This window comes from Roseovarius sp. YIN77, assembly GCF_057219155.1.
Genome location: NZ_JBXVVI010000006.1, coordinates 56,694 through 114,052, shown reverse-complemented (window position 1 = coordinate 114,052; position 57,359 = coordinate 56,694). Strand labels below are relative to the sequence as shown.

Below are 57,359 nucleotides of genomic sequence, written 5' to 3'. Positions count from 1 at the left end.
CGGCAAACGGAAGAACTGTGTTTTCCGGAAATGACAATCCAGCACCAGGCGGCGCACATCCCAGCGACCCCAAAAACGGCAAACGATCTGAGCAGGGTGATGAGAGCTCTGGCGGTAATCAGGGTGCCTGGGAAGCGCATAAAAAGTCGGATGCGATTGGTGGTGCAACGGGCCCGTCCGACGACTAAAAAACCTGTATTAGTCCTCACCCACCCTGCTGCTCCTCCAGTAGTCGGCGATTGTCATCGGCATCATCATCCGTGATCCGCTGACTGCGCACACCCGGCTTGGCCCCAAAATGCGCCATGGCGTGTCTGGGATACCAGGTTTGCGGTGTATCCTCGAACCCCGGGGTTTGCGCCAATATGGCGGTGATCGCCTTGGTGCATTGCGCCTTGGGCACCGCACCGTAGCCTTCCACCAGTTGCATCACATGCGCGGCCACCTCGGGGCTGACCGGGACGGTCTGGATCACCGTGTCGAAACTGGCCCGGGTGTGATAGTCCAGATAGAACGCCTCCACCCTTGGTGTAAAACCATAATGCACGTCATTGCGTTCGGGGATTTGCGGGTGCCACCAGGTGCCGGCCGGGTCAAAGATCACCCGCTGGCGGCCATTGATCATCAGCGCCGCGTGGGACCCAAGCCCGCTTTTGTTATTCACGACCGTCATCAGGCTGATCGAGGGTGGCGCCGGGTGGCGATAGGTTGCCTGGGCCACCTCATCATCCGGTGCCCATCGCGGTTGGGCGGTGTTGGCACACGCTGCCAACAACAAAGACAGGCCCATCAAACCGATGGCCTGCCTGAACACATGTGTCTGAAAAATTCGGCGGATCAAATCAGCCGTTGAAAATCGCCAAAAACACCAGAACCGCGATCGATACGATCGCCACGCGGGTGCTTACCTTGATAAACCCGGAAAAGGTTTTTTCCTGGACCGAAACGTCCATGCTGCCATGCTCATGCTCTGCCATCAGAACGGGCTCCTTCAATTCGTGTTGGCGGTGATGTAGCTGAAAACTTTTCCGCTGTCACCACCCCCAATGTCATTCCTGTTCCAGATCTTGCGCCAGGCGAAAGCCGATACGGGTGGGTTCGGCCTGCTCCGCCCGCTTGGGCAGGGCCCGCAACATCACATTCAATTGGCTGACATGCTGGATCAGTTGGGTTTTCGCCCCACTATCATCGCTGCCGTAATAGGTGATGATGTCCGGGTCGAAAAATCCCAATCCCTCGATCCGAATAACACCCGTATCGCCGCCGGCAAATCCCATCGCGACTTCATGTTCATTGTCCAGCTGTTTTTCAAAGTTCTGGATATAGAGGATGATCCGCTCATAGGCCCATTGCGCCGGGCTTTTACTCTCCACCGGCACCTGACTGACGGCTTCGGGCAATTGGGCATCATCGCGGCTGATACTGCCATCGTCGTTGCAGCGCACCGTATGGGCGCGCGGCATGGCGGTTGCTTCCATCGCCTCTGCCGAGGTCATGATTTCATCTGCCATCCGCGTCCTCCTTGCGTTGCCACAACCAGGCCCCGTCGTTCCGACGTGTTCGGCTAACCTGACCGGCCTGATACAGATGTGAAACGTGGGCCATCGCCTCGACCAAGGCAAGCCCGTATTCCCCGCCGCTGATCTCTCGCTTGAAAAGCGGCAGGAAACATTCCCCGGCCGTCTTTGGCACCTCCAGATGCACCAACAACCGACGAAGCGCGCCGTGATGATTGTCGATCAACTGCCGCATCCGCAGCGGCAAGCCCTGAAACGGTAACTTATGACCCGGCAGAACAAGGTGATCTGCGCGCGCCAGTCCGGCCAGACGATCGCAAGCCTCCAGCCAATCGGCCACAGGGTCAGCTCCGGGTTCGGTCACATAAACCCCGATATTGGGGGAGATCGAGGCGATGATCTGATCGCCAGAGATCACCAGATTGTCATCGCGCGACCACAGGGTCAGATGCTCTGGCGCGTGGCCGTTGCCAATATGCACGTCCCAGTCGCGCCCGCCACAACGAATCACCTGATCCTGTTTGATCCGGGTATAGCCCAGCGGCAGTGGCGCGACGCAATCGGCAAAGTTAAAGGGCCGTTCCCCCGCCCGCTGCGCCAGTATTTCTGCGTCCATCCCGCAAGACTGCCAGAATGCCAGCGTTTCTGCCGGTGGGCGGTCCTGTTCATCCAGTCGCAGCATCCGCGCCATCAGCCAGGCGGTGCGCGTTGTCCACAGCTCCGCCCCGTGTTCTGCCATGAACCAGCCCGCCACCCCGATATGATCGGGGTGATGGTGGGTGACAATCACCCGTCGGATTGGCCGCCCGCCCAAGGGCCCTGCCATCAGCCGCTCCCAAATCGCCCGGGTTCGGCGGCTGTCAAAGCCGGTATCGATCAGCGTCCAGCCATCCCCATCATCCAGCGCATAAACATTGACATGGTTCAGCGCCATCGGCAGCGGCAGGCGCATCCACAGCACGCCGGGGGCAACCTGGGTCGCCTCCCCCTCTGCCGGTGGGGTCTCATACGGGTAAATCAGTCGGGCTGTCTTTGCATCCATGGCGTGTCTTTATCCGGTCACGCAGCTTGCGCGCAACCCGCCCTTTCTTTTTGGCACAAGTACGCCCGCCGGAGGCATCCTAGCCTTCCAGATCCGCAACGCTGACAGCATAGAGCTCCCCGGCCCCTGTGCGCGCATGATCCAGCAATCCCCGGCATTCCGGCAACAGCCGCCGGATATAGAACCGGGCCAACCGGGTGCGCGGCCCATCTCCGCCCTCGGCCATCGCCGCCCGTAAATGCGCCTGCGCCCCCAGAACCCGGGCAAAGGCCCGCAGATAAGGCACCGCACCCGCGAACCGGTCGTTCATGTCGTCCTGTTCCAGCAACCATTCGGTCGCCTCGCGCAGGCTTTCGGCGGCCGACCACAGCGCCGCACTCATGTTAGGGAACAGCGCACGTTCCGCCTCGGCGTCGGCCTCAATCTCATCGAGCAACCGGAAAGCGGCATCACCCCCATCCATCAGCTTGCGCCCCACCAGATCCATGGCTTGGATGCCGTTGGTGCCCTCGTAAATCGCCGTGACCCGCACATCGCGGGCAAACTGGGCGGCGCCGGTTTCCTCTATATATCCCATACCGCCATGCACCTGCATCGCGACAGAGCTGACCTCAACTCCCGTATCGGTGCCAAAAGCCTTGGCAATCGGGGTCAAAAACGCCGCCCGCGCCTGCCAGTTCGCATCCCCCGTTGCGCGCGCCATATCAATCGCCACCGCACAAGACAGCGCAATCGCCCGGGCCGCAAAAATCTCTGCCTTCATCGTTGCCAGCATCCGGCGCACATCGGCATGATCCGCGATTGTTCCACTGCCGCCCTCAACCGGGCTACGACCTTGCCGTCGGTCCAGCGCATAGGCCAGCGCCCGCTGATAGGCACCTTCGGCGGCCCCAATGCCCTGACCGCCCACACCCAGACGGGCATTGTTCATCATCGTGAACATTGCCCGCATCCCCTGATGCGGCGCGCCAATCAACCAGCCCGTTGCGCCGGCATAATCCATCACAGCAGTGGGGGAGCCATGCAGCCCCAGCTTATGTTCCAGCGACACAACGCTCAGCGCGTTCCGTTTCCCCGGATTGCCATCCGCATCCGGCAGGAATTTCGGCACCAGAAACAGGCTGATCCCCTTGGTCCCCGACGCCCCATCGGGCAGCCGCGCCAGCACCAGATGGCAGACATTGGCGGTAAAATCGTTGTCTCCCCAACTGATGAAAATCTTTTGCCCGGTAATGGCATAGGTTCCATCACCATTATCCTCGGCCTTGGTGCGCAACGCCCCCACATCTGAACCGGCCTGCGCCTCTGTCAGGTTCATTGTCCCGGACCATTCACCGGACATCAGCTTGGGCAGATACAGCGCCTTGATCGCATCGCTCGCGTGATGTTCCAAAGCCTCAATCTGGCCCTGGGTCATCAACGGATTCAATTGCAGGGACAGGCAGGCCCCGGCCATCATCTCGTTCACACTGGAACTCACCGCCATCGGCAATCCCATGCCGCCATAGGCCGGGTCTCCAGCCATCCCGACCCAGCCGCCTTCGGCAATCGCATGGTAGCCGTCACCAAATCCCGGTGACGTCCTCACCACCCCGTTGTCCAATTGGGCCGGATGCAAATCGCCGGGGCGTTGCAGTGGGGCCAACACCTCATCGCACAGCCTTGCCGCCTCGGTCAGGATTGCCTCCACCAGGTCGTGATCGGTTTCTGCAAAACACCCTGTGGCCAACACATCACCCAGCCCCACAACCTGATCCAGCAAAAACTGATACTCGCCAACCGGCGCGCGATAAGTCATTGTCTTCCCTTCCCAATGCGACCTGACTATGATGCCAGCAACCCCTGACAGGGGCTCTAATACAGGTTATCCCCTGTCGACAAGACCGCAACCAGAACGCAGCGTAACAGCATATTCATGTCCAACGACGACCTACATACCAAGGTGCTGTCCACCTCGCCCGCCGATATTGAATTTGCGGCCGGACTCTTAAGGGATGGCAAGCTCGTCGCCTTCCCGACGGAAACGGTCTATGGGCTGGGCGCTGATGCCTGTTCGGGCAGTGCCGTGGCCAAGATTTATCAGGCCAAGGGCAGGCCCAGCTTCAATCCGCTGATCGCCCATGTCCCCAACCTGTCGGTTGCGCGTGCCTTTGCTCATTTCTGCGACGATGCGCTTCGTCTGGCCACAGCGTTTTGGCCCGGCCCGCTGACACTGGTACTGCCAGTAAAACCAGGCACCGCCCTGTCGCCACTGGCCAGCGCCGGGCATGACACGATCGGCATTCGGGTGCCGGAACATCCCGTGGCCCATGACCTTCTGGCGGCCTTTGGTGGCCCGGTCGCCGCCCCGTCGGCCAACCCATCCGGCCGGATCAGCCCCACCACCGCCAATCACGTGCTGGCCGGATTGCACGGAAAAATCGACGCCGTGGTCGATGGTGGCCCGTGCGAGGTCGGTCTTGAATCCACCATCATCGGGTTTGAGTTCGGCCCCGCCCTTCTGCGCCCCGGCGGCCTGCCGGTGGAAGAGGTCGAGGCCTGCCTGGGTCAAAAATTGATCGCACGACAGGCCCCCGTCAATGACACCAACCCCAACGCACCGGGGCAGCTGACATCGCATTACGCCCCCAACGCGCCCGTGCGCCTGAACGCCACACAAAAGCTACCGGGCGAACATCTGTTGGGTTTTGGCCGGGTCGAAGGGGCGGATCTGAACCTTTCGCCCTCTGGCGATCTGGTCGAGGCTGCCGCCAACCTTTTCGTCGACCTGCACCGGCTGGACAAATGGGGTGCGAGCTCTATCGCGGTATCCCCGATCCCCGAAAAGGGGCTGGGCCGCGCCATCAATGATCGCCTGCGCCGCGCCGCGGCCCCACGCTGATCACTGCACGATCATGTAAACCTTGCGCAGCGTCTCGGTGATTTCCCAGATCAGCGGCGTGCCCTTGGCGATAAAGAAACTATCGCCCGGCGACATCACCTCGACCCACCCATCCGCATCGGTCAGGGTCAGTGATCCGGATATCACCGTCATAAACTCATCCACCGGATAGGCGTCAATCACCTCCCGGCAGGGCGCGCATTCCCAAACACCCGCCAAAATCGACTCGTCGGCAGAGCTGTAATGCGAATAGATCAATTCTGTCTTGTCACTGGTGGTAAAGGCATCTGGGGCCGTCAGATCAGATTTCTGCATCTCTGACGGAAACGGGTTCACTTTGAAACCGGGCTGCGACATGTCTGGGCTCCTGTGCTTGGCTCAAGCCTATTCTACAGGCAAAGCCGCACCCGGTCTTCTGGAAAACTGATGACCTGTGCCAATCTGCGCTATATTCTGATTGGATATAGGAGGGATTCAGCTATGTTCATCAACACGATTTCCGAGGAAGAGGCCACCGGCAACACCGCCCGCCTTTATGATGCAACCCGTGAAAGCGATGGCTTTGTCCCCAACTTCGTCAAGGCCTTCGGCCATAATCCGAAAGTCCTGATCAAATGGGGGGAGCTTCTGGACACCATCCGCGATCATCAGGACCTGCGTCGATACGAACTTGCCACGCTGGGCGCCGCCCGCGCCATGCGCCATAGCTATTGCATGCTGGCCCACTCCACCAACCTGTTAAAGGCGGGCATGCCCCCTGAGACACTCAAACAGATCGGCAAGACCGGCGATGCCAACGAACTGACAGATCAGGAACGCCTGATCATGGCCTATACCGCGAAAATCGCCACCGACGCCGGATCAGTCACACAACAGGACATTGACGATCTGCGCGCCACCGGGCTGAGTGATGCCGAAATTTTCGATATTGCCGCCACCGCTTGCGTGCGTTGTTTCATTTCAAAACTCACAGATGCCATGGGCGCCCGGCCCGACAGTCATTATCTGTCAGATATGGATCAAGAATTGCACGAAGCCCTGGCGATAGGCCGCCCGATCGAAGCGGCCTAAACCCCTTCCTTTCGCCCCAAATACCTCGGGGTGAATTGGTCCGCAGGATCAAGAGGGGCAGCGCCCCTCATCCCGCGCGAAGTGCCAGAAAGAATGCGGCACCTCCGCACCGCTGGATCACCGGCCTGCGTAAATCCCGACAACCTTGGCCACGGCATCCTCGGGCGACAGTTCCACGCTTTCACCGCTCCGGCGGCTGGTCAGTTCCACAACACCGTTTTTCAACCCGCGCGGCCCGACGGTGATCCGCCAGGGCAGACCGATCAGATCCATCGTCGCAAACTTGCCGCCAGCGCGTTCATTGCGGTCATCATACAAAGGTTCCAACCCAGCGTTCGACAGCGCGGTATAAAGGCCTTCACAGGCTGCGTCTGCTTCCGCATCGCCTTGCTTCAGATTGACGATCCCGCAATGGAACGGCGTCACGCCCTCGGGCCAGATGATGCCCTTGTCGTCATGGCTGGCCTCGATGATGGCACCGACCAGACGGCTGACGCCAATCCCGTGCGACCCCATATGCACCGGCACCTGCTCCTGCTTGTCGTTGACCACCGTCGCACCCATCGCATCGGAATATTTGGTCCCGAAATAGAAAATCTGTCCAACCTCGATCCCGCGCGCCACGCGGCGGCGCTCCTCGGGTACCTCATTGAACTTCGCCTCATCATGGGTCTCATCCGTGCGGGCATAGCGCGATGTGAACTCCTCCAGCACCGCCTGACACTGATCGACAGAGCTATAATCGATCTCCCGATCACCAAACTTCAGATCGGTGATGGCGCTGTCATAGAATACCTCAGACTCACCCGTCTCCGCCAGCACCAGAAACTCATGCGTATCGTCCCCACCAATCGGGCCTGAATCCGCCCGCATCGGGATCGCCTGCAGACCCATACGTTCATATGTCCGCAGATAGCTGACCAGATGGCGGTTATAGGCGTGCAGCGCGTCCTCTTTGGTCAGATCGAAATTATAGCCGTCCTTCATATAGAACTCGCGCCCGCGCATCACCCCGAACCGAGGCCGCCGTTCATCGCGGAACTTCCACTGGATCTGATACATGGTCAGCGGCAGATCTTTATAGCTGTTCACATGCGAACGGAAGATATCGGTGATCAGCTCCTCTGCCGTCGGCGTAAACAGCATGTCACGCCCATGTCGGTCCTGCATGCGCAGCATTTCCTCGCCATAATCATCATAGCGGCCGGACTCACGCCACAGGTCCGCCGATTGCATGGTCGGCATCAGCATCGGATGATGACCCGCGCGCTGCTGTTCCTCGTGCACGATATCTTCGATCTTGCGCAACACTTTGAAGCCCATGGGCAGCCAAGAATAAATACCGGCCGAGGCCTGCTTGATCATCCCGGCCCGCAACATCAACCGATGGCTGACAATCTGCGCCTCCGCAGGAGTTTCTTTCAGAACAGGCAGGAAATAACGGCTCAGGCGCATGGCGGCTCTCTCAGAGAAATTCAGTCAAAAACCGTCTAGGCGATTGGGGGCATGGGGGCAAGGGTGGGCGATATGCATATACCCCGTAGGGTGGGCATTCTGCCCACCATCACCCCTCCCCCCGTGCCGCCCGCTTCTCCGCCCGCATCCGCACAACCGCCCCAATATCAAAAAACGGCCGCGGCGGGATCATTGCCGGTTTGATCAGATTCAACGCGTCGGACAGCAGATCAGACCCCTCCCCCATCGCCAGATCGGCAATCAGCCGCCCCATGATTGTGCCCCGCGCGATGCCGGACCCGTTATAACCCCCGCACAGATACAGCCCCGGATGGACCTCCTCAAACACCGGTTTGGCGTTGCGGCTGGTGCCCACGGTGCCCGACCAAGTAAACTCCAACGCCTCTGCCCCCAAAAACGGAAAGCGTTTTTGCAAGCCCTCTACATGCCGATTGCGCCGCTCCGCCAGCATCCCTGCAGAAATCCCCCCGGGGCGATATTCCACCGTGTTGCGCATCAATACCCGCCGGTCCTGTGTCAGGCGCAACGTCGCCCCCAGCCGCCGGGGCGATAGGATACCCCATGTTGGCGCAAGACCGATCTGATCCTCTTCCTCTGCGGTCAAGGGCCGGGTCAGGCTGCCGGTCAGGGCCAGCGGAAAGATTTGCAATCGCTTCAATCCCAACCGCGCGAAAAACGCATTCACGGCGACGATCACCTTGGGCGCGCGCAGAGTGCCGCCGGACATCTCCACCCGCCAGTCACCGCCATCGCGGCTGATTTTGCGAACCGGCGATTGCTCATAACATTCGACGCTCTCCGGCAGGCTCGCCGCCAACCCAACCGCCAACATTGCCGGTTGCAGCAACGCGCCACCCCGCGATTCCACACCCAATCCGTAAAAGGACGTTCCCAACCGTTTTGCCAGCACATCGCCCTCGATCAGTCGCGCGTCCACGCCCAGATCATGGAACTTCGCCACATGATCGCGTAGCTTGTCGAAATTCGCCGGGTTATGGGCGGCGTGGATTGATCCTGTATCCTCCCACTGGCAATCAATCCGGTATTCATCGACCAACCGGCGCAGCTCTGCCACACCCGCATGATCAATCCGGTTCATCACCATGTAATCCGCGAGCCCCTGCGCGGTGTGCAAGAGCGCCCGACCGGGGCTTTCATTGGCAACGGCAAAGCCTGAATTGCGCGCGCTCGCCCCACCGGCGATCCGCTTGCCCTCGATCAACACAATCCGCGCGCCCGGTTTCTGAACGGCCAACTGCCGGGATGCCGCCAATCCGGTCAAGCCGCCACCGATCACCACATAATTGGCCCGCTGATCCCCCTGCCACCATGGGCGCGGTGGCAGATCAGGCGCCAACGCACTCCATCCACAAATATCCGTCACGGTCATGTCTGACCCCTCAACATGAAAATGCCCCCGCAGATGATCCGCAGAGGCAATGGTTACACCGACGCAATACCGACGCGTTACCGCATCGGGTTTTGGCCCTACAGGGCAGCGCGGTAAAGCGCCTCCAGATTGGTCTCATTCAGTTCAATCGGGTTGCCACCGCAGCTCGGATCGATCACGGCCCCCTTCACCAGCTCGGGGATGACATCCTCCGTCACGCCCAGATCGGACAGGCGGCGCGGGATACCAAGGGAGTCGTTAAGCTCCTGAACAAAATTGCAAAATCCGGCAAAACCACCGTCAATGCCCAGATAGGCGGCGACTTGGTCAAAACGGTCCGATATCGCTGGTGCGTTGAACTCCAACACCGCAGGCATACAGACCGCGTTGGTGGTGCCGTGATGGGTGTTGAAATGCGCGCCGACCGGGTGGCTCATGGCATGAATGGCGCCCAGGCCCTTTTGAAACGCCGTCGCCCCCATCGCCGCCGCCGACATCATCTGCGCCCGCGCCTCGATATCCGTGCCATCGGCATAAGCGCGTGGCAGATAGTCCTTTACCAACCGCATCCCCTCCAGCGCGATGCCCTGGCTCATCGGGTGATAATGCGGGCTGGAATAGGCCTCCACACAATGGGCAAAGGCATCCAAACCTGTCCCCGCAGTGATAAACTTCGGCATGCCCACGGTCAGTTCCGGGTCACAAATCACGACGGTCGGCAACACTTTGGGGTGGAAGATGATCTTCTTCACATGGGTTTCAGAGTTGGTAATGACAGAGGCGCGCCCGACCTCCGATCCGGTGCCCGCCGTGGTTGGCACAGCAATGATTGGCGCAATCGCATCGGCATCGGCGCGCGTCCACCAATCGCCGATATCCTCAAAATCCCAGACAGGCCGTGTTTGCCCGGCCATAAAGGCGACCATTTTGCCAAGGTCCAGACCTGATCCACCGCCAAATGCAATCACCCCGTCATGACCCCCGGCCTTATATACAGCAACTCCCGCCTCCAGATTCATCTCGTTGGGGTTCGGATCGACCTCGCTAAACAGCCCCCGACCCAGACCGGCGGCCTCCATGATATCCAGCGTCGATTGCGTGACCGGCAGGTTCGCGAGCCCCTTATCCGTCACCAACAAGGGCCGCTTGATGCCAGCCGCCGCACAGGCATCCGGCAGTTCCTTGATCCGGCCAGCCCCGAATTTGATCGCGGTCGGATAAGACCAGTTTCCAGTCAGGCTCATGATGTCACCTTTTTCATATGATAGGATTTCGGACGCGTCAGGTTGTGATAGCCGATCACCGACAATCCCCCGCCACGCCCGGTGTTTTTGCAGCCGGTCCAGCACAGGCCTGGATCCAGATAATCCGCCCGGTTCATGAAAACCGTGCCGGTTTCAACGGCGTCCCCGACCCGGGCAGCCCGATCCAGATCACGGGTCCACAGGCTTGCCGTCAGGCCAAATTCGCTGTCATTCATCAGGGCGATGGCCTCAACGTCCGATGCCACTTTCATGATCCCGACCACGGGGCCAAAGCTTTCATCTCGCATCACCCGCATATCGTGGGTGACATTGGTCAGGATTTGCGGGGTCAGATAGGCGCCGCCATCATCCTCGGCCATCGTCTCGATATGGGTCACTGCGCCGTCGGCCACGGCTTCTGCGATCTGGGCACGAACCTCTTGGGCAAAACGCACATTCGCCATCGGGCCGATGGTGGTGTCGGCATTCAACGGATTGCCGAGCTTATAGCCTTTCACGATCGCCACCGCCTTGGCAACGAAATCATCATACAGGCTTTCATGCACATAAATGCGTTCAATCCCGCAACAACACTGGCCCGCATTGAACATCGCCCCGTCGATCAGCGTGTCGACGGCGGCATCCAGATTAGCATCCTCCATGACATAGCCGGGGTCCTTGCCGCCCAGCTCTGTGCCCACGCCGGTAAATGTGCCCGCCGCTGCGCGCTCCATCGCCTGACCGCCGCCAACAGAGCCAGTGAAATTCACGAAATCAAAGGCATTGCCTGCAATCAGGGCATTTGTCACGTCATGGGATAGGAACACATTCTGAAACACGTCCTCCGGCACCCCTGCCGAATGGAAGGCCCGTACCATCCGTTCCCCCACCAACAGGGTCTGTGTGGCATGTTTCAACACCACCGTATTCCCTGCAATCAACGCCGGGGCAATGGTGTTGATTGCCGTCATATAGGGGTAATTCCACGGCGCCACGACAAACACGACCCCATGCGGAACGCGCTTGATATAGCGCTTGAACGTCGCGTCCTCACCCACCTCAATATCGGCCAACGTGCTTTCGGCAATCTCCGCCATATACTGTGAGCGTTCGTTAAACCCGCCAAACTCCCCGCCATAGCGCACCGGGCGCCCCATCATATGGGCCAGTTCCGGCACGATCTCGTCATTCATCGCACCCACGGCGGCCACGCCCGCCATCACCAGGTCGATACGTTCTTGCAACGGCCGCGTCGCCCATTCGGCTTGCGCCGCCCGCGCGCGCGCCGCTACCTCAAATGCTGCCTCACGCGATGAAACCTCGCGCTCGGCAAAAACCGATCCATCAATCGGTGATATACATTTCAATGTCTGGCTCATGCCAAGATCTCCATTCTTGGGCCACCCAACGGGCCCTTCCTTTCGCCAAAAATACCTCGGGGTGAATTGGCCGAAGGCCAAGAGGGGCAGCGCCCCATCGTCCCAAACCTACGACCGTTCAAATCCGCGGGCGATTTCATAATCCGTCACCACACGATCAAAATCCTCCAACTCCACTTCGGCGGCCCGGGTGTAGTGATCAATCACATCATCCCCCATCGCTGCCCGCAGCATCGCTGATCCTGCCAACGTTTGCCGCGCATCGCGAAGGTTATGTGGCATATGACTGACCGCCTCGCCCGCATAGGCATCGCCATCAAACGGATCCTGAAGCGTCAGCTTCTCCTCGATCCCCTTGATCCCGGCGGCCAGCATCGCGGCCTGCGCCAGATAGGGGTTCATATCCGCCCCCGGCACCCGGCATTCCACACGGATGGCCTTGCTTCCTTCGCCGCACAGACGGAAGGCTGCGGTGCGATTGTCCACCGACCAGACGATTTGCGTGGGTGCAAAGGTGCCCTTGGCAAAGCGTTTGTAGCTGTTCACGTAAGGTGCCATGAAATAGGTATATTCGGCCGCATATTTCAGCATCCCGGCCATATAGTGATCCATCAGTTCAGACTTGCCCAATGGCCGGTCCGGATCGAAAAACGCCGGTTTGCCATCCGCCCATAAGGATTGATGCACATGGCTGGCGGACCCCACCTTGTCATGGGACCATTTCGACATGAACGTCGCCGCGTGACCGTTCTGCCAGGCGATCTCTTTGGTGGCGTGTTTGGCAATCGTATGATGATCGGCACAGGCCAGGGCCTCTGCATATTTGATATTCAGTTCTTCCTGACCGGTCTCGGCCTCACCTTTCGACCCTTCAACCGGCACGCCCATTTCGTACAGCCCGTTGCGCAAGGGACGCATCACGTGCTCTTCCTTGGTGGTCTGCAGGATGTGATAATCCTGATTATAGGCGCTGATCGGGGTCAGATCGCGGAACTTGTCGGCCCCGATCTCGGCAAAGCTCTTCTCAAACAGGAAAAACTCCAGCTCTGTCGCCATCGTGGCGGTATATCCCATATCGGCCAAACGCGCGATCTGACGTTTCAACATCTCGCGGGGCGCGTGGGGCACAGGTTTATGTGTCGCATGATCGATGATGTCACACAGCACCATGGCGGTCGCCTCCAGCCACGGAACGGGGCGGATGGTGCTCAGGTCTGGCACCATCACATAGTCGCCATAGCCCGATTGCCAACCGGTCGAGGCAAACCCCGTGGGTGTTGCCATTTCCAGATCGGTGGCCAGCAGGTATTTGCAGCAATGGGTTTCCTTATGTCCACTGTCGACAAAGGCCGCCGCGTGATAACGCTTACCCATCAGGCGCCCCTGCATATCAACCGCGCATACCAAAACCGTATCGATTTCGCCTGATGCGACCTGTGCGCTCAGATCATCAAAACTCAGCTTGCCCGCCATCTGTTTTATCCTGTCTGTAAAAGGGTCCCGGCGCAGATCACGCTGCGCCGGGGATTGATATTAACCGTAGCGATAAGGCCGTCCAGCCTTTGCCATATCAGCGTTATACTGTTTGAAGATTTCAACAACTTTCGCCTTGGTCTCTGACTCGGCCGCGATTTCATCCCAAAACACAGTGGCGGCTTGTTCGACTTGTGCCCATTCCGCATCCGGGATCGAGGTTAGTTGCATTTTTGTACCATTCACACGCAAATTGGCTTCACCACCCCAGTACCAATACTGGCGATAGTAGTGCGACTGATCCATGCAGACCTTCAACAGGGTTTGCAAATGCTCTGGCACCTCATTCCAGCGATCCATATTGGCAAAGAAATGCCCGATCCAGGCGCCAGAAATGTTGTTGGTCAGGAAGTAGTTGGTCACATCCGCCCAGCCAACGGTATAGTCTTCGGTGATGCCTGACCAGGCCACACCGTCCAGCTCACCGGTCTGCATCGCGACCTCGATATCCTCCCATGGCAGGGTCACAGGCACCACGCCAAATTGGCTCAGGAACCGGCCCGCGGTTGGGAAGGTAAAGACGCGTTTGCCTTGCAGATCCGCCAGGCTGTTGATCGGGTCTTTGGTGGCAAAGTGGCACGGATCCCAGGATCCGGCGCTGATATGCTTGACGCCAACCTTGGCATATTCCTCTTCCCAAATCTCCTTCAGGCCATACTGTTCGAACAGAACCGGCACATCCAGTGAATAGCGAGAGCCGAACGGGAAGTACCCGCCAAACACGGTCACCTCGGTCGGTGAGGCCATAGAGTCATCATCCGACTGCACCGCGTCAATCGTGCCGCGCTGCATGGCACGGAACAGCTCCCCGGTTGGAACCAACTGATCGGCTAGGAAAAGCTCGATCTGCATTTCATCGCCAGCAATCTTGTTGAAGTTTTCAACCATTGGCTTGACCACGTGGTCAGACAAAGGTGTTCCGGCATAGGTTTGAAGCCGCCAGGTAATGGTGGATTGCGCGATGGCTGGTGCTGCCAACGGTGCAGCGACCGCGCTGACACCTGCGGTTTGTAGAAACTTACGTCTAGTTGTCATTTTAGTTCTCCCTTTTGTTAACGGCCAGTTTCAAAGTCTTTTTATTGTTATTTTCCATAGACATACTCGGGTAACCACAATGCGATTTGCGGAAAGATCATCACCAGCGACAGCGCCAGCACCATGACCATGGCAAACGGGATGATCGATTTGTAAATATCCTTCAATCCGATCTCTGGCGGCGCCATGGCCCGCATCAGAAAGAGGTTATAGCCAAACGGCGGGGTCATATAGGCGATCTGCGTGGTGATTGTATAAAGAACCCCATACCAGATCAGATCAAAGCCCAGCGCCCCCACCAGCGGCACATAGAGGGGCGCGACAATGACCAACATCGCCGTGTCATCCAGAAACGTCCCCATGATGATAAAGCTCAGCTGCATCAGGATCAGGATCATCCATGGCCCCAGACCCAGCTGCTGGGTGAACAGGTTTTCAATCGCCTTCACCGCGCCCAGCCCATCAAAGATCGCGCCAAAGCCAAGTGCGGCCAGAATGATCCACATGAACATGCAGGAAATCGCCAGCGTCTGCCTGACCGAAGTCTCAAACACCTCTTTGGTCATCCGACCCTTGATCACGGCAGCAACGAACGCGGTCATCGCGCCAATGGCCGAACTTTCAACAAGGCTGGTATAGCCTTTGACGAACGGCACCATCATCATCGCGAAAATTGCGAGTGGCAGAATACCGGCCCGCAGCAGGCGCAGCTTTTCCGCCATGGAAACGTTGCGTTCTTCCTCTGGCAGCACAGGCCCCAGATGCGGCTGAATGCGGCAACGCACATAGATGTAGATGATAAACATCGTGGCCATCATCAGCCCTGGAACAACGCCCGCCAGCCACAATTGCCCAACGGGCTGACGCGCGATCATTGCGTATAGGACCAACACCACCGACGGCGGTACCAATATGCCCAAACTCGACCCGGCCTGTATCACCCCCGTGACCATGATCTTGTCATAACCCCGCCGCAACAACTCCGGCAGGGCGATGGTTGCACCAATGGCCATACCTGCCACGCTGAGCCCGTTCATAGCGGAAATCAGCACCATCAGCCCGATCGTCCCGATGGCCAGCCCGCCCCGAACCGGGCCCATCCAGACATGAAACATCTTGTAAAGGTCGTCCGCGATCCGGCTTTCCGACAGAACATAGCCCATGAAAATGAACATTGGCAGCGTCAAAAGCGGATACCATTTCATCAGCTTCATCGCCGCAGAAAACGGAATTTCCGACCCGCCCGTACCCCACAACATCAGCCCCGCCAGCGCGCCGATAAAGCCGATGGCCCCGAACACGCGCTGCCCGGTCATCAGCATCAGCATCATGCCGGAAAACATCAGGATGGCGATCATTTCATGCGACATCAGAACTCTTCCCCTCGGATACGTCCGATATCGCGAAACAGCTCCGCCAGACATTGCAACAGCATCAGAAACACCCCGAACACCAGGATAAATTTCACCGGCCACAGATAGGGCCGCCAGGCGGTGGAGCTGCGTTCCAGAAAACCCAACATCTTGCCAGCGGCAGTGGGGCCCTCGGTGATCAGCACCACAATCAGCTCTTTGAAATAGGTAAACGGCTCCAACCCGAAATAGCCCAGCGAATAGGCCGTCGATCCGATGGCGCCATACAGAAGAATGGACAGGTAAAACATCAAAAACAGAACAGTAAAGGCATCAAACCACGCCTTGGTGCGCAACGACCAGCCGCCATAAAACAGATCCATCCGAACGTTTGATCCCAACTGGATCGAATAGGGCCCGCCCAAAACGTAATAGGCCACCATCACAAATTGCGCCGTTTCCAGCGTCCAGGGGGATGGCAAAAAGAATGTCTTGGACACCGAAGACCACAGCAATACGCCCACCAGCGCAAAAATCAGATACATCGCGATCCGGCCGATAAATCGGTTCATGGCGTCGATGGCACGGATATAGGCACGGATCGGTCTAGCCATGGGCCGACCCCATTTCCAACATCCCTAGCCGCATCAATGCCGGGCGCAGCAAGCTTAGAATATCCTCTGCCATCGCTTGTTCCTGATCGACTGTGCGCACCAGATCATTGCGAAACTCGATCATGACATTTGGCAAGCCTCGACTGATGGCATGGACCTTCAGCGAATGCGTCACCCCATCGGCAGGCCCATAGGGCTGATTGCGTTGAATATTCAGATGCGAAAGCTTTTCGGCCTGGATCAGCATGGCATCGGTCAGGTCCCGATCTGAATCGTGCAAAATACCCAATTCCACGTCCCTATGCGCCCCCAGATAGACGGGGGTAAAACTGTGGATGGTCACAATCGCCGTCGGCTGCGCATTGGCCACACGCCGATCCAAAAGCTCTGACACAGCCCCGCAAAACGGGGTGTAAACATGCGCCACCCTCTCGGCCTTTTGTGCCGCGCTCAGACCACGATTGCCGGGCACATCGTAAATTTCGGATTTTTCGGCTATCGCCCCGGGGGCATCCGGCGGCCTGTTGCAGTCATAAACCAGACGCGACACCATGCCCGCAACCAGTGGCGCATCCAATACCAAAGACAAGGCCTGCGATACCGCCAATGCGCCCGGATCCCAGGCCGCATGGCTGGTGCGCGCCGCATCTGACAGGCCAAGCCCATCATAGCGCTCAGGGATATGATGGCTCGCATGCTCACACAGAATCACCACGGGACCCAATCCATTTGGATTGAAAACCTCTACAACCTCATTGTTTTCATGGATTTGCGACACGTTTCGCCCGTCGTTCAAAGTATTCTGTAAAAAAGTTTTCACATTTGCATTTTTGTGTCAATATATTTTCAGAATAGTCTTGACCTTGATTCATCTAAACCGGAGGACCTCGTGACCAACCCCGAACAAAGCGTTCGAGAGCTGATCCGCCAGCAATTTACCTCTCTCACTCAATCCGAACGGAAGTTTGCGCAGGCGCTTCTGGATGACTATCCATCTGCCGGGCTGGCCTCGATCACCGTTGCGGCAGAAAATGCCGGTGTCTCCACCCCGACTGTGGCGCGTATGGTGCAGAAACTGGGGTTCAAGGGCTATCCGCAATTTCATCAATCCTTGCTGAAAGAACTGCAGGCCAAGGTATCCGGCCCCACCCAACGTCGGGCTAACTGGGCCAGCGAGGCGCCGGAATCGCATCTTTTGAACCGGTTTGCCCAGGCGGTCACACACAATCTGGGCCAGACCTTCGCCAATGTGGACGCCGTCCAATTCGACGCCGCCGTCAAACATCTGGCCAATGATACCGGGCGCCTCTATGTCGTCGGCGGGCGCATCACCAAGGCGCTGGCGGAATATGCCTTTACCCATTTTCAGGCGATCCGCCCACGCGTCACCCATATGACCTCATCCTCCGCCACATGGCCGCATTATGTTTTGGACATGCAAAAGGGCGACATCCTGCTGCTCTTTGATGTCCGACGGTATGAGGCAAACCTGCTGCGTCTGGCGGAACTGGCCTCTGAACGTGGGGTTACGGTGGTTCTGATCACCGATCAGTGGACCTCTCCGGTGGCCGAAATAGCAGCCAGCAGCTTTAACTGTTGGGTTGAAATTCCTTCTGCCTGGGATTCCAATACTTCGACCATGATGCTGCTGGAGGCGCTGATCGCCGCCACCCAGGAACAACGATGGCCCGAAACCAAAGAGCGCTATGAACGGCTGGACAAGCTCTTTGACATGACCCGCCTGTTTCGGAAGTAACCCTTAGCTTCCGCGTGCCAGAACCACCGTTTTGGCCGTGCCAATCAGCAACAGCAGATCATACCAGACAGAGGCCTTGGCCAGATAACGCCGGTCCAGCGCGACCCGTTCCGCGTATGACACGGTTCCGCGGCCGGTGACCTGCCATAATCCGGTCAGTCCCGGGCGGCAGGCGTGATAGACCCATCGTTGGGCTGCGTATTTCCTTAGTTCATCCGCCACAACCGGGCGCGGCCCGACCAGGCTCATGTCACCCTTCAGCACATTCAGAATTTGCGGCAGCTCATCCAATCCGGTTTTGCGCAGAAACCGGCCCAACCATGTCACCCGGGGATCGTGGTGCAGCTTATAGGTCTGTCGCCATTCCCGGGCCGCCTGCGGTCGGTTCTGCAGCCATGTTGTCAACTGGTTTTCCGCATCTGGCACCATGGTCCGGATCTTCCAACAGGTGAAGGTCTGACCATCCGCGCCAACACGACGATGGCCGAAAAAACCAGGGCCACCATCACATCTGACCAACAGCCAAAGCACAATGATCAACGGCACCAGCAACGGCAGCGACAGCGCGACAAATGTAATATCCATCGCGCGTTTCACTGGCCCCGAAACATAGTCCGACGCTCTCACCTGACAGATATCAGCCCGACGCGCTGTTGCCTTCTTTCCCGGTGTCACCAAGGCGTAAAGATTATCGACGTTATGCATAGGCCCCCCAATTGCCAAAGGGCCAGCCACAACAGCATGATGGTCCGAAACGGACCAAGCGCTGATAACCAATCGCCTCTTTGTGCTTAACAGATCGTTAAACACTCTCTTTAAAAATGTTTAATAATGTATTAAATTACTTATGCGTGTGTAGTATTGAGGTAATCGGGTCTAACAACACCGCTGCCGCTCTCTGATGCGCTTCATATCCCAATTGGGTTTGGGCGGCGCCTATCTCCAATGCGGTAAACTGCAACCCCCGTTGCCCACGCGTGATCTCAGCGGCCTCCGGAACCACAGACACCAATCCCGCGGCACCGCCGGATATTTCGCGGATCATCTCGGGCGTCACAAATAACGGGGCGGCGGTCGCATCCAAACCACGCCCGCCCCTGCCCGGGGGGTGGCGCGCGAACCAGAACAACAGCGTCGGCCCGATCGTCGCCAGCAAGGTTTTCATTCGCTCTACCCACACGCGCTGCAGCTCACCCCGCAGCTGTTTAAAGCGCCGACGCGATCGGGATTTCAGGACCTTCAACAGATGACGGGTAAAGATGACCTCGGTGAAATCCACGTCGGGATACAACAGAACCAACTCTCTGGTCGGCCGCAAAAACCGATCATTGCGCAATGGATGTACCGAATAGTAACGATTGGTCTGATTGTGCACCCCTGGAATTTCCAACACCGCCGCCGTCGCGTGATGGGCTGCGTTCAGAATGGACGGGTTGCGCAGATACACATCCAACCCCGCGTTCACACATCCCAGGTTCAGCACCGGCCTATGCAACCGCGCCCCGATCAAGTGCGGGAACGGTGCCTCCATAAACCGTCCGAAAGTTTCAGTGCCACCGAGAAACGCCAGATATGGACGGCTCAGATCGCAGGCGGGACCACGCAAGCCCAGCTTGGCGCTCGACAGCTGCCAGATTTGGTAGTCGACCAGATGGATCCCATGTTGTGCAATTGGCATGAAGTGTTCCAAGAATCGTGACAGAAAGTTTTCCACAAGGGTTGTCGACAAGCATTTCCAATCCCCTAAGTGCCGAAATTGATGAAATCTTTAAGGGTATCTTATGATCGCGTGATTGCGGCAAGCTTCTCTTGCATCCGGCTGACCCCACAGCCTATGGTTCGCGCGAACAGATCGGGATAGGGCGATGGGTATCAAATCAATCGGGATTGTTGGCGCGGGCCAGATGGGCAACGGGATTGCCCATGTCTGCACGCTCGCGGGATATGATGTGATCTTAAACGATATCTCATCCGCGCAACTGGATCAGGCCCGGGGATTGATTGACCGCAACATGGGCCGTCAGATCAGCCGTGGCCTGATATCAGAGGCTGATAAAAACGCCGCCATGGGCCGCCTGAACACCACCCAGACACTGGCCGATGCCGGACAGACCGATCTGGTGATCGAGGCCGCAACTGAACGCGAAGATATCAAGAACGAGATTTTTCAGGGCCTGCTGCCCCATCTGAAACCAGACACGATCCTGACCTCGAACACCTCGTCCATTTCCATCACCCGCCTGGCCAGCCGCACAGACCGGCCGGAAAAGTTCATGGGCTTTCACTTCATGAACCCGGTGCCGGTGATGCAGCTGGTCGAACTGATCCGCGGTATTGCCACGGATGAGCCCACCTATCACGCCTGCCTGAGTGTGGTCGAACGACTGGGCAAAACCGCCGCCAGCGCCGAGGATTTCCCCGCCTTCATCGTCAACCGCATCCTGATGCCAATGATCAACGAGGCCGTCTATACGCTCTACGAGGGCGTCGGGAACGTCGCCTCCATTGACAGCGCCATGAAACTGGGCACTAACCACCCGATGGGGCCACTGGAACTGGCCGATTTCATCGGGCTGGATACCTGCCTTGCGATCATGAACGTTCTGCATGACGGGCTGGCCGACACCAAATACCGCCCCTGCCCGCTGCTCACAAAATATGTCGAGGCCGGCTGGCTCGGCCGCAAAACCCAGCGCGGATTTTACGACTATCGGGGCGAGGCGCCGGTTCCCACACGGTGATCCCACGGGGATTGCGCCCACGCCACCTACGGCTTGCTATGGTGAAGCTCGCTATGTCAAAGTGACTTCAAACCAGGACAATCCAAACAGGTTCGGTGGGCGTATAACCACTTTGCAGGACCAATTGCTGATCAGCGAGTATTCCCATGGCATTGCATGACCATCCCATGTGGCGAAAGCCAAGACATCACCTCGACCTGGATCATGAAAATGACCATGTTCACTGGACAGAACTGTTTTACGACCTGATCCATGTTGTCACCGTGTTTCTTCTGGGCAACTACCTGTCGCATCACCTCGATCTGAACGGGTTTTTGGTCTTCGCCGGCGTGTTCATCACCCTGTGGTATGCGTGGGGTGAGCTCAGCATTTTCAATTCAATCTATGTCAGTACAGATTTGTGGCACCGGGTCATCATGGCCGCCATGATTTGCACATTGATGTTCATGGCAGCGTCAATCCCCGCGATCAGTGGCGGTGGCTGGGTCTATTTCGCCCTTGGCTTTGCCGCCAATCGGGTTTTACTGGCCGTTCTTTACCTTCGTGCGCGCCGAACGAATGCGTCAACGCAATCCCTGTGTACGGAGATGATCCGAAATTTCTCTATCTTCGCGTTCATTTTTGCGATCACCGCCTTTCTGCCGCAACCATTGGCCTACTGGGTGTTCGCAATCGCAATGGTCGCCACGCAAGCGATTTACATGATCCCAAAAATCTCTGTGCTGCGCTTTGAACGGTTTGTTCCGCGTATGGGGCACATGGCAGAACGGTTTGCACTTCTGACATTGATTGTACTTGGCGAAGGGTTCTTCAAACTTGTGGTCACCCTATCGGACAAGGGTATTTACAAAGTGTCCCCGGATGTATTGGTCAATTTTGTGGTCGGTGGCATTTCCGTTTTCGCGATGTGTTGGATCTATTTCGATTTTGTCGGCAATGGCAAACCCAAAGACACCAAGCTTTCCACTCTGGTCATCTGGTGGCTGTCACACCTGACATTGATGCTGTGCGGTGTCATGGTCGGCGTGGCCCTGGCCGCCGAAGTGAAGGTTGGGTTCTGGGAACCCTTCCCGACAAAATACGCCGCCATCGGATGTTTTGGGCTGGCAGGTTACATCGCGATGCTGTGGGCGCTGCAAAATGTGATCGAACGCCGAACAGCAACCGAGTTTGGCAGCTGGGGTGTTCGCCTATTCGGCATCAGCCTCGCCATTGTGACATTTTTTATTGTCCCGCATGTGCCGACCTTAATCGGGAACTTGCTGTGGAGCACGGCGCTCTACAGCCAAATCGTTGTGCCGCTGACCCGGGGATGGATGAAAATCCGCAACGAATAAGAAACGCTCCGCCAGATAGTTCGGGCCTATAATATATCCGATTTCGGCAGATCGTCGGTTCTGCGGGGCCTAGCTTTCGCCCAATCCCAACGTCCGCGCACGAAGCATGGCCATCAGCTCGCGGGTCGTGCCGGTAAACCCGTCGATTTCCTCTGCTGATATCGGCGCGCCGATCACCGGGTTTTGCGGCTTGTTGAACGCGTGCTTGATTTCATACAACAGCAATCCCTGCCGCAAGGTGGCCGAGATTTGATTGGCGATCTGATACCAGCGGGAGTTTTGTCCCGGAAAATAAATCGGCACCACGGTCGCCCCGGACCGTTTGATCATCTTGGCTGTGAACGGATTCCATTCTTGTTCGACGGCCCGCCCAAACCACGTGTCAGAGGCTGCGACCGCGCCAGAGGGGAACAGAACAATCACACCATCATCAGACAGATGATCCATCGAGACTTTGCGCATCTCCAGATTTTTCTGCACCGCGTCCGCCTCATGCGCAAAGGCCACCGGGATCATATTATACTCAATCTCCGGAACACCGGTTAGCAGGGATCGTGTCAGGATTTTGTAATCCGTACGCACCCGTCCGATCAGCGTGGCCAGCACCATGCCATCCACCAACCCATGCGGGTGATTTGCCACCACCACAACCGGGCCCGTCGGTGGAATATTTTGCAGCTGATCTTCGGGGGTTTGCAGATCAATACCCATGACCTCCAACCCCTGATCGAAAAAGGCCTGGCCTTTGGGCACGCCGCGGCGCTCAAAATCACGGACACGGCGCAGCAGATATAACTTGGCCGTCATCCATTCCAGCACGCGGATGGCAAAGACCTTCCAGGGATTGGTGAACGTTGTCGCATAAGACAGGCGCCGACCATCATAGGGCTGATAGTCAGCTTGCTCTACTTGGGTACTGTCTTCTCTGTGATCCATCACACCCGACATACCTCGCGCGTCTCGCCGGCGCGCCCTCAGAAATCTTCGCCAAATTTATCCGCGACCAAAGCTTCCAACGCGACAGACAGCTGTTCGGCTTCGGGGCCGCTCGTGGTCACATCGATTGAGGTGCCCCGGGCCGCCGCCAACATCAACAGCCCCATAATCGAATCTCCCGCCGCCGACAGCCCGTCACGCGACACTTCGGCAGAGGCATCATGCGCCTCGACCACCTCGACCAGTTTGGCAGAGGCGCGGGCGTGCAGGCCCTTTTCATTCACAATTGGCAGCGTTTTGGTGACCACGTCATTTCTCCTGCACGGATGCGCCATTGCAACTGTCAATATACCGACGGCCAGCGGCAAGAGAAGCCTCCACCGCCTGCACGAACGGCTTGTGGCGACTCTTTGCAAGTTTCACCAGCAGCGGGAGGTTTGCCCCATAGATGATTTTGCGATTTTCCAACCGGCAGGCGCACATTGACAGGTTCGAAGGGGAGCCGCCAAACATATCCGTCACCACGATCACACCATCCCCGGCATCAACGGCATCCGCCGCGTCGCAAATCTCTAGCTCTTTGGCCACACGGTCGTCTTCGGGCTCGATCGAGATGGCACGCAGGTTGTCCTGCGGGCCCACCACATGTTCGACAGCGGCCTTATATTCGTGGGCCAGTCCGCCATGGGCTACGATCACAATTCCGATCACGCCTGTTCATCCTGTTTCCTAGGGGGCTGTTGTCCCCGTCGTTCCAATTCCCGGTGCCTCAGCGACACCTGCCAACCCTTCCCGGTCAGCGTCTCGGCCAATTTCTCGGCCACGGCCACGGATCGGTGCTGTCCCCCTGTGCACCCGAACCCAATCGAAAAATGCGCCTTGCCTTCATCGATATATGCCGGAAGAAGCATCTGCGCCAAATCCGTCACCTTGTCAAAGAAGTTATGAAATCTTTCGTCCCTTTCAACATAGTCAGACACCATGACGTCGCGTCCATCCAGCCCGCGCAGGGCCGGTTCCCAATAGGGGTTGCGCAAAAACCGGCAGTCCAAAATCATGTCAATGCCGCGTGGCACTCCGCGTTTGTAAGAAAACGAATTGACCGAAATGACCATCCGTTGGCCGCTTTCGCCTGCAAAAGTGGCCTCCATCTCGGCGCGCAATTCATGCGGGGTCAGATCAGACGTATCCAGCAGGATATCCGCCCGGACCCGGATCGGGGCCAATAGATCGGTTTCCTTGGCAATCCCCACTTCGGGGCTGTCTTCCGGGGCCAGGGGATGGCGCCTGCGGGTTTCGGAGTATCGGCGCGACAACACATCGGGGCGGCTGTCCAGATACAAGACCTCTGCCGACAGATCCGTCAGTTCCCCCAGCCGGTCGATCAATTCGATCAAGGCAGTGGTGCTGAAATCGCGGTTGCGCACATCAATGCCCAACGCCAGAGGCCGATCAATCGGTGGCCCCGCCAGCAGACGGGGCAAGAGCGACATCGGCAGGTTATCGATCACCTCAAACCCGATATCTTCCAGCGCGTTGATCGCGGTGGATCGCCCTGCCCCCGACGGCCCGGTCACCAGCAGCAATCGCTGCCCGCTATCATCGACGTTGCTTACCATTGTCTTCCTTGATCAATCACTGCGGCCCCCTTTTAGATATTGCATCACAGCAGCCGCGAAATAGGTACTCTCGACCTTGTGAAGCAGGGGCAGCGGAACGTCCAGAATGCGACAGCGCCGCGCGGGCGGCAACCTGTCTGTTTCGACTTGTTCCATATCGATGACCAACTGCAACAGGGCACTCTCTTGCACCTCGGCACGCAACAGGCCAACGCCGCGCGCCTCGATCCGGCCTGTCAGTGGTTCAGGGCAGGTGGCAACGATGCCATCACCGCGTCGCGCCAAAATGGTTTGATCATCAGCCACCAGTGACGCGCCCAAACTCATCACCTCTAGCGCCAATCCCGATTTGCCGGAACCGGACGGGCCGATCAACAGGGCAGCCGATCGTCCGACGGCGATTGTTGTGCCATGAAAATAGTGCTGATCGCCATCTCGAATTCCGCTATCGGGGCCGATGATCCTGTCGGTCATACTCACCCCCCATGGTCAGATCGGAAGACCAACCACAAAGCGTGCGCCCAAAGGTTCAGAGGCGATATCGGCATCTGTTGGCCGGATGTTTTCGGCCCAGATCACGCCGCCATGGGCCTCTACAATCTGCTTTGAAATCGCCAGCCCCAACCCGGAATTGTTTCCAAATTGACCCTCGGGTCGTTCGGAATAGAAACGGTTGAATATCTTGTGAAGTGCCTGATCGGGAATGCCCGGTCCGGTATCCTCGACCACCACCAACACCCGGTTTTCCCGCCGCCGTGCCCAGACCCGGATTGCATCGCCGGATTCGCAAAATGATATCGCATTGGAAATCAGGTTTACAAAGACCTGCGCCAGACGCGGTTCCAGCCCCTGAATGATGATCGGATCACGCGGCAGATCAGTGATGAATTCGACACCCTTCTTGCCCGCTTCCCCGCCCAGATGATCGGCCAGATTGCCAACCATGCGCAAGAGGTTGAACGCCTCTTCCTCTTCTTTCACCAGCTCGCTGTCCAACCTGGAAGCGTTGGAAATATCACTGACCAAACGGTCCAGACGGCGCACATCATGGTCAATCACATCCAAAAGCTTGACCCTGTGTTCGTCTTTTTTGGCCACACGCAACGTGCCCACCGCAGATCGCAGACTGGCCAGCGGATTCTTGATTTCGTGGGCGACATCGGCGGCGAATTGTTCGTTGGCATCGATGCGGTCGTAAAGCGCGGCAATCATCCCCCTTAGGGCGCCCGACAGGCGGCCAATCTCATCCGGGCGCGCCGTCAGGTCGGGGATACGCACCCGGCCCGGGCTCATCTTGCGGGCGTTTTTATCCCGCCCCAGCTCGGCCGCCGCCGCCAAATCGGCCAACGGGTTGGCAATGGTCGACGCCAACAGCAGGCTCAGACCAACAGACACCAGAATGGCAATCATAAAGACCTGCAAGACCTGTTCGCGTTCCTGCCGGACCAGTTCGTCAATTTCACCTGCTGCGCTGCTTAATGCGACAACACCGATGGTGCGGCCTCCGCGTTCAATCGGTGTGGCAACAACGAAACTTGTGCGCCCATCCGCCTGACGCCAGGTATGCACTCGCGTCCCATCGGACAATGCATCCTTGGACAATACCCGAATGCCATCGGCAATATCCGCACCATTTTGGTCGCTGCTGTCAGGCGACAACACCGCAGACAGAACCTTCCACATGCCGCTCAGAAAATCGGTAATCACAGTGCTGCGTTCGCCACGCAGCTCTTCAGGCGGGGTTGGGTCGGTCTCGCGCTGGCTGCCCAGCGATGTGCCTACGGGCCGTGCAAACGTATCGTATAGATAAACATCAACCCCACGGCGTAAATCCAGGCTGGATAATGTTTCGCGCATATCAGAGACAGAGGCACCGCTTACAGCTTCCAGTCGGGCCTCGAACACATTGGCGACCAGCTCTGCCTCTGCGATCATTCCGACTTCTCGTTGATAGACCAACGAATCCCGGAACGGGTTCAGAAACAAAACCCCTGCCACCAGAAAAATCATGGCCAAAAGGTTGAATGTGATAATTTTGCGCGCCAAGGGTGACCGGTTCAGCGAAATAACCCGCCTGCGTTCCCGTCCCTGACGGATTTCCTTGTCCACCGAACCATCGGGGCCAACCCAGTCTTCGCCAAGAACAACACTGACCCGCCGTGCAGGTTCATTGTCACTCATGTCAGCCCCCGCTGTCATACTCACTCTTCGTTATACCTGTATCCGATACCATAGAGCGTTTCGATGGCGGAAAATTCATTATCGACCATGCGCATCTTTTTCCGCAGACGCTTGATATGACTGTCAATCGTCCGGTCATCCACATAGACCTGATCGTCATAGGCCACATCCATCAGCTGATCGCGGCTTTTTACAAAACCGGGGCGTTGGGCCAGGGCCTGAAGCAGCAGAAATTCGGTCACCGTCAGGGAGACATCCTGCCCCTTCCACGAAACAGAATGGCGCAGCGGGTCCATCGACAATTCGCCGCGCGTCATGATTTTCTGATCTTCCTCAGTGGCGACCTCATCATTGTCGATCGCTTCCTGCCGACGCAGAAGCGCCCGGATGCGCTCGACCAGAAGGCGCTGCGAAAATGGCTTTTTCACATAATCGTCGGCCCCCATGCGCAGGCCCAGAACCTCATCAATCTCATCGTCCTTGGAGGTCAGGAAAATCACTGGCATCTGGGTTTTCTGGCGCAGCCGCTGCAACAGGTCCATGCCGTCCATGCGCGGCATCTTGATATCCAGCACGGCCATGTCCGGCAGCGCCTTGTTGAAGGCGTCCAGCGCGGACTGCCCGTCATTATAGGTTTCCACTTCGAAGCCTTCAGCCTCGAGCGTAATGGATACAGAGGTCAGGATGTTACGATCATCATCCACCAGTGCGATTTTCGACATGGTGTAAATTCCTTGTGCTGCCCGAATGCCTTCTTTTTTTGGCTATACTCGTGTTTCTGGTCGAGGGAATCAACTTATATCTGCATTTCATTGTTTCGCAGGCGTAAACTGTGGCTGAAAAACCGGCGGGCGCGATGAAATATCGGGCTTTGTTTGCGCTAAACCGATCTTGATTGCGCTAAACCAAACTTGGTGGCGCTAACGATGTCACTGTCCTCTGTTCAATCCCGGATCAGGCTTGTAAAGACGTCGCATCCGACCCGCATCGCGTCGGATTCGCGGCGCTGCCGCCGCGTGAGACGTCAATCAAAGCCGTTTCAGGAAACGGTAACAGGAGCTGACAGATGGCAGGACGGGTCAATCCCGCACATACCCTGGACACACAAGGCATTACTGGTCTGGGCGAAATTCACTACAACTACATCGAACCCACTTTGATCGAAGAGGCCCTGAAACGGGGCGAGGGCACGCTGGGCAAGGGTGGATCGTTTCTGGTGACAACCGGCAAACATACGGGCCGCTCGCCCAACGACAAATTTGTCGTCCACACACCCAGCGTCAAAGACTCGATCTGGTGGGACAACAACGCCCCGATGGAACCGGCAGCCTTTGATGTGCTTTACGCCGATATGATCGAGCATATGAAGGGCCGCGATTATTTCGTGCAGGACCTTTTTGGCGGCGCTGATCCGGCCTATCGCCTGGACGTGCGCATGGTCACCGAACTGGCCTGGCACGGCCTGTTTATCCGGCACCTTCTGCGCCGTCCCGACCGCGAGGATCTGGATGAATTCGTTCCCGAGTTTACCGTCATCAATTGCCCCAGCTTCAAGGCAAACCCCGAACGTCACGGGTGCCGGTCGGAAACCGTCGTTGCGCTGAACTTCGACAAAAAACTGATCCTGATCGGAGGCACCGAATATGCGGGCGAGAACAAGAAATCAGTCTTTACGCTCCTGAACTACATGCTGCCGGCCAAAGGCATCATGCCGATGCATTGCTCGGCCAACCACGCCCAGGGCAATCCGGTCGACACGGCAATCTTCTTTGGCCTGTCGGGCACCGGTAAAACCACCCTGTCCGCCGATCCCAAACGGGTCTTGATCGGTGATGATGAACATGGCTGGTCCAACCGCGGCACCTTCAATTTCGAGGGCGGCTGCTATGCCAAAACCATAAATCTGAATCCCAAGGCCGAACCAGAGATTTACGCAACGACGACCAAATTCGGCACCGTCATCGAGAACATGATCTTTGATGAGGAAACCAAGGATCTGAATTTCAAGGATGACAGCCTCACCGCCAACATGCGCTGCGCCTATCCTTTGGACTATATTTCCAACGCCTCGCAAACTTCGCTGGGCGGGCATCCGAAAAACATCATCATGCTGACTTGCGATGCCTTTGGCGTTCTGCCCCCGATCGCGCGGTTGACGCCAGCGCAGGCAATGTATCACTTCCTGTCGGGCTTCACGTCCAAAGTTGCGGGCACCGAACGCGGTGTGACTGAACCGGAGCCCACATTTTCCACCTGTTTCGGCGCCCCCTTCATGCCGCGACGGCCAGAGGTTTACGGCAACCTCTTGCGCGAAAAGATCGCCAAACACGGCGCGACCTGCTGGCTGGTTAATACAGGCTGGACCGGCGGCGCCTATGGCGAAGGATCCCGAATGCCGATCAAGGCCACCCGCGCGCTGCTGACGGCCGCACTGGATGGCACCCTGGCCGATGCCGAGTACCGCAAGGATGAAAATTTCGGCTTTGACGTTCCGATCCATGTTCCTGGCGTGGCCGACATTCTGCTGCAACCACGCCGCACCTGGGCCGACGGCGCCGCCTATGATCGTCAGGCAGCCAAGCTGGTGGATATGTTCGCCAAGAACTTCACCCAGTACGAGGCCTATATCGACGACGATGTCAAAGCCATCGCCATCGGTTGATCACAATAATCAGGGTCGCGCCGCGATGACGTGACCCTGAATTTTTGCCTCCACCGGTCCATCCCCCCAGCGTTGCTGGATCGCTTGTTCCGCAACCCGCGTCGCCTGCGACAGTCCCCGTGGGTCGCGTGCCACCAACTCGTCTCTTAACGGGGTTCCCTGGCAATAAGCCTGCGCCGGGATAAGGGCCGATTTGGCCACACTCGTGGCGCGCACCGTGTCGATGGTGATGCGCGTAAACCCGGCCTGCTTCAGCTCTTTCTCGATCAGGATCGTATCATGATAACCGTGCGGTGTGCGCTTCATGAACAGCGGCGGATCGTCGGGGTACAACTTTCCCACAGCCGTGGTGACAACATCCGCGAACTCGTTTTCCTCAATCCGGTCCCAGACGTTGAACAGAAACGCACCGTCAGGCTTTAGCACCCGGCGCGCCTCTCGATACCCGGCAATCCGATCCGGGAAAAACATCACCCCAAACTGGCACAGGACAACATCAAATTCGCCCTCTTCAAATGGCAAGGTCAACGCATCAGCCACACGCCAATCAATCCGCGGGTCTTGGGGCTGTACTGATCGCGCGTGGGACAACATCGGCGCGTTCAGATCGCTAACCACATAACGGGCCCGTTGGTCCAGCAATGGGGCCAGCGCCCGCGTCACCACCCCGCTGCCTGCTGCTGTCTCCAGCACATTTTTGGGCGCCTCCTGCGCCGCAAGCCGCGCCAGATTGCGCGCATAATCCGCGAAAATCAGTGGCACCAGAAAGCGATCGTAATTTTCAGGAACCGCCCCGGTAAAAACGTTATCTGATTGTGTCATCACACCCCCCCTTTTGCTGACACATAGCACAAATTCGGTGCCCGTTTCGTCACCGTCGCAATACCGACGCAATACCGACGTGCTGCAGCTACCCCAAAACCCCCCGCCGGATTAGGTTCAATCCGGCCAGGATCAGAACGATCAGGGTGAGTTTGCGGAACAGATTTTGATCCAGACGGTCCTGAAGCTTAAATCCCAACCACATGCCCGCCACGGCCGGCAACACCGCAAAAACTGACAGCGGCAAGGTCTCTTTTGAAATAACCCCGGTCTGAAAATGGGCCAGAAACAATGCGACAGAACCCAGGCCATAAATCACCCCCTGCGCCCGGATATGGTCTTGCTTGGGGACCTCCAGCAGGGTCAGATAGATCACGGTCGGCGGCCCCCAAACCCCTGACAAACCACCAATAAATCCGGCCACGGCACCGATAACGGCCTCGATCCGAGATCGAGACTCCGGTCGAATTGCCCAGCGAAACCCGCTGAGAAGCAGGACGGAAAACAGCGTCACCGACACCCCGATCACCAAAAACAAAGACGCCTGTGACAGCATCAGGATCAACTGCGCCCCGGCGACCAGAAATCCAAGCCCGACCATCAGGAATATGCGAAACCTCTGGATCGTGTGCCACATGGCGCGCCACCCCTGCCGCAGTGCCTGCACCCCGTTGGTCAGCATGGTTGGCAGGATCAAAATCGCCAGTGCAACATGCATTGGCAAAAACAGACTCAAGCCCGATATCATCAGCATCGGCATGGCAAAACCAACCGCACCCTTTATCGCCCCCGCCCCAAAAGCCACGAGCGATATCAACACCAGAACCTGAAACTCCATGTCTCCCAAACCGACATCTCCAAAGCTGCACGACAGCTATACGCGGCCTGTTGGGGCAACGCATCATATTTCGAGTTGATATTATCGTTCAATTTCCAATCATGTTTCGTATTTTTGTTGCGCTGCAGGTGCAAAGTAACTATCAAGAGCGAAATCCCTAAGGGGCAGATACAATGGCGCATGACGGACAAATTTCGATGACCTCGACACCTTTAATTCCCGGTCTTTTGGACGCAACAAAAGCTGCGGTTTCACCAGCACAAAATCTGTTTAATATTGCAAAATCAAATCTCTATGATCGCGTTAATGTGGATGGTCGCATCTCAGGTGACCGGGTCGAAGAACACCAGCATTCTGCCCACGCTTTGTCCTGGCTCGCCACCTATGTCGAATCGCTTGTGCAGATGCAGCAATGGGCCGAACGTCTGGACAAGGCGGGCCGCTTTGGAGAGTTGGAACAGTTGATCCATCAGATTGCCTTTGGTGAATACCTGAACCAGATCATCGGCGGCATCCCCATGAGCCAGGGAGAGATCGCCCGCCCCCGTGACCTTGGCTTGACAGAGGATGATCTGGCAGACCTTCGCACAGCAACCACGCCATTGACCGAAGGCGGCAATTCAAACGCCGCCCGGATGCGTCTGGTCGAACTGATGCAGGACAATCACGGCCATGCCACCTTTGGCGCCACCGGTCTGGACGAAGAGTTGGAAATGATCCGCGAACAGTTCCGCCGTTTCGCCGATGACCGTGTAACACCCAACGCCCATGGTTGGCACCTGAAGGACGAGTTGATCCCGATGGAGATCATCGAGGAACTGGCAGAAATGGGCGTCTTTGGCCTGACCATCCCCGAAGAGATGGGCGGCTTTGGCCTGTCCAAGGCGTCGATGGTCGTGGTGTCCGAAGAACTCAGCCGGGGCTATATCGGTGTGGGCTCTCTTGGTACGCGGTCTGAAATTGCCGCCGAACTGATCCTGTGCGGTGGCACGGTTGAGCAGAAACAAAACTGGCTGCCGAAACTGGCCAGCGGGGAGATTCTGCCTACGGCTGTTTTCACCGAACCCAATACCGGATCTGACCTTGGCAGCCTACGCACCCGCGCGGTGAAGGTCGGTGACGATTACGAGGTGACCGGCAACAAAACCTGGATCACCCACGCGGCTCGCACCCATGTGATGACTCTTCTGGCCCGCACCGACCCCAACACCACCGATTACCGTGGCCTGTCGATGCTCTTGGCGGAAAAGACACCGGGCACGGATGAACACCCCTTCCCGACCGAGGGCATGACCGGGACCGAGATCGAGGTTCTGGGCTATCGCGGGATGAAAGAATACGAACTGGGCTTTGATGGGTTCAAGGTGAAGGGCGAAAACCTCTTGGGCGGGGTCGAGGGGCAAGGCTTCAAACAGCTGATGCAGACGTTTGAGAGCGCCCGCATCCAAACTGCCGCGCGCGCCATTGGCGTGGCCCAAAACGCGCTTGAGGTGTCGATGCAATACGCCATCGACCGCAAGCAGTTCGGCAAATCCCTGATCAACTTCCCGCGCGTGGCTGGCAAGCTCGCCATGATGGCAGTGGAAATCATGATCGCCCGTCAGCTGACCTATCATTCCGCCTGGCAGAAAGATCACGACAAGCGCTGTGACCTAGAGGCCGGGATGGCGAAACTACTGGGGGCTCGTGTCGCCTGGGCCGCTGCCGATAATGGTCTGCAAATCCACGGCGGCAACGGCTTTGCCCAGGAATACCAGATCAGCCGCATTCTATGTGACGCACGTATCCTGAACATCTTTGAAGGCGCAGCGGAAATTCAGGCACAGGTCATCGCCAGACGCCTGTTGTCTAACTGAGGCGCTAACGCGCCACACGTTCTGGCACTACGTGCGCGTTGGGGCCCTGCCCCAAACCCCGGAGTATTTCCGGCAAAATGAAGAATGGATATCCACCCTATCCACGAATTCAAGCATATGACACGGATAGGGCTTCACCTTGCACAGCCATCGGCTCTCCAACCTGTTCCGCGATCACAGTTCTGGGCGATCAAGGTTAACAAACCCTGAAATCCCACACTTCATTTTGCAAAAATACTCTCGCCGGAGGCACCCCGAGCCGCCCCTGTGGCGGCGAGATATAAGCGCGGCGCCGTCAGGCGCCACCATCAGGTTACACCCACTTGGCCATCGGCGGCAGGCTCATCAAAACCGCATTCGCGTCATGCCCGGTTTCCAACCCGAACTTCGTTCCCCGGTCATAGACCAGATTGTATTCGGCATAGAGACCGCGATGTTCAAGCTGAGCGTCTTTATCCGCATCGGACCAACTCTGAGTCCGACGTTTTTCAATCAGCGGCACAAAGGCCGGCAGAAACGCCCGGCCAACATCCTGAATAAAAGCAAAATCCGCCGCCCAGTCGCCGGTATTGTGGTCATCCACGAATATCCCGCCCACACCGCGGGCCCGTTTGCGGTGCGGGATATAGAAATACTCATCTGCCCAGGCCTTCAGCCGCGGATAGGTCTCTGCCCCGTGCCGGTCGCAATGCACTTTTTGAACGCCGTGAAAATGCGCGGTGTCTTCGTCATATTCGATACAGGGATTCAGATCGGAGCCCCCGCCGAACCACCACCCATGCGGGGTCCAGAACATGCGGGTGTTCATATGAACCGCGGGGCAATGCGGGTTTTGCATATGGGCGACCAAGGAAATACCCGACGCCCAAAACCGAGGATCTTCTGCCATGCCTGGCAGACCCTTTCGCGCCGCCATCGCCGCCTGCGCCCGTTCGCCCAACTGCCCATAAACGGTCGAGACATTGACGCCGACTTTCTCGAACACCCGGCCGCCGCGCATCACACTCATCAAACCACCACCCGCATCTGATCCATCATCAGACTGGCGGCGGGTCTCAGCAACCTCAAACCGCCCGGCGGGCGTATCGCTCAACGGGCCGGTCATGTGGCTGTCTTCCAGATGTTCAAAGGCGGCTACAATCTCATCGCGCAGCGCCCGGAACCAGCCAGAGGCGCGGGATTTCTCGTCAGCAAATTCGGTGGTCATCGGGTGCTCCTGCGATTCGGCGCAGGATTAGCGGGTTTCAGCCAAACTGACCAGAGTGTGATCCTGCGACGCTTGGCAGCGGGACCAATCGGGCCTAGGCTCGCCCAAACCAGAACAGAGGTCCCCATGTATCGTTACGCCATCCTGATTGCCCTGATCACCGCCGCCTGCACCAGTCCGCAGGCCAAATGTGAAAGCGACGCACGGCAAGAGCTTGAAACCATCGATCAGCGGATCGCAGAGGTGCGCGCCAATCTGGACCGAGGTTATGCAATTGACGACCGCGGGCCAAGCGTCGGCGTGAACCTGTGCGCAGGCAACCGTAGTTCCAACATCGGGATCAGCCTGTGCACATCGCCGACCATTGCCGGTGGTGACAAGCCCGTTCCCATTGATGCAGAGGCCGAAGAACGCCGCCTGCGCACCCTGCTGTCTGCCCGCAATCGCGCTGAACAACGGATGGAGGCTGATTTGGCCGCCTGTCAGGCCGGGTGAGATTGAAAAAGTGGTAGTCGATGGCGGATATGAGCCCGTTGCTGATGCGGCTCGGCTGCTAGTCAATTCGTCTTACTAGAACTTGGTTGCCCTCGCCGCGTTTCGTTTCAAACGTTTTCAGCGTAGCGATCAGGTCACTGAGTTTGCGTTTGCCATAACTGCGTGTGTCAAAGTCCGGTGCGGCTGCGGTAATGTATTGACCGATTTGCCCCAACGCGAACCATTCGTCGTCCTGACTGATTGCATCCATTGCGCGGTTCACCAGCTTGGTCGGATCTTCTATTTGAGCCGCATCTTCAGTCAGCTCTTTTTCATTCTTGGGATTCTGTTTCGGTTTTGTTTTTGATGGCTCAGAGATCAGGTTTTCAACATAAATGAACCGTTTACATGCCTTCACGAACGCGGCTGGGGTTTTGCGCATCCCCATTCCAAACACGTCCACCCCCTGTTCTCGTATGCGGCTGGCCAATCGGGTGAAATCACTATCTGATGAAATCAGCACAAAGCCGTCGAACCGACCTGAATGCAAGATATCCATAGCATCAATGACCAGTGCAATGTCGGACGCATTCTTGCCAGTGGTATTGGCGAATTGCTGATGGGGTACAATCGCCAAAGCCGCCAGCTTTTCTTTTGTCCAGCCTTGCGCACCCGCTCCAGAGAAATCCCCATAGATGCGGCGAATGCTAGCCTCGCCCAGCGAAGCGATCTCTTCAAACATGACTTCTGCATGTTTGGCTGAAATATTATCAGCATCGATTAGTACGGCCAGAAGTGGCGGTTTGGGTGGGCTTTGCATCACACTAAACTTTCTTTTGGCAGAGACCTTAGTATCGGGCCCTCGCATTTCCTAGTGTAAGGATTGATATGCAGCAACGCACGATACTGTAATCTTTCCACAGTACCGAAATAGCGAAGTTAAAACTATGATCCTCGACTATACTCGGCTTACTAGAAAGATGTCTGCTGCCCCTCACACCCCGGGGCACTCAAACCCACCGCACCAATCACGCCACCAGTGCTTCGGCCTTCTTCAAATCCACACTTACCAGTTGGCTGACACCCTGTTCAGCCATGGTCACGCCAAACAGCCGGTCCATCCGCGCCATGGTTACGGCGTGGTGCGTGATGATCAAGAAACGGGTGTCGGTGCGGCGGCACATTTCGTCCAGCATATCGCAAAACCGGGTGACGTTGGCATCGTCCAGCGGTGCATCGACCTCGTCCAACACACAGATCGGGGCCGGATTGGCCAAAAACACCGCAAAGATCAACGCCAGTGCGGTCAGGGTCTGTTCCCCGCCCGATAGCAGCGATAGCGTGGCCAGCTTTTTGCCCGGCGGCTGACACATGATTTCCAGGCCAGCCTCCAGCGGATCATCGCTCTCGACCAGAACCAGTTTCGCCTCACCCCCGCCAAAAAGGTGCGTGAACAACAAGGCAAAGTTGGAATTAACCTGTTCAAACGCGGTCAAGAGACGCTCCCGCCCTTCTTTGTTCAGGCTAGAAATGCCGGACCGCAGTGCCTTGATCGCCTCTTCTAGGTCGGACTTTTCCTTCAGTAGGCTATCATGTTCTTCCTGCACATCTTTGGCATCTTCTTCGGCCCGCAGATTGACCGCCCCCAGCGCGTCACGCTGGCGTTTCAGCCGGTTCACATCGGCCTCGATCGTCTCTGCGCCCGGCATCTTGTCCGGGTCAGTGGCCAGTTGTTCCAACAAAGCTTGGGGGGTCAGATCCTGTTCTTCGCTGATCCGCGCCTCGGCCGCATGCACGGTTTCCACCGCCGCATCGGCGCGTGCCTGGGCGGCGGCTCGTGCCTCGCGCGCGTCAGAGGCCCCGCGTTCGGCATCACGTTCTGCCAACACCGCACCCCGCAGGTCTGTTTCGCCCTTGGCCAGCGCATCCGCCGCTGCCTTGCGACGGGACTGTGCCGTTTCGATGGCTTCCAGATTTTGTTCGCGCTCTGCCGCGATCTGATCCGGTGCACCTGTCGCCTCTGCCAGCTCCGCTTCCGAGTTTGCCCGGCGCTCCGCCAGCTCTGCCGCGCGTTTTTCTGCAGTTTGCAACCTATGGCGCCAGCCGCTGACTTCCTTGGTGATTTCCTGGCTTCGCTTGGTGCGTGCGTCACCTTCGCGGCGCAGCTCGTCATGCAGCGACCGTTTGGTCATCATCGTCATGCGGGCGGCCTCGACCGTCATCTTGATGTTTTCAACTGCTGTTCTGGCGGCTTCCAGATCACCCAGTTCGGCCACGCCCTTTTCCGCCTCGGCCACGGCTTTGCGGGCTGACATGGCCTCTTCCTCATGGCGGGTCACGGCCATGGTCAGGGATTCCAGCTTCCCTGCCGCAATATCGCGATCGGCCTCGGCCCGCGATTGGGCGCGCGAGGCTTCAGTCATAGCGCGGTCGGCGGCACGGCGGGCCTCACGTGCGGCCTGATCAGCACGGGTCAGATCGGCCAGGGCCTTGGTCAAAACCTCATGGGCGCGCACGGCCCCCTCGGCTCGGGCATTGGCCTCTTCCAGATCGCGCTTCAATTCGACCAGCCGGTTTAGCTGTTGCAGACGCAGCGCCGCTGCGGTTGGGGCGTCCTCGGCCCCGGCCCGAAACCCATCCCACCGCCACAGATCGCCCTCGACACTGACCAGACGCTGTCCGGGTTTCAGATCGGCCTGCAGGCGCGGCCCATCCGCCGCATCCACCAACCCTACCTGCCCGATGCGTCGAACCAGAACTTCTGGCACCGCGACATAGTTGTTCAGCGACCGAACCCCGTCTGGCAGGGTCTGTGGGCTGGCATAACCCGGCAATGGTGCCCAGCCCGATGCCGCATCGGCACTGATTTGCGGCGCGCGCAGATCATCGGCCAATGCCGCGCCCAGCGCCTTTTCATAGCCACTGTCAACACGCACAACATCCAGAACCTGCCCGCCTTCGGCGGTATCTCGTTCAACCAGTTTGGCCAGCGCCGACACCTCGGCGCGCAGCGCATTGGCCTCGCCTTCTGCCTCTGACCGTTCGGCGCGCACATCGGCCTCCCGCGCTTGCGCATCAGATCTGGCATTATCGGCCTTCACCAGATCTGCCTCTGCCTGTTCAGCCGCAGTCTCTGCCTGGACTTGCGCTGTCGCTGCCGCGTCCAGATCGGTTTTCGCCTTGGTCAATGCTGTCTGGGCGCCTTCGACGGCAGAGCGGGCACGATCGGCCTCGGCACTGCTTTTGCTCAGCGTCTTACGTGTGTCATCCAGCAATCGATGTGCGGATTGATGACGCGCCGCCAGACGGGCAACATCCTCGGTCATCTGACCCAAGGATGTTTCGCGATCCGACAAAATGTCTGATGCGTCCTGCGCCTCTGCCGCAGCCGATACCAGCTTGTCCTGATGACCCTCTGACGCCTTTGCCAGTTGCTTTTGTTCCCAATCAAGCCGTTCAATGGTTTCTTCGGCATCGCGGTTCAACCCGGCCTCGCGATCCATATCGCGGGTCAGTTGTTCAATACGCGCGCTCAATGTTTCGATCGCCTTCAGCGCCCGCTCTTCCTGATCGGTCAGCGTGTCGCGCTGAACCTGCAGGCGCTGCAAAACCGCAGCGGCGATCGCCTCTTCCTCGCGCAGGGGGGGTAGTTTTTCTTCCGCCACTTCGCGTGCTTTGGCAGCCTCGCGCGCTTGCCGTTCGCCAACCCCAGCCGCCGTAGTACATTCAGTCAGGGCCTGAACCGCCGCCAGCCGCAGTTCGTCAGCCTCTTTCCAGCGCCGGTAAAGCAGCAATCCCTCGGCCTGGCGCAACTCTTCGCCGATACTGCGATACCGCGCTGCCTGCCGGGCTTGACGTGCCAGTTGCGTCAACTGATTGGCCAGTTGTTCGACCACATCGTCAACACGCGACAGGTTGCTTTCTGCCCCTTTCAGCTTCAGCTCTGCCTCATGGCGGCGTTGGTACAGCCCAGAGATCCCCGCGGCCTCTTCCAAAATCCGGCGGCGCGATTTCGGCTTGGCATTGATCAGTTCAGAGATTTGTCCCTGCCGCACCAGCGCTGGCGAATGCGACCCGGTCGAAGCATCGGCAAACAGCATCTGCACATCGCGGGCGCGCACGTCCTTGGTATTGGCCTTATAGGCCGATCCGGCATCGCGGGTGATCCGGCGCACGATTTCCAGCGTGTCCTGATCATTGAACCCAGACGGCGCCAGCCGTTCGGCATTGTCGATCTGCAGGACGACCTCGGCAAAATTGCGGGCGGGTCGCGTCGCCGCCCCGGCAAAGATCACATCCTCCATGCCGCCACCTCGCATTGCGGTCGGGCGGTTTTCACCCATCACCCAGCGCAATGCTTCCAGCAGGTTCGACTTGCCACATCCATTTGGGCCAACCACACCGGTCAACCCATCCGCGATCACCAGATCGGTGGGATCAACAAAGCTTTTGAAGCCATTCAGCCTGAGCCGCGAAAATCGCAAGGGCACCTTCCAGAATGTGATTCCTATCCCCAGTGATTGTTTGGGGCGAAAGGATCAGAGTCAACGATTTTGCACTGTATATAGATGCAGCTTTAGGGGTTATCCACAAGATATCGGCGTTCCACGCGGAAAATTGCCGGGTTCAGACGTCATCCACAACAAATGTGCCCCATTGAAAACTTTGCTTGGGGGACCGTAGTTCATAGCTGCCATCCGGGAATATACCAATATGGGCGCACAGGGTTTCGCCCTGTCGAACCCGACGCCATTTGGAACAGATCAGATCGCGATCGACCCACCATTCGCCGCGATCCTCTCCGCGGCCCGGCACGATCAAACGTGCCCGGCCGTCAGGATGAATGTGCGCAGACCCGGAAAACCCATACCCCTGCCAGCTGATCCGCACCCCATCCGCAACTAGGGCGTCCAGCTCCTCAGCACTTAATCGGGTCCCTTCTTCAGAACATCCGGACAGGAGCAACACACCCAAAACTATCGCAAATAATCGCGTCATGCTGTGTATGAGAACCAATCAAGACCCTGCGGTCAAATCACCGGTTCGTGTGCCTAACGCTCTGCCGTGACCAGCTTCAGCGCCAGCCCGACAAAGACAGCCCCGGCAATCCGGTTGATCCAGACCTGCACACCGGGTTGACGGCGCAGCATCCCACCCAACGTGCCACCACCCAGGGCAACCCCACCAAAGACGACGATGTTTACAACCACCATCAACCCGCCCAGCGCCAACATCTGCAATCCCAGTGGGCCCCGGGCTGGATCGGCAAACTGCGGCAGAAAGGCCAGAAAGAAAATTGCCACCTTGGGGTTGGTAATATTCATGATCAGCCCGCGCAGATACAGCTTGGCCAATGGCACCTGAACCTGTCTGCTGGTTAAATCAGAGCGCCCCGCCCGAAAGGCCTGATAGGCCAGATAGAGCAGATACCCCGCCCCGCAGAGCTTTAGCACCGTGAACGCCATGTCGGATTGCGCAAAAAGTGCCGCCACCCCCAGCGAGACCGCGATCGTGTGAACCAATACCCCGGTCGTCAGACCCAGCATCACAAACAGACCAGCCAGCCGCCCGTTCATCGCCGATTGCGTCAACACAAACACATTGTCCGGCCCCGGCGCCATGGCCAACAACGTGGCGGCAGAGAGGAACAAGATGATCGTGTCAAACGGCAGCATGATGCACCTTTCAGTTCAAACGGTTTTCAGCCGTTCTCGCGCAGAATATTCCCCGCCAGATACAGCGATCCACAAATCAGAATGCGGGCGCCCGGATCAACAGCCGTCAGGGACTGCACCGCAGACAAAACATCGTCAGCCGTGTGAGCTTTGAACCCAGCCTTAGCCGCCGCCTCTGCCGTCACCTCGGCGGGCAAGGTATTCGCCTCCCCAGGGATGGACACCGCGGTCAGGCTATCCGCCACTTGCGCCAGCGGGCGCAGATAGCCGCCGATATCCTTGGTGTTCAGCATCCCGCAGATCAGGTGCGTCGGGCGTTCCGGCAAGGATTTCAGCAACTCGGCCAACGCCTCCCCCGCTGCCGGGTTGTGCCCGCCATCCAGCCATAGCTCTGCATCACCTGCAGCCTCAACCAGTGGCCCGGTTTTCAGGTGCTGCATCCGGGCGGGCCATTGGGCGTTGACCATCGCGGCCTCACAAGCGGCCTCGTCAAATCCCAGCGCACGCAGGGCGGCAATGGTCATGCCTGCATTTTGCACCTGATGCGCACCCAATAGCACGGGCAAGGGCAAATCCAGCAGCCCGCTCTCATCTTGATAAATCAGCCGCCCACGTTCCTGCCAGACATGCCAGTGCTGACCATGCACCATCAGGGGTGCGCCCAGACGCGCCGCCGTGGCCTCAATCACCTCCAGCGCCTCGTCGGGCTGTGGGCCAACAACGCAGGGAACACCGCGCTTGATGATCCCGGCCTTTTCGCCCGCGATCTTGGCCAGCGTATCGCCCAGAAACTGCTCATGATCGATAGAGATGGGGGTGATCACGCACAGACGCGGCTGATCCACCACATTGGTTGCGTCCAATCGTCCGCCCAGACCAACCTCCAGCAAGGTGTAATCGGCAGGTGCGCGGGAAAACGCCAACAGACCGGCAACGGTGGTAATCTCGAAATAGGTGATGTTTTCGCCATTATTGGCGGTGTAGCATTCATCCAGAACCTCGGTCAGATAAGGTTCGGAAATCAGCTCACCCGCCAGACGGATCCTTTCGTGAAACCGTGCCAGATGTGGCGAAGTATAGGCATGCACCGCCTGTCCTGCACCTTCCAGCCCGGCGCGGATCATGGCTTGCGTCGATCCCTTACCATTGGTTCCCGCGATATGGATCACCGGGGGCAGCTTGCGTTCCGGGTGGTCCAGCGATGTCAATAGCCGCCAGACACGATCCAATGTCAGGTCGATGATTTTCGGATGCAGCGCCATCATCCGGTCCAGGATGATGTCAGATGTCGCGGATGTCACTTATTTGGCGCCTTCTTTGGCATTGGCCTCGCCCGCTTTTTCAGGCGGCGGCAAATCCCCCTTCACCTCTGGCGGCAGGCCCGTCAGCATGCGGATGATGGTGACCAGCTCATCGCGCATATCCTTGCGATGGGTCACCCGATCCAGCATTCCGTGATCCAGCAGATATTCAGACCGCTGGAACCCCTCGGGCAGCTTTTCGCGGATCGTTTGTTCGATCACCCGGGTTCCGGCAAAACCAATCAGCGCGTTGGGTTCGGCAATCTGCACGTCGCCCAACATCGCATAAGAGGCTGTGACCCCACCGGTGGTGGGATGGGTCAGAACGACGATATAGGGCAGACCCGCATCGCGCAGCATTTCCACGGCAACCGTGGTGCGCGGCATTTGCATCAGGGACAGGATGCCTTCTTGCATCCGGGCACCCCCGGCGGCGGAAAACAGAACAAAGGGCCGGTTCATCTGCACGGCACGTTCTGCGCCCGCGATGATCGCATTGCCCACATACATGCCCATGGATCCACCCATGAAACTGAAATCCTGCGCTGCGGCCACGATCGGCGTGCGCCCGATCTCGCCCTCAACCACCAGCATCGCATCGCGTTCGCCGGTTTTCTTACGCGCATCTTTCATGCGATCGGGGTATTTCTTCTGATCGCGGAACTGCAACGGATCGGCCTTGACCTCTGGCACCGCAACTTCGGTAAAGATCCCGCCATCGAACAATGCAGCAAATCTATCGCGCGGACGAAACGCCATGTGATGATCGCAACTGTTGCAGACATTCATCGCATCGGCCAATTCCCGGTGAAACAGCATGGTTCCGCATTCAGAGCATTTGGTCCACAAATTGTCGGGCACCTCGCGCCGGGAAAAGAGCGAGTTTATCCGGGGACGGACGTAGTTGGAAATCCAGTTCATTGATACGGACCCTTTGCTGTATCTGATCTGAAATAATCGGGCTGACCGGTAAATGCAATTGCCGTTCCGACATGTATTCACTCTGAAACCCGGCATTTCCTTGCATGCGGGCCAATTCACGTCGCAATCACACTTGTAGAGCGCGCATCACCCGTTTATTCGGTTTGCGATCCGACGATAAGAGGTCCAGCCATGTCCACAGCGAAATTCGACAAATCCCGTCTGCCCAGCCGCCATGTGACCGAAGGCCCCGCGCGCGCGCCGCACCGGTCCTATATGTACGCCATGGGGCTGAGCGAGGAAGAGATTCATCAGCCGCTAATTGGCGTCGCGACCTGCTGGAACGAGGCAGCGCCGTGCAACATCGCGCTGAACCGTCAGGCGCAATCGGTCAAGATGGGCGTCAAACAGGCCATGGGCACGCCGCGCGAATTTACCACCATCACCGTCACCGACGGCATCGCCATGGGGCACGAAGGCATGCGGTCATCGCTGGCCTCTCGTGAAGCTATCGCTGACACAGTCGAACTGACCATGCGCGGCCATTGCTATGACGCGATTGTCGGTCTGGCTGGCTGTGATAAATCCCTGCCGGGCATGATGATGGCGATGGTGCGCCTGAACGTGCCGTCCGTCTTTATCTATGGCGGGTCGATCCTGCCGGGTCGCTACAACGGAAAAGACGTCACAGTGCAAGACGTGTTCGAGGCTGTGGGCCAACATCAGGCTGGCAACCTGTCGACCTGCGAGCTGGAAAAACTGGAAGCAGTGGCTTGTCCCTCTGCCGGTGCCTGCGGCGGTCAGTTCACCGCCAACACCATGGCCTGTGTGTCAGAGGCGATCGGTCTGGCCCTGCCCAATTCCTCTGGTGCCCCGGCACCCTATGAGAGCCGCGATCAGTATGGAGAGGCCTCGGGCCGCGCCGCCATGAACCTGCTTGAAAAACGCATCCGCGCCCGCGACGTTGTCACCCGCGAAAGCCTGATCAACGCAGCGCGCGTTGTGGCTTGTACCGGCGGGTCGACCAATGCTGGTCTGCACCTGCCCGCGATTGCGCATGAGGCTGGCATCGACTTTGACCTTGATGATGTGTGCGACATCTTCCGTGACACCCCCTATTTCGTCGATCTGAAACCCGGCGGTGCCTATGTCGCCAAGGATCTTTACGAGGTAGGCGGCGTTCCGGTGGTCTTGAAAGAACTGGACAAGGCAGGCCTGATTTACCGTGACTGCATGACCGCCACTGGCCGGTCCATCGGCGAAGAGATTGACATGGTCACACGCGAAGCCGATGGCAAAGTCATTTATCCCGCCTCCAACCCGATTTCCAAAACTGGTGGCGTTGTGGGCCTCAAGGGCAACCTCGCCCCCGAAGGCGCGATTGTGAAAGTCGCCGGCATGAGCGAAGAACAGCAGGTCTTCACTGGTCCGGCGCGTGTCTTCGAATGCGAAGAGGACGCCTTTGCCGCCGTGCAGGAACGCGCCTATGAGGAGGGCGAAGTCATCGTCATCCGCAACGAAGGCCCCGCAGGTGGCCCCGGCATGCGCGAAATGCTGGCCACCACCGCCGCCTTGTCGGGCCAAGGCATGGGCAAAAAAGTCGCCCTGATCACCGATGGTCGCTTCTCTGGTGCAACCCGTGGTTTCTGTGTGGGCCATGTCGGCCCCGAAGCCGCCCATTGCGGCCCGATCGCTTTGGTCGCAAACGGCGATATCATCACCATCAATGCGCTGACCGGTGAAATTTCGGTCGATCTGACCGATGAAGATTTGGCCGCACGCAAAGAAAACTGGGCTGGTCCGCGCGAAACATTCTACGCCTCTGGCGCGCTGTGGAAATACGCCCAGCAAGTCGGCGCCACCAACAAGGGCGCTGTCACCCATCCGGGCGGCAAGATGGAACGCCACGTCTACGCGGATATCTGATAATGCGTCTGGGGGCAGTTGTATTATCTTTGATCCTTCTGGCGGGCTGCATGAGCAACCCGCCCGTAACACGCGTCGCAAACGGCCATGTCACCATCGTCGGACCCACCGGGTACTGTGTGGACAGCCAGTCGGATCAGGGCCGGGCCGGTGATAATGTGGTGATGATGGCCAGCTGCGCCGCGCTCAACCACTCCAGCTCGGCCAGATTGCCATCGGCCCCTGCCGTCTTGGTGGCATCGGTGTCTTCCCCCGAACATTCCGTTCCCGTGACTGAGTCTCTAACGGCTCTACAACGGTTCTTTACTTCTGATCTTGGTCGCGCTTCGCTCAGCAAAAGCAATCGCCCTGAAACCGTGCGCGTCTTGCATGTTGGCAGCTATCAGGATGTGCTGATCCTGCATGCCCGCGACCGCAGCCCGGAACTTGCCGACAGCCTGCAAGACGAATACTGGCGCGCGCTATTTGATCTGGATGGTCGCACAATTTCAGCCACGGTTTATTCGACCAGAAACACACCGATCCCGGCTAAGGTCGGAAAAAGCCTGCTGTTGAACTTTGTTGGGCAGATCAGGGACGCAAATTCCTGATCGCAAAGACCGGGTTTTTCTTCTCTGCCACACAATTAAACTTTATAGTCATCCCATCCGGGCAAACCGGTCACAGGCAATCTGTAAGGATGACATGGCAAAACGGCTGGAGGCACTTATCGACAGGCTGATTCAGCGCCGATCCCGGCGGGACTGGCATGCGTTGGCCGATACTGCCGGGGATTTGACGCTGCCCGATCTGAAACGCTATCGGCAACTGGCCCGCGGGCTGACCCAGCCCTTAAACCGGTTTCTGCACGAAGCAGACCACCGCCTAGCCCAGCCCATCGTTGGATCAAACGCCATCGAAACCCCCATCGGCACGGATTGGAGCTGGCGACCGGACATGTGGCGCGGCCCGGTTCAGCCGCGCGGCCAGGCCAGCCTGCCCTCAAAAACCCGGCTCGGCGATCAACTGACAGTGTTTCACGACTGCCCGCTGTCAGAGGTCACCTATCGCCAAACCCGCAACATGTCGGAATTTGATCTGGCGCCGTTTGGATTGCGCCTGGATGTGTTTCAATTTCGCGGCAGCTTTCTATCGCTTTCAATCGCGATGCCGGCTGAGATGGTCGCAGATCTTGGCAAACGCCACATCCTGCAAATGAACGCGGTGATCGAGACGGAAAAGCCGTTGGAAATATTCACCCGCCTGAACGTGCGGCATGGCCCCAATGTCGATCAGCATGTCCGGGAACTGCCCCTTTATGAACTTGAACAGGTCACCGAATTTGATCTGGCCAATTCGTTTTTCAACAACACGCCGGTCAACCACCTGTGGGTGGACATCATATTCGAGGAACCCACCCTAAATCAGATCACCTTGCGCGATGTCACCTTCAACCGTCGCCCGCGTGCAGACCTCTAGGAACGACCATGTCCAAACTTTCACATACACGGACAATAAACGGCATCTGGGAAGGGGTGATGTCTGTAGAACGTGACAGCTCCGCCCCCTACCTTCAGGTCACGCACCGGGAAACGCCAATCCCGGACGTGTCGGTCCAGGCGGTGCAGGATCAGCCCGGAAATTGGCAACTCAGCTTTCCGATCCCCGCATCCTGCCTGTCCGATACGATCGAAACGCTTCTGATCTCGGATGTGTCAACGGGGGAGGTTCTGGGCTCCTACACCGTGATGACCGGAAGCGACACCCAGGTTGATGCGCGGGCCGAGCTGGATCTGCTCCGGGCCGAACTTGATATGCTCAAACGCGCCTTTCGGCGCCATTGCCGCGAAACCATGTCTTGATTCTGTATAAAGTTTGATACCTTTACGCGGCGTCGTGGGTGACACGCCCAAGCATAGGCCGCATTGTCTTGCCATGAATATTGCATCCGACATGACACAGTTCCCGAATCTGCTGGCTCCATTAAGCCTTGGGCATGTGACATTGCCCAACCGGGTGCTGATGGGATCGATGCATACAGGGCTGGAAGAAACCGGCAACTGGGACCGGGTCGCCGAATATTACGCCGAACGCGCCCGCGGTGGCGTTGGCCTGATGGTTACGGGCGGCATGGCCCCCAACCCTGAGGGCGCCGTTTTCAAGGGCGCCGCTGGTCTGTTTTCACCAGAAGACATCGCCAATCACCAACTGGTGACAGGCCGGGTCCACAATAATGGCGGCCGCATTGCGATGCAGATCCTGCATGCCGGGCGCTATGCCTATACCGACAATCCCGTTGCCCCCTCCGCAATCCGCGCGCCAATCAATTCCAGAACGCCGGTCGAACTGGATGCCGCGGGCATCGAAAAACAGATCAATGATTTCGTCACGTCTGCCCAGCGCTCCCAAGAGGCCGGCTATGACGGGGTCGAAATTATGGGGTCCGAGGGGTATTTGCTGAACCAGTTTCTGGTCACCCACACCAACAAGCGCGATGATGAATGGGGCGGCAGCTATGAATACCGCATGCGGTTTCCGCTGGAAACGGTGCGACGGGTGCGCGCCGCTGTAGGCGACGATTTCATCCTCATCTACCGCCTGTCGATCATGGATCTCGTGCCCAATGGATCGACCTGGGGCGAAGTGATCCAACTGGCCAAGGCCATGGAACAGGCCGGGGTCAGCATCCTGAACACCGGGATCGGCTGGCATGAGGCCCGCATTCCCACCATCGCCACATCCGTCCCCCGCCGCGCCTTTAGCTGGGTCGCGAAAAAACTGATGGGTGAGGTATCGATCCCTGTTGTCACCTCGAACCGGATCAATCTGCCCGAGGTCGCAGAGGCGGTTTTGGCCGAAGGCTGCGCTGATATGGTATCGATGGCGCGGCCCTTTCTGGCCGATCCTGATTTTGTGCGCAAAGCCGCCACCGGCAGGGCCGCCGAAATCACCCCCTGCATTGCCTGCAATCAGGCCTGCCTGGATCACACGTTCAACGGCAAAACCGCATCCTGCCTCGTCAACCCCCGCGCCTGTCATGAGACAGAGCTTCGGCTGACCCCAACCTCTTCCCCGAAATCCATTGCCGTGATCGGAGCGGGCGCTGCAGGCCTGTCGGCAGCCCTGACAGCGGCAGGGCGCGGCCACCATGTCACATTGTTTGATCAGTCCGATCGGATCGGCGGGCAGCTGAACCTTGCCGCGCAAATTCCGGGCAAGGAAGAGTTTCGCGGCCTCCTCACCTGGTTCAAATCCGAAATTGACCGGTTGGGCATCACTCTACAGCTCAACACCTGTGTCACGCCCGAAACCTGCGCAAGTTTTGAAGAGGTCATCATTGCCACCGGCGTCGCCCCGCGCGACCCGCAAATCCCGGGCCATGACCTGCCAAACGTTGTCACATATGCCGATATTCTGTCCGGGCAGGTCACCGCCGGATCAACCGTCGCCATCATTGGTGCAGGTGGTATCGGATTTGACGTGGCTGAATATCTGGTGCACCCCCGGGGCCCCGGCCCGACCGAAGATCTGCACCGCTGGCTGGCCGAATGGGGCATCAGCGATCCGGCCCTGAATGTCGGTGGCCTGTCCCTCGCGGGGCCCCAACCCGAGGCGCCAACCCGGCAGGTAACGCTCTTGCAACGCAAGGCCGAAAAGCCCGGGAAACGATTGGGCAAAACCACCGGCTGGATTCATCGAACCACCCTGCGCCACAAAGGTGTCCGCATGGTCAGCGGCGTGAATTATGACCGAATTGACAGTGACGGATTGCACATTTCCTATGGCAAGAACCGCGAAAACCCCCAATGCATCGCCGTCGAAACAATCGTCCTGTGTTCCGGGCAGGTTTCACAGCGCAATCTGGCCGATCAGCTGACCACACAGGGTATTCGTGTGCATGTGATCGGTGGCGCTGATCGTGCTGCAGAACTGGACGCGAAACGCGCAATCGACCAAGGATTCAGGCTTTCTGCCACAATTTAGCCCCGCTCCCGATTGGTGATTTTTGTTGAAATACAGGGTTAATGGCCAAAAAATCATGGCGGCACCAGTGTTTCCATGCCATCAACGATCCCCCCTAATTCCGTCTTAATGTCCGGCCTCTGACCCAATTTCGCCCGAATTCGTTGCGATACAAAACCCCTGGGGTGCGTAGAATTGGAATAAGACATGGATCGACTGACGGAAATGGAAGCCTTTGCTACGGTCGTAGACCAAGGCGGCTTCACCGACGCTGCCAAAAAGATGGGAATCTCAAAGTCAGCCGTCTCGAAACACGTATCCTCTTTGGAAGCCCGCCTCGGCGCGCGCCTTCTGAACAGGACCACCCGCCGCGTCAGCCCGACAGAGATCGGTCTGGCCTATTATGATCGCGCCCGCCGTGTCCTGAATGACGCAGGCGAAGCCGATGCGCTTGTCACCTCGATGCAATCTGCACCATCGGGCCTGCTGCGTATCTCTGTGGCGACTGATTTCGGCGTCAATCATCTGTCCCCGGTTCTGGGTGAGTTTTTACAGGAATTCCCCGACATCACCGTCAATATGGTGCTGAACAACCGCTATGTCGAACTGATCTCCGAAGGGTTTGATCTGGCCATCCGGATTGGCGAGTTGGAAGATAGCACGCTGCGGGCCCGCAAACTGACCGACACCACTAAACTGATGATCGCGGCCCCCGGTTACTTCGACGAATTTGGCCGCCCGGCCAAGATCGACGATCTGAATGAACACAAGCTTCTACATTATTCCAGCCAGGCCAATGGCGCCGTGTGGAAACTGACCGCGCCCTCCGGTGAAAAACGCCAGGTCCGCACCGCCGGTTGGCTTAGCGTCAATGACGGCCAATCCCTGCTGAACGCCGCTGTGTCTGGCCTTGGCATTGCTTATCTGCCCAGCTTCCTCTGTGCCGATGCCCTGCGCAGCGGTCAGGTCGAAGAGGCGATGCCCGATCTGCCCAAAGAAAATCTGGGCATATATGCGGTCTATCCCCCGGGCCGCTTCACCCAGCCCAAAGTCCGCGCCTTTATCGATTTTCTGGTTCACCAGTTCGCGGACAAAGGGTCAGAGGCCTGGTAAGGCCCACAGCATCCAAATTTGATAAAAACTCAGTTGGTCGAGGTCAGAATGACTTCGACCCTGCGATTCAGGGCCCGGCCCTCATCGGTCAGATTGCTCGCACGTGGCGACAAATACCCCATCCCCTCGGCCGACAACTGCGCAACCGCGACCCCATGATCGGCCACCAGCGCCTCCATCACGGATTCGGCCCGCAGCTTTGACAGGTTGATGTTTCCGTTCAACGATCCTTCGGCATCGGTATGGCCAACCAGCGCCACTTTGTGTTCCGGGTAAGCGTTCAGATAATCGGCTAGATCAGTCAGGGTTTGTACCGATTGGTCCTGCAATACCGCCGACCCAGTATCAAAGCTGACATCTTCCAGAACCACAAAACCGCTATCTTCCAATGCAAGGCTCAGACCCGACTCCGCCGCAAATGGCAGAATGTCAGGATCGGGGGAATTGCTGGAGACTGTCAGTTCAACATTTTCGATGCTTACCGGTTCGACATGCATGACCTGAACAAATCCGTTGGACACAGACCGGCTGACCAGCAGGCTGACCGCCTCGCTCTCGCCATCATTGTCTCGCGCAGCTGACAAGAACCGGTAATCACCCAGATCCACATGCATGTCCGGCTCGGGGGCAACCGTGGTTGCAAAGCGGAAATCAAATCCGCCGCAAGCCGTATCCTCGCACTCAAAATTAATCTGATAGCCTTGTTCTGCCAACTGTTCGCGCAGTGGCATCAGGATTTGCAATGTCGTCAGCCCGTCAGCCGGAAGCTTCCAAACGGTTTGTGTGACCCGGCCTTCTGCTGTGACAGTTTCAACGACACCATCAGACCAGGGGCCGGTCGGTACATCATAGCTGCCCAATTCTTCGACCTGCTCAAACCCGGACTGTGCCAGGGTCGGCATCGACAGCGGTGTAGCAAGTGCGCTCAGGGCAGAGGACACCAGCACCGATCCGGCCAAACCGATCATCGTGCTGTTTCGCATATATAGCGCGCGTCCCGTCATCACACCTTTCTCATGAGGGGCCCATCGGCCACCGTCACTTGCAATCAATCGTTCGGAAAATTCCGCAAATGCGGGCTCCGAAACCTTCCTCAACCTCGTGCCGGTGCGTGTGGTTCTGTGCACTTGAAATACGTGCGGCCAACTGCAGAGCGGCAATCAAGGATTTTAAGGCAAATTCGCAGGTTAACCAAGACCATTTGCAACGACGGACAGAGCACCAGCCAAAATCCGCTTTGGATAACAACGCCAAAGATGCTGATCCTTTGCTGCGATAGCCCCAGCGCGCATATCAGCTATCACCCCCCAATCGCACAATCGATCTTTCATCCGATGCCGTCAGGGCGTGCTGAACACCCGAGGGCAGCGACACCAACCGAACCTAAGCATTCATCTAAAACAATCAGACAGACGAAACAGGTCAGTGTCACCGCGCCATTTCAAACAACTGACTAAACCAATATCCTGTGGCCCGCTGTCGCGCGGTTTTCAAGCAACACTTCAGTCGCGGTTGAGGTTTTCAGACGGTCCAATCCGGTAATGATAACGCGCCGCCACGGTCATGCCGATTTCAGCATACAACCCCCGCGCCGCATGGTTTTCTTCCGTTACCGCGACTGACAGTTGCGTGGCACCCCTATCTTGTGCCCAGCTTGCGGCAAACTTCATGATATTGTGGCCAATGCCCTGACGGCGATGTCTCTGTGCCACTTCCAAAGCGTGGACCATCGCGATGTTTTCATGCAATCCAATATAGGCTGCCGCCACCACATGATCCCCCTTCCGGCCCAAAATGGTGGTCTTCTCAAGCGCTGCACGGCTCATCACATCCAATCGCGCCGGGCCTATTCCGCCCGCCTCCCAGATCTCTTTCATCACAGCCAGCGGCGGGAAAACCGCGAAACCAGACAGCCGCGGGGCAGGTGTTTCGGTCAGAACACGGATTGGGCTGGTCAATATCTCGACCGGGTCGATCACCCCATATCTGCGTGCCTCCAGCGCCTGATCCAACGCTTCTTCGCCCTCTCGAACCATGAACAGATGTGGCTGGCCCAGACGGGTCATTTCCGCCTCTGCCAGATCGATATCGGGTACCGTTCCGGGGCGTTCTGTCGTACCGGCGGAAACCCGCTTACCTCCGCCGTTTCCCTGTCGGATCACCCATCCAGACCGAACATATGTGGCCGCCGCTGGCCAGGTCATTTCCATCGCTTCCATCAACTGCTGTGCGGTCGTTTCAACCATGTTCGACAGCCTCCACAATTTGGCCTAGGGCTTGCATCGCCTGGTCCAGCCGCGCGGCATCCGCCCCGCGCACAACAATATGCGTGCCATAAATTCCATCCGCCTGAAACGGATACGACCCAAAAGACAGATCGGGATATTCCTGCGCCAATAGCCCCAGCGGCGTGGCAATCGTGCCCTCGCCAATCAAGACGCGCAATGTTTGCGACAGGACCGGCGCGCCGCCTGTCAGCGTGGGCAAAACCCCGGCAACCATCGCCTCGAATATTGTCGGCACCCCGGCCATCACATGCACATTGCCAAGGATAAACCCCGGCGCGGCAGAGATCGGGTTTTCAATCAGCCTCGCGCCCTCTGGCACCCGCGCCATGCGCAACCGCGCCGCGTTCAGCTCCAACTCCGACGCGTCATAATGGGCCTGCAGGATCGCCCGCGCATCATCGCGAATATCAATCGATGTCTCAAAGGCGGCAGCGATGCAGTCAGCGGTGATATCATCGTGGGTCGGCCCAATTCCGCCCGAAGTAAAGACATGATCAAACCGCCCCGACAGATCACGCACCGCCGCAATGATCGCCGCTCGGTCATCCGACACGACGCGCACCTCTTTCAGATCAATGCCATGTTCAGTCAACCGCCCGGCCAGATGGTGCATATTCGCATCGCGCGTCCGGCCCGACAGAATTTCATCCCCGATCACAAGCATGGCGGCGGTTGGGTTGGGCATGGCTGCTCCTTGTTCTCTTCCTGCGCCCGGTATAGGCCTCCCACATGCAGTTTCAAACCCCCTTGATCCCCGCCGTGCTGATCCGCCGCTACAAACGCTTTCTGGCCGATATGCGGCTGACGGACGGGCGCGAAATCACTGCCCATTGCCCCAATCCCGGGTCCATGATGGGGCTGGCTGAACCGGGCACTCGGTGTTGGCTGGAACCCAATGATGATCCAAAGAAGAAGCTAAAGTTCGGCTGGCGGCTGGTCGAACACGCTGATGGCCATTTCACTGGTGTTGACACCTCTGTCCCCAACCGGGCCCTGCACAGCGCCCTGATGGCCCGGCAGGTCGCGGGGTTGGCCCCCTACCCGTTGGTCCGGCCAGAGGTGAAATACGGCCAGAACAGCCGCATCGATTTTCTGCTGTCAGGCCCCGGCCTGCCCGATTGCTATGTCGAGGTCAAATCCGTGACCCTGTCGCGCCAGCCGGGTTTGGCCGAGTTTCCCGACAGCGTGACCGTGCGCGGCGCAAAACATCTGGGCGAACTGGCCGATATGGCCCGACAGGGTCACCGCGCCATTATCCTTTATCTGGTGCAACGCACCGACGCCCAGCGCGTGACCATCGCCGCCGACATTGACCCCACTTACGCCGCCGCCATGCACACGGCCCGACAGGCCGGGGTTGAGGTCATGGCCATCGGCACCCAGATCACACCCAAGGCGATCGAGATCGGCCAATCACAGGAATTTCACCACCCCACATAGACCTCTGGCAGTTTTTGCAAAGCTGCATTATCTAGTCCCGAGTCAAAACCCGGAGAAGACCCTTGGACGACACACGCGGACGGATCACCAAAGACGGCATTCGCCTGTTTGAACCGGCAGATTTCGACGGCATGCACGCCGCCGGACGGCTGGCGGCAGAGATATTGGATGCCATCGGCCCCTTGGTGCAGCCCGGCACTACAACCGGGGCACTGGACGAGACCATCGAAAAGATGATCGATGACGCCGGCGCCACCTCTGCCACGATCGGGTATAAGGGCTATCGCCATGCCTCCTGCATCTCGGTGAATCACGTCGTCTGCCACGGCATCCCGGGCAACAAGGTGCTGAAGAACGGCGATATCCTGAACATCGATGTCACGGTGATTGTTGATGGCTGGTATGGCGACACATCGCGCATGTATGTGGCCGGCAAACCAAACCGCAAGTCTGAGCGCCTGATTCAGGTCACCCATGACAGCCTGATGGAAGGCATCCGCGCCGTCAAACCCGGCAACACTTTTGGCGATATCGGCCACGCCATCCAACGATTTGTGGAATCCCAACGCATGTCCGTAGTGCGCGATTTCTGTGGTCACGGGCTGGGCCGTGTTTTCCATGCACCGCCCAACGTTCTGCATTACGGGCGCGAAGGCACCGGACCGACGCTGGAGGAAGGCATGTTCTTTACCATCGAACCGATGGTCAATCTGGGCCGCCCGGAAACCAAGGTTCTGGCCGATGACTGGACAGCAGTGACCCGCGACAAATCTCTGTCGGCCCAGTTCGAACATTCCGTTGGCGTCACTGCTGATGGATGCGAGATTTTCACCCAGTCACCCGCCGGGAAGTTTCATCCGACCAACTGACCGCCCATCAAAACCCACGGCATCAGCGCCCGAACCGCAATCCCAGCCATTGAAGTCGGCTGTTTCGCGCCGAGCTCCGCTTGTCTGTAAAAAAGACATAGAACCGCATTCATTTCAGATCAGGCGGCCCCATATTCTTTGGCGAGACGACATTTGCAAACGTCCCTTGGAATACATTTATCGCCTCAACGACATAATATTGGAGATAGCATATGAGCGAAGGTCTTGCGCTGTCATTTAACAGCCCGAACACAGCTTCCCCCGAAGTTAAAACTTTCACTCGCACCAGTCCAAAACCGACAGAGGTTGAAGTTGCAGTTGCGGCCTCTTCGGTCAATCCTATCGATGTGCAACGCGCCTCCGGCTATGGCCGCAAACTGTTGTCTCTTTTGGGCGCAAGCAAATTCCCTTTGGTTTTGGGCAACGATTTCTCCGGTGTCATCACCGCCGTGGGGGATAAGGTCAGCGACTTTAATGTTGGGGATCATGTCTTCGGCGTTAAAAAGGCATCACGCGAGGGCACCAATGCCAGCCATGTGATTGTGCCGGCGACGCCCGCGACTATCCGAAAACTTGCCAAAGGATTTGATCCGCTGTCTATGGCAGCTCTTCCTTACTGTTTCACAACAATGTGGCTCGCCGTTCGAAATGCCGGACTTTCAAAATCCAACGCCGCTAGCAAAGACGTGCTGGTTCACGGCGCCGCGGGTGGTCTGGGCTCCCTTGCGCTTCGAATGTTGTCGGATTGGGGTGCAAATGTCACTGCCATCGCACGTCCGAATGCTCTGCAAGCCTGTTTGGATTTGGGGGCAAGCAACGCAATTGATCAGGCAACCCATCCGTTCAGCACATTGAAATCCTCCTTTGATGCGACACTCAACTTTGCGACATGGGATCATGATGCGGATTTGTTGGGCTGTTTGCTCGATGGGGCGCTTGGCCATGCAACAACCGTGCATCCGATGCTGCGAAACTTTGATGAGGCAGGCTTTGTCGGCGGGGCGTTTCGCACAATGTCCGGCAAACGGCGTTGCCGAAAGGCGTTGCCCAAAGGCACACAGAATTATTCCTGGACCATATTTGGCCCCAACGCGGATGCCTTGTCCGAATTGGAACGCCTGGTATCTCTGGACAAGGCCTCGTTAGAAATCGGCCTGAAAGTCCCTCTGAAAGACGGTGCCTTGGCCTTTGATCACATGAGAACGGGAAAACCGGGTCGCGCATTGATTTTGCCCTGAGGCTTTTCTCAGGTCGCAGAGATTGCATAAGCGTGGATCAGAAATACGCACCCGCTGTAACAGAAATACCCCGGCACCCAAAGGCGCCGGGGTAGTAATTGTGCGGGCCTCCCGGAGGAAAGGAATGGCTCGCACAGGCTGTATGACAGTGGAACGTTTACTCTGTCGCGACGGATGGTGCCTCTTCCACCACCGCATTCTCGTTCACCAACTCACCCTCCTTGTGGAAAAGCGGGTAGATATACAGGAACGCGGCAGAGATCAGGTAACCGGCTGTGATCCCGCTCAGCTCTGGCCAATGCAGGCTGGCCCCGTGGATGATTCCAACGGCGGACATGATCGCCGCACCCAGGGCAAATCCTGCGGCATTGCGGAAATTGCCATCGATCACACTGGCGACAATCGCCCCCCAGATCAGCCCGGTCAGGATCGCGCCTTGCGACAGGGCCAGATGCCCCTCGAAATGTGCTCCCTGCTGTAGCAACGCCGCAGTCAGCGCTTCATCCCCAAGCTGCGGAAGTGACGCCACGCCCACCGCGCCCAGCGCACCCATCAGCGATCCCCATTTCACCATCAGAAACGACGACACATGCGGCATCATCGCAAAGGTCACCGCCGACATGTGTTCGGTCTTGACCGAATGCGCGGTGTTGGTGATCAGGCTCAGCGCCACGAAAACCAGAACCGGCGCGGCAGCCGCCACAGGGATCAGGTTGTTCAGAAACGCCAACAGGCCAAAGAACGCGGCAAACGGAATAACCGCCCCCACACCGATGATATATCCGGCATGCGCACCCATGCGCTTATAGGCCGGATGACCGATATAGGCGGTGGTCGGGAAGGGGGATCCAAAGACAGCTCCAATCATCGTGCCGACACCGTCAGTGATCTGACAGGTGGCAACCGGGTAATGATCGCCGGCGGCCTCTGCGCTTTCCACGTTATTCATGGTTTCGATGAAGTTATAGATCTGCACCGGCACCAGAACCAGGAACAGTTCCGGGTTGGCGAAAAGATACTGAACACCTGCAATCAGGTCACCGATATAGGGCAGCGGCGGATAGAACCCGACGCCGTCCGCACTAAACCGTGCCTCGCCAATTGCCAACGCAACGACCGTCCCGACGATCAGCGCCAACAGACCGGCAGGGATGTTCCAGGGCAGGCGGAAACGACCCACCAGACCCCAAAGGATGATGATCATGGAGGCAAAACCGATGAACGGATTTTCAAACACGGTGGCCAGTGGCACAGTTCCGATAAAGACCAGCGCAATCCCACACAGCGTGCCCAACATCCCGGCGCGCGGCGTGATGCGTTTCAGCCACGGGCCAATAATCGCACCCAGCGCGGCAACAATACCGCCCATGAACCCGGCCCCAATACCGACCTGCCAGGCCAGCAATGGATCATTTGTTGACCAGTAAATCGGCCCGATAACGCCGAACAGATAGACGAACATCACCGGGGTCGAAATCCCGTATGGCAGGGCGGTTACATCCCGCCCATGCTGTGCCGCCGCCCGTTTGGCCAGAACGACATAAACGGCGATCCCCGCCAAAATGGCAATGGCCGCACCGGGCACGATGCGCCCATAGACAATCTCTGCCGGCATCTGAAAGACGAACTGACAAATCCCCGCCAGAACCATCAGGTTGATCAGGTTATCAGTAAACAACGCCC

At 58.0% G+C, this 57,359-nt stretch carries 55 protein-coding genes (2 of these 55 cut by a window edge); 18 read left to right on the top strand and 37 right to left on the bottom strand.

Features of this window, described 5'->3' with window-relative positions; all coding sequences use genetic code 11:
• Positions 1–188 carry the 3' portion of a hypothetical protein gene (locus AC2D8P_RS08225; protein ID WP_484701853.1) on the top strand. Its footprint begins 82 nt before the window's first position, so only the last 188 of its 270 coding nucleotides appear in the window; its start codon lies beyond the left edge, outside the window; its stop codon occupies positions 186–188.
• Between the two features lie 17 nt (positions 189–205).
• Here the strand turns inward: AC2D8P_RS08225 and AC2D8P_RS08220 are convergent, their stop codons facing one another.
• From AC2D8P_RS08220 to AC2D8P_RS08200, 5 genes are all read right to left on the bottom strand, one after another.
• A complete protein-coding gene (locus AC2D8P_RS08220) occupies positions 206–790 on the bottom strand; it encodes a hypothetical protein (protein WP_484701851.1) in 585 nt (194 codons plus the stop codon).
• Between the two features lie 52 nt (positions 791–842).
• The gene (locus tag AC2D8P_RS08215; protein WP_484701849.1) at positions 843–977 is read right to left on the bottom strand and encodes an aa3-type cytochrome c oxidase subunit IV; all 135 of its coding nucleotides are present in this window, start codon (positions 975–977) and stop codon (positions 843–845) included.
• A 72-nt stretch (positions 978–1,049) separates the two neighbouring features.
• Complete coding sequence (locus tag AC2D8P_RS08210; RefSeq protein WP_484701847.1) at positions 1,050–1,511, bottom strand: DUF6173 family protein; 462 nt, start codon at positions 1,509–1,511, stop codon at positions 1,050–1,052.
• Positions 1,501–2,559: an MBL fold metallo-hydrolase gene (locus AC2D8P_RS08205; protein WP_484701845.1), complete on the bottom strand. Its 1,059-nt coding sequence runs from the start codon at positions 2,557–2,559 to the stop codon at positions 1,501–1,503. Before AC2D8P_RS08205 ends, AC2D8P_RS08210 begins: the two co-directional genes overlap by 11 nt.
• 79 nt (positions 2,560–2,638) lie before the next feature.
• Positions 2,639–4,357, bottom strand: a complete 1,719-nt coding sequence (locus AC2D8P_RS08200; protein ID WP_484701844.1) for an acyl-CoA dehydrogenase family protein — start codon at positions 4,355–4,357, stop codon at positions 2,639–2,641.
• Positions 4,358–4,474: 117 nt separating this feature from the next.
• Here AC2D8P_RS08200 and AC2D8P_RS08195 point away from each other — a divergent pair, with 117 nt between their 5' ends.
• Positions 4,475–5,440 (top strand): L-threonylcarbamoyladenylate synthase, encoded by a 966-nt coding sequence (locus AC2D8P_RS08195; protein ID WP_484701842.1) that lies wholly within the window; start codon positions 4,475–4,477, stop codon positions 5,438–5,440.
• Here AC2D8P_RS08195 and AC2D8P_RS08190 read toward each other — a convergent pair whose 3' ends face one another.
• Complete coding sequence (locus AC2D8P_RS08190) at positions 5,441–5,797, bottom strand: cupin domain-containing protein (protein ID WP_484701840.1); 357 nt, start codon at positions 5,795–5,797, stop codon at positions 5,441–5,443.
• Positions 5,798–5,920: 123 nt separating this feature from the next.
• On the opposite strand from AC2D8P_RS08190, the gene AC2D8P_RS08185 reads away from it, so the two are divergent.
• A complete protein-coding gene (locus AC2D8P_RS08185) occupies positions 5,921–6,511 on the top strand; it encodes a carboxymuconolactone decarboxylase family protein (protein ID WP_484701837.1) in 591 nt (196 codons plus the stop codon).
• A gap of 117 nt (positions 6,512–6,628) precedes the next feature.
• Here AC2D8P_RS08185 and proS read toward each other — a convergent pair whose 3' ends face one another.
• From proS to AC2D8P_RS08140, 9 genes are all read right to left on the bottom strand, one after another.
• Positions 6,629–7,966, bottom strand: a complete 1,338-nt coding sequence (proS, locus tag AC2D8P_RS08180; protein WP_484701836.1) for a proline--tRNA ligase — start codon at positions 7,964–7,966, stop codon at positions 6,629–6,631.
• Between the two features lie 109 nt (positions 7,967–8,075).
• Positions 8,076–9,377 carry an NAD(P)/FAD-dependent oxidoreductase gene (locus AC2D8P_RS08175; RefSeq protein WP_484701834.1) on the bottom strand — a complete coding sequence of 434 codons (1,302 nt, stop codon included), beginning with the start codon at positions 9,375–9,377 and terminating at the stop codon, positions 8,076–8,078.
• Between the two features lie 98 nt (positions 9,378–9,475).
• Positions 9,476–10,621, bottom strand: coding sequence for an iron-containing alcohol dehydrogenase (locus tag AC2D8P_RS08170; RefSeq protein WP_484701833.1), 1,146 nt, complete (start codon positions 10,619–10,621; stop codon positions 9,476–9,478).
• Complete coding sequence (locus AC2D8P_RS08165; RefSeq protein ID WP_484701830.1) at positions 10,618–12,000, bottom strand: aldehyde dehydrogenase family protein; 1,383 nt, start codon at positions 11,998–12,000, stop codon at positions 10,618–10,620. Before AC2D8P_RS08165 ends, AC2D8P_RS08170 begins: the two co-directional genes overlap by 4 nt.
• A 108-nt stretch (positions 12,001–12,108) precedes the next feature.
• A complete protein-coding gene (locus AC2D8P_RS08160) occupies positions 12,109–13,473 on the bottom strand; it encodes a glutamine synthetase family protein (protein WP_484701829.1) in 1,365 nt (454 codons plus the stop codon).
• Between the two features lie 60 nt (positions 13,474–13,533).
• Positions 13,534–14,568, bottom strand: a complete 1,035-nt coding sequence (locus AC2D8P_RS08155; protein WP_484701827.1) for a TRAP transporter substrate-binding protein — start codon at positions 14,566–14,568, stop codon at positions 13,534–13,536.
• 47 nt (positions 14,569–14,615) lie between these two features.
• The gene (locus tag AC2D8P_RS08150) at positions 14,616–15,938 is read right to left on the bottom strand and encodes a TRAP transporter large permease (protein WP_484701825.1); all 1,323 of its coding nucleotides are present in this window, start codon (positions 15,936–15,938) and stop codon (positions 14,616–14,618) included.
• Positions 15,938–16,534 carry a TRAP transporter small permease subunit gene (locus AC2D8P_RS08145; RefSeq protein ID WP_484701824.1) on the bottom strand — a complete coding sequence of 199 codons (597 nt, stop codon included), beginning with the start codon at positions 16,532–16,534 and terminating at the stop codon, positions 15,938–15,940. The genes AC2D8P_RS08150 and AC2D8P_RS08145 overlap by 1 nt, the downstream gene beginning before the upstream one ends.
• Positions 16,527–17,312, bottom strand: coding sequence for an N-formylglutamate amidohydrolase (locus AC2D8P_RS08140; RefSeq protein WP_484701872.1), 786 nt, complete (start codon positions 17,310–17,312; stop codon positions 16,527–16,529). The genes AC2D8P_RS08145 and AC2D8P_RS08140 overlap by 8 nt, the downstream gene beginning before the upstream one ends.
• Before the next feature lie 111 nt (positions 17,313–17,423).
• On the opposite strand from AC2D8P_RS08140, the gene AC2D8P_RS08135 reads away from it, so the two are divergent.
• A complete protein-coding gene (locus tag AC2D8P_RS08135) occupies positions 17,424–18,290 on the top strand; it encodes a MurR/RpiR family transcriptional regulator (RefSeq protein WP_484701822.1) in 867 nt (288 codons plus the stop codon).
• 3 nt (positions 18,291–18,293) lie between these two features.
• Here the strand turns inward: AC2D8P_RS08135 and AC2D8P_RS08130 are convergent, their stop codons facing one another.
• Together AC2D8P_RS08130 and AC2D8P_RS08125 are read right to left on the bottom strand one after the other, a co-directional pair.
• Entirely contained in the window at positions 18,294–18,995 is a 702-nt protein-coding gene (locus tag AC2D8P_RS08130) for a sugar transferase (RefSeq protein WP_484701820.1), read from the bottom strand.
• Between the two features lie 136 nt (positions 18,996–19,131).
• Positions 19,132–19,968: a DUF6473 family protein gene (locus AC2D8P_RS08125; RefSeq protein ID WP_484701818.1), complete on the bottom strand. Its 837-nt coding sequence runs from the start codon at positions 19,966–19,968 to the stop codon at positions 19,132–19,134.
• A gap of 187 nt (positions 19,969–20,155) precedes the next feature.
• Here AC2D8P_RS08125 and AC2D8P_RS08120 point away from each other — a divergent pair, with 187 nt between their 5' ends.
• Both AC2D8P_RS08120 and AC2D8P_RS08115 read left to right on the top strand, forming a co-directional pair.
• Entirely contained in the window at positions 20,156–21,031 is an 876-nt protein-coding gene (locus AC2D8P_RS08120; RefSeq protein WP_484701815.1) for a 3-hydroxybutyryl-CoA dehydrogenase, read from the top strand.
• A 146-nt stretch (positions 21,032–21,177) separates the two neighbouring features.
• A complete protein-coding gene (locus tag AC2D8P_RS08115; protein WP_484701813.1) occupies positions 21,178–22,368 on the top strand; it encodes a low temperature requirement protein A in 1,191 nt (396 codons plus the stop codon).
• Between the two features lie 69 nt (positions 22,369–22,437).
• On the opposite strand, the gene AC2D8P_RS08110 is transcribed toward AC2D8P_RS08115, so the two are convergent.
• The 7 genes from AC2D8P_RS08110 to AC2D8P_RS08080 are packed head-to-tail and all read right to left on the bottom strand — an operon-like array spanning position 22,438 to position 27,826.
• A complete protein-coding gene (locus tag AC2D8P_RS08110) occupies positions 22,438–23,304 on the bottom strand; it encodes a lysophospholipid acyltransferase family protein (RefSeq protein ID WP_484701811.1) in 867 nt (288 codons plus the stop codon).
• Positions 23,305–23,342: 38 nt separating this feature from the next.
• Positions 23,343–23,612, bottom strand: coding sequence for an HPr family phosphocarrier protein (locus AC2D8P_RS08105; RefSeq protein ID WP_484701809.1), 270 nt, complete (start codon positions 23,610–23,612; stop codon positions 23,343–23,345).
• Between the two features lies 1 nt (position 23,613).
• Positions 23,614–24,015 carry a PTS sugar transporter subunit IIA gene (locus AC2D8P_RS08100; RefSeq protein WP_484701807.1) on the bottom strand — a complete coding sequence of 134 codons (402 nt, stop codon included), beginning with the start codon at positions 24,013–24,015 and terminating at the stop codon, positions 23,614–23,616.
• Positions 24,012–24,923, bottom strand: coding sequence for an RNase adapter RapZ (gene rapZ / locus AC2D8P_RS08095; RefSeq protein WP_484701805.1), 912 nt, complete (start codon positions 24,921–24,923; stop codon positions 24,012–24,014). Before rapZ ends, AC2D8P_RS08100 begins: the two co-directional genes overlap by 4 nt.
• A gap of 12 nt (positions 24,924–24,935) precedes the next feature.
• Positions 24,936–25,397 carry an HPr kinase/phosphorylase gene (locus tag AC2D8P_RS08090; RefSeq protein ID WP_484701803.1) on the bottom strand — a complete coding sequence of 154 codons (462 nt, stop codon included), beginning with the start codon at positions 25,395–25,397 and terminating at the stop codon, positions 24,936–24,938.
• A 15-nt stretch (positions 25,398–25,412) separates the two neighbouring features.
• Complete coding sequence (locus AC2D8P_RS08085; RefSeq protein ID WP_484701801.1) at positions 25,413–27,122, bottom strand: sensor N-terminal transmembrane domain-containing protein; 1,710 nt, start codon at positions 27,120–27,122, stop codon at positions 25,413–25,415.
• A gap of 2 nt (positions 27,123–27,124) precedes the next feature.
• Complete coding sequence (locus tag AC2D8P_RS08080) at positions 27,125–27,826, bottom strand: response regulator transcription factor (RefSeq protein ID WP_484701799.1); 702 nt, start codon at positions 27,824–27,826, stop codon at positions 27,125–27,127.
• Positions 27,827–28,170: 344 nt separating this feature from the next.
• Between AC2D8P_RS08080 and AC2D8P_RS08075 the strand changes: the two genes are divergently transcribed.
• Positions 28,171–29,766, top strand: a complete 1,596-nt coding sequence (locus tag AC2D8P_RS08075; protein ID WP_484701797.1) for a phosphoenolpyruvate carboxykinase — start codon at positions 28,171–28,173, stop codon at positions 29,764–29,766.
• A gap of 9 nt (positions 29,767–29,775) precedes the next feature.
• Here the strand turns inward: AC2D8P_RS08075 and AC2D8P_RS08070 are convergent, their stop codons facing one another.
• Both AC2D8P_RS08070 and AC2D8P_RS08065 read right to left on the bottom strand, forming a co-directional pair.
• Positions 29,776–30,588 (bottom strand): class I SAM-dependent methyltransferase, encoded by an 813-nt coding sequence (locus AC2D8P_RS08070; protein ID WP_484701795.1) that lies wholly within the window; start codon positions 30,586–30,588, stop codon positions 29,776–29,778.
• Positions 30,589–30,676: 88 nt separating this feature from the next.
• Entirely contained in the window at positions 30,677–31,426 is a 750-nt protein-coding gene (locus AC2D8P_RS08065; RefSeq protein WP_484701793.1) for a sulfite exporter TauE/SafE family protein, read from the bottom strand.
• Positions 31,427–31,599: 173 nt separating this feature from the next.
• Here AC2D8P_RS08065 and AC2D8P_RS08060 point away from each other — a divergent pair, with 173 nt between their 5' ends.
• Complete coding sequence (locus AC2D8P_RS08060) at positions 31,600–33,282, top strand: acyl-CoA dehydrogenase family protein (protein WP_484701792.1); 1,683 nt, start codon at positions 31,600–31,602, stop codon at positions 33,280–33,282.
• A gap of 313 nt (positions 33,283–33,595) precedes the next feature.
• Here the strand turns inward: AC2D8P_RS08060 and hemF are convergent, their stop codons facing one another.
• Entirely contained in the window at positions 33,596–34,489 is an 894-nt protein-coding gene (gene hemF / locus AC2D8P_RS08055; protein ID WP_484701790.1) for an oxygen-dependent coproporphyrinogen oxidase, read from the bottom strand.
• A gap of 126 nt (positions 34,490–34,615) precedes the next feature.
• On the opposite strand from hemF, the gene AC2D8P_RS08050 reads away from it, so the two are divergent.
• On the top strand, positions 34,616–34,984 hold the full coding sequence (locus AC2D8P_RS08050) for a hypothetical protein (protein WP_484701789.1): 369 nt from the start codon (positions 34,616–34,618) through the stop codon (positions 34,982–34,984).
• Positions 34,985–35,042: 58 nt separating this feature from the next.
• On the opposite strand, the gene AC2D8P_RS08045 is transcribed toward AC2D8P_RS08050, so the two are convergent.
• The 6 genes from AC2D8P_RS08045 to accD form a co-directional block, all read right to left on the bottom strand.
• Positions 35,043–35,783, bottom strand: coding sequence for an NYN domain-containing protein (locus tag AC2D8P_RS08045; protein WP_484701788.1), 741 nt, complete (start codon positions 35,781–35,783; stop codon positions 35,043–35,045).
• A gap of 208 nt (positions 35,784–35,991) precedes the next feature.
• A complete protein-coding gene (gene smc / locus AC2D8P_RS08040) occupies positions 35,992–39,447 on the bottom strand; it encodes a chromosome segregation protein SMC (protein WP_484701787.1) in 3,456 nt (1,151 codons plus the stop codon).
• A gap of 142 nt (positions 39,448–39,589) precedes the next feature.
• Complete coding sequence (locus AC2D8P_RS08035; RefSeq protein ID WP_484701785.1) at positions 39,590–39,961, bottom strand: hypothetical protein; 372 nt, start codon at positions 39,959–39,961, stop codon at positions 39,590–39,592.
• Between the two features lie 53 nt (positions 39,962–40,014).
• Positions 40,015–40,638 carry a LysE family translocator gene (locus AC2D8P_RS08030; protein ID WP_484701784.1) on the bottom strand — a complete coding sequence of 208 codons (624 nt, stop codon included), beginning with the start codon at positions 40,636–40,638 and terminating at the stop codon, positions 40,015–40,017.
• 26 nt (positions 40,639–40,664) lie between these two features.
• Positions 40,665–41,939 (bottom strand): bifunctional folylpolyglutamate synthase/dihydrofolate synthase, encoded by a 1,275-nt coding sequence (locus AC2D8P_RS08025; protein ID WP_484701783.1) that lies wholly within the window; start codon positions 41,937–41,939, stop codon positions 40,665–40,667.
• Positions 41,940–42,860: an acetyl-CoA carboxylase, carboxyltransferase subunit beta gene (accD, locus tag AC2D8P_RS08020; protein ID WP_484701782.1), complete on the bottom strand. Its 921-nt coding sequence runs from the start codon at positions 42,858–42,860 to the stop codon at positions 41,940–41,942.
• 192 nt (positions 42,861–43,052) lie between these two features.
• Between accD and ilvD the strand changes: the two genes are divergently transcribed.
• The 6 genes from ilvD (at position 43,053) to AC2D8P_RS07990 (ending at position 49,841) form a co-directional block, all read left to right on the top strand.
• On the top strand, positions 43,053–44,786 hold the full coding sequence (gene ilvD / locus AC2D8P_RS08015; protein WP_484701781.1) for a dihydroxy-acid dehydratase: 1,734 nt from the start codon (positions 43,053–43,055) through the stop codon (positions 44,784–44,786).
• A 50-nt stretch (positions 44,787–44,836) separates the two neighbouring features.
• Entirely contained in the window at positions 44,837–45,376 is a 540-nt protein-coding gene (locus AC2D8P_RS08010; protein WP_484701780.1) for a hypothetical protein, read from the top strand.
• 94 nt (positions 45,377–45,470) lie between these two features.
• On the top strand, positions 45,471–46,244 hold the full coding sequence (locus AC2D8P_RS08005) for a DUF6478 family protein (RefSeq protein WP_484701779.1): 774 nt from the start codon (positions 45,471–45,473) through the stop codon (positions 46,242–46,244).
• Positions 46,245–46,252: 8 nt separating this feature from the next.
• Positions 46,253–46,627 (top strand): hypothetical protein, encoded by a 375-nt coding sequence (locus AC2D8P_RS08000; protein ID WP_484701778.1) that lies wholly within the window; start codon positions 46,253–46,255, stop codon positions 46,625–46,627.
• A gap of 91 nt (positions 46,628–46,718) precedes the next feature.
• Positions 46,719–48,749, top strand: a complete 2,031-nt coding sequence (locus AC2D8P_RS07995; protein WP_484701777.1) for an FAD-dependent oxidoreductase — start codon at positions 46,719–46,721, stop codon at positions 48,747–48,749.
• Positions 48,750–48,935: 186 nt separating this feature from the next.
• On the top strand, positions 48,936–49,841 hold the full coding sequence (locus tag AC2D8P_RS07990; protein ID WP_484701775.1) for a LysR family transcriptional regulator: 906 nt from the start codon (positions 48,936–48,938) through the stop codon (positions 49,839–49,841).
• A gap of 29 nt (positions 49,842–49,870) precedes the next feature.
• Here AC2D8P_RS07990 and AC2D8P_RS07985 read toward each other — a convergent pair whose 3' ends face one another.
• The 3 genes from AC2D8P_RS07985 to AC2D8P_RS07975 all read right to left on the bottom strand — a co-directional run bounded on the left by AC2D8P_RS07985 (position 49,871) and on the right by AC2D8P_RS07975 (position 52,814).
• On the bottom strand, positions 49,871–50,845 hold the full coding sequence (locus tag AC2D8P_RS07985) for an OmpA family protein (protein WP_484701774.1): 975 nt from the start codon (positions 50,843–50,845) through the stop codon (positions 49,871–49,873).
• A gap of 498 nt (positions 50,846–51,343) precedes the next feature.
• Positions 51,344–52,087, bottom strand: coding sequence for a GNAT family N-acetyltransferase (locus tag AC2D8P_RS07980; protein ID WP_484701773.1), 744 nt, complete (start codon positions 52,085–52,087; stop codon positions 51,344–51,346).
• The gene (locus AC2D8P_RS07975) at positions 52,080–52,814 is read right to left on the bottom strand and encodes a competence/damage-inducible protein A (protein WP_484701772.1); all 735 of its coding nucleotides are present in this window, start codon (positions 52,812–52,814) and stop codon (positions 52,080–52,082) included. Before AC2D8P_RS07975 ends, AC2D8P_RS07980 begins: the two co-directional genes overlap by 8 nt.
• A 44-nt stretch (positions 52,815–52,858) precedes the next feature.
• Here AC2D8P_RS07975 and sfsA point away from each other — a divergent pair, with 44 nt between their 5' ends.
• The 3 genes from sfsA (at position 52,859) to AC2D8P_RS07960 (ending at position 55,676) form a co-directional block, all read left to right on the top strand.
• Positions 52,859–53,569 (top strand): DNA/RNA nuclease SfsA, encoded by a 711-nt coding sequence (sfsA, locus tag AC2D8P_RS07970; RefSeq protein ID WP_484701770.1) that lies wholly within the window; start codon positions 52,859–52,861, stop codon positions 53,567–53,569.
• A 62-nt stretch (positions 53,570–53,631) separates the two neighbouring features.
• Entirely contained in the window at positions 53,632–54,438 is an 807-nt protein-coding gene (map, locus tag AC2D8P_RS07965) for a type I methionyl aminopeptidase (RefSeq protein WP_484701769.1), read from the top strand.
• Between the two features lie 212 nt (positions 54,439–54,650).
• Positions 54,651–55,676 carry an alcohol dehydrogenase catalytic domain-containing protein gene (locus AC2D8P_RS07960; protein WP_484701768.1) on the top strand — a complete coding sequence of 342 codons (1,026 nt, stop codon included), beginning with the start codon at positions 54,651–54,653 and terminating at the stop codon, positions 55,674–55,676.
• A gap of 157 nt (positions 55,677–55,833) precedes the next feature.
• Here AC2D8P_RS07960 and AC2D8P_RS07955 read toward each other — a convergent pair whose 3' ends face one another.
• On the bottom strand, positions 55,834–57,359 hold the 3' portion of the coding sequence (locus AC2D8P_RS07955) for a xanthine/uracil/vitamin C permease (RefSeq protein WP_484701766.1). 58 nt of this gene lie beyond the right edge of the window; 1,526 of the gene's 1,584 nt are visible here — the last part of the coding sequence; its start codon lies beyond the right edge, outside the window — the gene reads right to left on this strand; the stop codon is at positions 55,834–55,836.

Excerpts from the sequence above, each read along its gene's own strand:
- AC2D8P_RS08220 (WP_484701851.1), bottom strand. The coding sequence starts at position 790 with ATGGGCCTGTCTTTGTTGTTGGCAGCGTGTGCCAACACCGCCCAACCG.
- AC2D8P_RS08215 (WP_484701849.1), bottom strand. The coding sequence starts at position 977 with ATGGCAGAGCATGAGCATGGCAGCATGGACGTTTCGGTCCAGGAAAAA.
- AC2D8P_RS08210 (WP_484701847.1), bottom strand. The coding sequence starts at position 1,511 with ATGGCAGATGAAATCATGACCTCGGCAGAGGCGATGGAAGCAACCGCC.
- AC2D8P_RS08205 (WP_484701845.1), bottom strand. The coding sequence starts at position 2,559 with ATGGATGCAAAGACAGCCCGACTGATTTACCCGTATGAGACCCCACCG.
- AC2D8P_RS08200 (WP_484701844.1), bottom strand. The coding sequence starts at position 4,357 with ATGACTTATCGCGCGCCGGTTGGCGAGTATCAGTTTTTGCTGGATCAG.
- AC2D8P_RS08195 (WP_484701842.1), top strand. The coding sequence starts at position 4,475 with ATGTCCAACGACGACCTACATACCAAGGTGCTGTCCACCTCGCCCGCC.
- AC2D8P_RS08190 (WP_484701840.1), bottom strand. The coding sequence starts at position 5,797 with ATGTCGCAGCCCGGTTTCAAAGTGAACCCGTTTCCGTCAGAGATGCAG.
- AC2D8P_RS08185 (WP_484701837.1), top strand. The coding sequence starts at position 5,921 with ATGTTCATCAACACGATTTCCGAGGAAGAGGCCACCGGCAACACCGCC.
- proS (WP_484701836.1), bottom strand. The coding sequence starts at position 7,966 with ATGCGCCTGAGCCGTTATTTCCTGCCTGTTCTGAAAGAAACTCCTGCG.
- AC2D8P_RS08175 (WP_484701834.1), bottom strand. The coding sequence starts at position 9,377 with ATGACCGTGACGGATATTTGTGGATGGAGTGCGTTGGCGCCTGATCTG.
- AC2D8P_RS08170 (WP_484701833.1), bottom strand. The coding sequence starts at position 10,621 with ATGAGCCTGACTGGAAACTGGTCTTATCCGACCGCGATCAAATTCGGG.
- AC2D8P_RS08165 (WP_484701830.1), bottom strand. The coding sequence starts at position 12,000 with ATGAGCCAGACATTGAAATGTATATCACCGATTGATGGATCGGTTTTT.
- AC2D8P_RS08160 (WP_484701829.1), bottom strand. The coding sequence starts at position 13,473 with ATGGCGGGCAAGCTGAGTTTTGATGATCTGAGCGCACAGGTCGCATCA.
- AC2D8P_RS08155 (WP_484701827.1), bottom strand. The coding sequence starts at position 14,568 with ATGACAACTAGACGTAAGTTTCTACAAACCGCAGGTGTCAGCGCGGTC.
- AC2D8P_RS08150 (WP_484701825.1), bottom strand. The coding sequence starts at position 15,938 with ATGTCGCATGAAATGATCGCCATCCTGATGTTTTCCGGCATGATGCTG.
- AC2D8P_RS08145 (WP_484701824.1), bottom strand. The coding sequence starts at position 16,534 with ATGGCTAGACCGATCCGTGCCTATATCCGTGCCATCGACGCCATGAAC.
- AC2D8P_RS08130 (WP_484701820.1), bottom strand. The coding sequence starts at position 18,995 with ATGCATAACGTCGATAATCTTTACGCCTTGGTGACACCGGGAAAGAAG.
- AC2D8P_RS08125 (WP_484701818.1), bottom strand. The coding sequence starts at position 19,968 with ATGCCAATTGCACAACATGGGATCCATCTGGTCGACTACCAAATCTGG.
- AC2D8P_RS08120 (WP_484701815.1), top strand. The coding sequence starts at position 20,156 with ATGGGTATCAAATCAATCGGGATTGTTGGCGCGGGCCAGATGGGCAAC.
- AC2D8P_RS08115 (WP_484701813.1), top strand. The coding sequence starts at position 21,178 with ATGGCATTGCATGACCATCCCATGTGGCGAAAGCCAAGACATCACCTC.
- AC2D8P_RS08110 (WP_484701811.1), bottom strand. The coding sequence starts at position 23,304 with ATGGATCACAGAGAAGACAGTACCCAAGTAGAGCAAGCTGACTATCAG.
- rapZ (WP_484701805.1), bottom strand. The coding sequence starts at position 24,923 with ATGGTAAGCAACGTCGATGATAGCGGGCAGCGATTGCTGCTGGTGACC.
- AC2D8P_RS08090 (WP_484701803.1), bottom strand. The coding sequence starts at position 25,397 with ATGACCGACAGGATCATCGGCCCCGATAGCGGAATTCGAGATGGCGAT.
- AC2D8P_RS08085 (WP_484701801.1), bottom strand. The coding sequence starts at position 27,122 with ATGACAGCGGGGGCTGACATGAGTGACAATGAACCTGCACGGCGGGTC.
- AC2D8P_RS08080 (WP_484701799.1), bottom strand. The coding sequence starts at position 27,826 with ATGTCGAAAATCGCACTGGTGGATGATGATCGTAACATCCTGACCTCT.
- AC2D8P_RS08075 (WP_484701797.1), top strand. The coding sequence starts at position 28,171 with ATGGCAGGACGGGTCAATCCCGCACATACCCTGGACACACAAGGCATT.
- AC2D8P_RS08070 (WP_484701795.1), bottom strand. The coding sequence starts at position 30,588 with ATGACACAATCAGATAACGTTTTTACCGGGGCGGTTCCTGAAAATTAC.
- AC2D8P_RS08065 (WP_484701793.1), bottom strand. The coding sequence starts at position 31,426 with ATGGAGTTTCAGGTTCTGGTGTTGATATCGCTCGTGGCTTTTGGGGCG.
- AC2D8P_RS08060 (WP_484701792.1), top strand. The coding sequence starts at position 31,600 with ATGGCGCATGACGGACAAATTTCGATGACCTCGACACCTTTAATTCCC.
- hemF (WP_484701790.1), bottom strand. The coding sequence starts at position 34,489 with ATGACCACCGAATTTGCTGACGAGAAATCCCGCGCCTCTGGCTGGTTC.
- AC2D8P_RS08050 (WP_484701789.1), top strand. The coding sequence starts at position 34,616 with ATGTATCGTTACGCCATCCTGATTGCCCTGATCACCGCCGCCTGCACC.
- AC2D8P_RS08045 (WP_484701788.1), bottom strand. The coding sequence starts at position 35,783 with ATGCAAAGCCCACCCAAACCGCCACTTCTGGCCGTACTAATCGATGCT.
- AC2D8P_RS08035 (WP_484701785.1), bottom strand. The coding sequence starts at position 39,961 with ATGACGCGATTATTTGCGATAGTTTTGGGTGTGTTGCTCCTGTCCGGA.
- AC2D8P_RS08030 (WP_484701784.1), bottom strand. The coding sequence starts at position 40,638 with ATGCTGCCGTTTGACACGATCATCTTGTTCCTCTCTGCCGCCACGTTG.
- accD (WP_484701782.1), bottom strand. The coding sequence starts at position 42,860 with ATGAACTGGATTTCCAACTACGTCCGTCCCCGGATAAACTCGCTCTTT.
- ilvD (WP_484701781.1), top strand. The coding sequence starts at position 43,053 with ATGTCCACAGCGAAATTCGACAAATCCCGTCTGCCCAGCCGCCATGTG.
- AC2D8P_RS08010 (WP_484701780.1), top strand. The coding sequence starts at position 44,837 with ATGAGCAACCCGCCCGTAACACGCGTCGCAAACGGCCATGTCACCATC.
- AC2D8P_RS08005 (WP_484701779.1), top strand. The coding sequence starts at position 45,471 with ATGGCAAAACGGCTGGAGGCACTTATCGACAGGCTGATTCAGCGCCGA.
- AC2D8P_RS08000 (WP_484701778.1), top strand. The coding sequence starts at position 46,253 with ATGTCCAAACTTTCACATACACGGACAATAAACGGCATCTGGGAAGGG.
- AC2D8P_RS07995 (WP_484701777.1), top strand. The coding sequence starts at position 46,719 with ATGACACAGTTCCCGAATCTGCTGGCTCCATTAAGCCTTGGGCATGTG.
- AC2D8P_RS07990 (WP_484701775.1), top strand. The coding sequence starts at position 48,936 with ATGGATCGACTGACGGAAATGGAAGCCTTTGCTACGGTCGTAGACCAA.
- AC2D8P_RS07985 (WP_484701774.1), bottom strand. The coding sequence starts at position 50,845 with ATGACGGGACGCGCGCTATATATGCGAAACAGCACGATGATCGGTTTG.
- AC2D8P_RS07980 (WP_484701773.1), bottom strand. The coding sequence starts at position 52,087 with ATGGTTGAAACGACCGCACAGCAGTTGATGGAAGCGATGGAAATGACC.
- AC2D8P_RS07975 (WP_484701772.1), bottom strand. The coding sequence starts at position 52,814 with ATGCCCAACCCAACCGCCGCCATGCTTGTGATCGGGGATGAAATTCTG.
- sfsA (WP_484701770.1), top strand. The coding sequence starts at position 52,859 with ATGCAGTTTCAAACCCCCTTGATCCCCGCCGTGCTGATCCGCCGCTAC.
- AC2D8P_RS07960 (WP_484701768.1), top strand. The coding sequence starts at position 54,651 with ATGAGCGAAGGTCTTGCGCTGTCATTTAACAGCCCGAACACAGCTTCC.